General features: G+C 71.8%; 51 protein-coding genes and 1 pseudogene (2 of these 52 cut by a window edge). 29 read left to right on the top strand and 23 right to left on the bottom strand.

Going from position 1 to position 55675, the window contains the following annotated elements:
• Positions 1 to 357, bottom strand: partial view of a TetR/AcrR family transcriptional regulator gene (locus ACYSUO_RS06035; protein WP_461774946.1) — the 5' portion only. Its footprint begins 204 nt before the window's first position; only the first 357 of its 561 coding nucleotides appear in the window; its start codon is at positions 355 to 357; its stop codon lies off the left edge, out of view.
• A gap of 162 nt (positions 358 to 519) precedes the next feature.
• Here ACYSUO_RS06035 and ACYSUO_RS06030 point away from each other — a divergent pair, with 162 nt between their 5' ends.
• The 5 genes from ACYSUO_RS06030 to ACYSUO_RS06010 all read left to right on the top strand — a co-directional run bounded on the left by ACYSUO_RS06030 (position 520) and on the right by ACYSUO_RS06010 (position 4734).
• Positions 520 to 1212: an SDR family oxidoreductase gene (locus ACYSUO_RS06030; RefSeq protein ID WP_461774945.1), complete on the top strand. Its 693-nt coding sequence runs from the start codon at positions 520 to 522 to the stop codon at positions 1210 to 1212.
• 53 nt (positions 1213 to 1265) lie between these two features.
• Positions 1266 to 2321, top strand: coding sequence for an aldo/keto reductase (locus ACYSUO_RS06025; RefSeq protein WP_461774944.1), 1056 nt, complete (start codon positions 1266 to 1268; stop codon positions 2319 to 2321).
• A gap of 30 nt (positions 2322 to 2351) precedes the next feature.
• Positions 2352 to 3356 carry an NADP-dependent oxidoreductase gene (locus tag ACYSUO_RS06020; RefSeq protein WP_461774943.1) on the top strand — a complete coding sequence of 335 codons (1005 nt, stop codon included), beginning with the start codon at positions 2352 to 2354 and terminating at the stop codon, positions 3354 to 3356.
• Positions 3357 to 3450: 94 nt separating this feature from the next.
• A complete protein-coding gene (locus tag ACYSUO_RS06015) occupies positions 3451 to 4320 on the top strand; it encodes an alpha/beta fold hydrolase (protein ID WP_461774942.1) in 870 nt (289 codons plus the stop codon).
• 18 nt (positions 4321 to 4338) lie between these two features.
• Positions 4339 to 4734 carry a hypothetical protein gene (locus tag ACYSUO_RS06010; protein ID WP_461774941.1) on the top strand — a complete coding sequence of 132 codons (396 nt, stop codon included), beginning with the start codon at positions 4339 to 4341 and terminating at the stop codon, positions 4732 to 4734.
• A 50-nt stretch (positions 4735 to 4784) separates the two neighbouring features.
• On the opposite strand, the gene ACYSUO_RS06005 is transcribed toward ACYSUO_RS06010, so the two are convergent.
• Together ACYSUO_RS06005 and ACYSUO_RS06000 are read right to left on the bottom strand one after the other, a co-directional pair.
• Complete coding sequence (locus ACYSUO_RS06005) at positions 4785 to 5252, bottom strand: DUF2267 domain-containing protein (protein ID WP_461774940.1); 468 nt, start codon at positions 5250 to 5252, stop codon at positions 4785 to 4787.
• A gap of 134 nt (positions 5253 to 5386) precedes the next feature.
• Positions 5387 to 5821: an Hsp20/alpha crystallin family protein gene (locus ACYSUO_RS06000; RefSeq protein WP_426897335.1), complete on the bottom strand. Its 435-nt coding sequence runs from the start codon at positions 5819 to 5821 to the stop codon at positions 5387 to 5389.
• A 129-nt stretch (positions 5822 to 5950) separates the two neighbouring features.
• Here ACYSUO_RS06000 and ACYSUO_RS05995 point away from each other — a divergent pair, with 129 nt between their 5' ends.
• The gene (locus ACYSUO_RS05995) at positions 5951 to 6643 is read left to right on the top strand and encodes a type III effector protein (protein ID WP_461774939.1); all 693 of its coding nucleotides are present in this window, start codon (positions 5951 to 5953) and stop codon (positions 6641 to 6643) included.
• Between the two features lie 180 nt (positions 6644 to 6823).
• The gene (locus ACYSUO_RS05990; RefSeq protein WP_461774938.1) at positions 6824 to 7810 is read left to right on the top strand and encodes an aldo/keto reductase; all 987 of its coding nucleotides are present in this window, start codon (positions 6824 to 6826) and stop codon (positions 7808 to 7810) included.
• A gap of 40 nt (positions 7811 to 7850) precedes the next feature.
• Here ACYSUO_RS05990 and ACYSUO_RS05985 read toward each other — a convergent pair whose 3' ends face one another.
• Positions 7851 to 8429, bottom strand: a complete 579-nt coding sequence (locus tag ACYSUO_RS05985) for a VanZ family protein (RefSeq protein ID WP_461774937.1) — start codon at positions 8427 to 8429, stop codon at positions 7851 to 7853.
• A complete protein-coding gene (locus tag ACYSUO_RS05980) occupies positions 8426 to 9445 on the bottom strand; it encodes an Lrp/AsnC family transcriptional regulator (protein WP_461774936.1) in 1020 nt (339 codons plus the stop codon). The genes ACYSUO_RS05985 and ACYSUO_RS05980 overlap by 4 nt, the downstream gene beginning before the upstream one ends.
• A gap of 167 nt (positions 9446 to 9612) precedes the next feature.
• Here ACYSUO_RS05980 and ACYSUO_RS05975 point away from each other — a divergent pair, with 167 nt between their 5' ends.
• The gene (locus tag ACYSUO_RS05975; protein WP_461774935.1) at positions 9613 to 11187 is read left to right on the top strand and encodes an MFS transporter; all 1575 of its coding nucleotides are present in this window, start codon (positions 9613 to 9615) and stop codon (positions 11185 to 11187) included.
• Positions 11188 to 11213: 26 nt separating this feature from the next.
• Here ACYSUO_RS05975 and ACYSUO_RS05970 read toward each other — a convergent pair whose 3' ends face one another.
• From ACYSUO_RS05970 to ACYSUO_RS05950, 5 genes are all read right to left on the bottom strand, one after another.
• Complete coding sequence (locus ACYSUO_RS05970; protein WP_461774934.1) at positions 11214 to 11912, bottom strand: nitroreductase; 699 nt, start codon at positions 11910 to 11912, stop codon at positions 11214 to 11216.
• A gap of 34 nt (positions 11913 to 11946) precedes the next feature.
• Entirely contained in the window at positions 11947 to 12681 is a 735-nt protein-coding gene (locus ACYSUO_RS05965) for an NADPH-dependent F420 reductase (protein ID WP_461774933.1), read from the bottom strand.
• A gap of 213 nt (positions 12682 to 12894) precedes the next feature.
• Entirely contained in the window at positions 12895 to 13491 is a 597-nt protein-coding gene (locus ACYSUO_RS05960) for a TetR/AcrR family transcriptional regulator (RefSeq protein WP_461774932.1), read from the bottom strand.
• 217 nt (positions 13492 to 13708) lie between these two features.
• The gene (locus ACYSUO_RS05955; protein ID WP_461774931.1) at positions 13709 to 13987 is read right to left on the bottom strand and encodes a hypothetical protein; all 279 of its coding nucleotides are present in this window, start codon (positions 13985 to 13987) and stop codon (positions 13709 to 13711) included.
• 627 nt (positions 13988 to 14614) lie between these two features.
• Entirely contained in the window at positions 14615 to 15214 is a 600-nt protein-coding gene (locus ACYSUO_RS05950) for a CGNR zinc finger domain-containing protein (protein WP_461774930.1), read from the bottom strand.
• Between the two features lie 91 nt (positions 15215 to 15305).
• On the opposite strand from ACYSUO_RS05950, the gene ACYSUO_RS05945 reads away from it, so the two are divergent.
• From ACYSUO_RS05945 to ACYSUO_RS05930, 4 genes are all read left to right on the top strand, one after another.
• Positions 15306 to 16100, top strand: a complete 795-nt coding sequence (locus ACYSUO_RS05945) for an MBL fold metallo-hydrolase (protein WP_461774929.1) — start codon at positions 15306 to 15308, stop codon at positions 16098 to 16100.
• A gap of 113 nt (positions 16101 to 16213) precedes the next feature.
• The gene (locus tag ACYSUO_RS05940; RefSeq protein ID WP_461774928.1) at positions 16214 to 17299 is read left to right on the top strand and encodes an LLM class flavin-dependent oxidoreductase; all 1086 of its coding nucleotides are present in this window, start codon (positions 16214 to 16216) and stop codon (positions 17297 to 17299) included.
• A gap of 85 nt (positions 17300 to 17384) precedes the next feature.
• A complete protein-coding gene (locus tag ACYSUO_RS05935) occupies positions 17385 to 18653 on the top strand; it encodes an MFS transporter (RefSeq protein WP_461774927.1) in 1269 nt (422 codons plus the stop codon).
• Positions 18654 to 18797: 144 nt separating this feature from the next.
• Positions 18798 to 21440: a hypothetical protein gene (locus tag ACYSUO_RS05930; protein ID WP_461774926.1), complete on the top strand. Its 2643-nt coding sequence runs from the start codon at positions 18798 to 18800 to the stop codon at positions 21438 to 21440.
• A gap of 32 nt (positions 21441 to 21472) precedes the next feature.
• Here ACYSUO_RS05930 and ACYSUO_RS05925 read toward each other — a convergent pair whose 3' ends face one another.
• Entirely contained in the window at positions 21473 to 24304 is a 2832-nt protein-coding gene (locus ACYSUO_RS05925) for a helix-turn-helix transcriptional regulator (protein ID WP_461774925.1), read from the bottom strand.
• 182 nt (positions 24305 to 24486) lie between these two features.
• Between ACYSUO_RS05925 and ACYSUO_RS05920 the strand changes: the two genes are divergently transcribed.
• The 3 genes from ACYSUO_RS05920 to ACYSUO_RS05910 are packed head-to-tail and all read left to right on the top strand — an operon-like array spanning position 24487 to position 27716.
• Positions 24487 to 25401, top strand: a complete 915-nt coding sequence (locus ACYSUO_RS05920) for an MBL fold metallo-hydrolase (protein ID WP_461774924.1) — start codon at positions 24487 to 24489, stop codon at positions 25399 to 25401.
• 38 nt (positions 25402 to 25439) lie between these two features.
• Positions 25440 to 26936, top strand: a complete 1497-nt coding sequence (locus ACYSUO_RS05915; RefSeq protein WP_461774923.1) for a carboxylesterase/lipase family protein — start codon at positions 25440 to 25442, stop codon at positions 26934 to 26936.
• A 30-nt stretch (positions 26937 to 26966) separates the two neighbouring features.
• On the top strand, positions 26967 to 27716 hold the full coding sequence (locus ACYSUO_RS05910) for a hypothetical protein (RefSeq protein ID WP_461774922.1): 750 nt from the start codon (positions 26967 to 26969) through the stop codon (positions 27714 to 27716).
• 29 nt (positions 27717 to 27745) lie between these two features.
• On the opposite strand, the gene ACYSUO_RS05905 is transcribed toward ACYSUO_RS05910, so the two are convergent.
• Positions 27746 to 28774 carry a zinc-dependent alcohol dehydrogenase family protein gene (locus ACYSUO_RS05905; RefSeq protein WP_461774921.1) on the bottom strand — a complete coding sequence of 343 codons (1029 nt, stop codon included), beginning with the start codon at positions 28772 to 28774 and terminating at the stop codon, positions 27746 to 27748.
• A 297-nt stretch (positions 28775 to 29071) separates the two neighbouring features.
• Here ACYSUO_RS05905 and ACYSUO_RS05900 point away from each other — a divergent pair, with 297 nt between their 5' ends.
• The 3 genes from ACYSUO_RS05900 to ACYSUO_RS05890 all read left to right on the top strand — a co-directional run bounded on the left by ACYSUO_RS05900 (position 29072) and on the right by ACYSUO_RS05890 (position 32233).
• Positions 29072 to 30286, top strand: coding sequence for a cation:proton antiporter (locus ACYSUO_RS05900; RefSeq protein ID WP_461774920.1), 1215 nt, complete (start codon positions 29072 to 29074; stop codon positions 30284 to 30286).
• 97 nt (positions 30287 to 30383) lie between these two features.
• Positions 30384 to 31808 (top strand): threonine/serine exporter family protein, encoded by a 1425-nt coding sequence (locus tag ACYSUO_RS05895; protein WP_461774919.1) that lies wholly within the window; start codon positions 30384 to 30386, stop codon positions 31806 to 31808.
• 116 nt (positions 31809 to 31924) lie between these two features.
• Positions 31925 to 32233 carry a hypothetical protein gene (locus ACYSUO_RS05890; protein ID WP_461774918.1) on the top strand — a complete coding sequence of 103 codons (309 nt, stop codon included), beginning with the start codon at positions 31925 to 31927 and terminating at the stop codon, positions 32231 to 32233.
• Between the two features lie 144 nt (positions 32234 to 32377).
• On the opposite strand, the gene ACYSUO_RS05885 is transcribed toward ACYSUO_RS05890, so the two are convergent.
• Genes ACYSUO_RS05885 through ACYSUO_RS05875 form a run of 3 tightly spaced genes read right to left on the bottom strand, consistent with a single transcriptional unit; the run spans position 32378 to position 35356 of the window.
• Entirely contained in the window at positions 32378 to 32971 is a 594-nt protein-coding gene (locus tag ACYSUO_RS05885; RefSeq protein ID WP_461774917.1) for a class I SAM-dependent methyltransferase, read from the bottom strand.
• A 29-nt stretch (positions 32972 to 33000) separates the two neighbouring features.
• Positions 33001 to 33774, bottom strand: a complete 774-nt coding sequence (locus ACYSUO_RS05880; protein ID WP_461774916.1) for an SDR family NAD(P)-dependent oxidoreductase — start codon at positions 33772 to 33774, stop codon at positions 33001 to 33003.
• A 58-nt stretch (positions 33775 to 33832) separates the two neighbouring features.
• Entirely contained in the window at positions 33833 to 35356 is a 1524-nt protein-coding gene (locus ACYSUO_RS05875) for a PucR family transcriptional regulator (RefSeq protein WP_461774915.1), read from the bottom strand.
• 249 nt (positions 35357 to 35605) lie between these two features.
• Here ACYSUO_RS05875 and ACYSUO_RS05870 point away from each other — a divergent pair, with 249 nt between their 5' ends.
• The 3 genes from ACYSUO_RS05870 to ACYSUO_RS05860 are packed head-to-tail and all read left to right on the top strand — an operon-like array spanning position 35606 to position 38828.
• Positions 35606 to 36982, top strand: coding sequence for a purine-cytosine permease family protein (locus ACYSUO_RS05870; RefSeq protein WP_461774914.1), 1377 nt, complete (start codon positions 35606 to 35608; stop codon positions 36980 to 36982).
• Complete coding sequence (locus ACYSUO_RS05865) at positions 36979 to 37491, top strand: nucleoside deaminase (protein ID WP_461774913.1); 513 nt, start codon at positions 36979 to 36981, stop codon at positions 37489 to 37491. The genes ACYSUO_RS05870 and ACYSUO_RS05865 overlap by 4 nt, the downstream gene beginning before the upstream one ends.
• Positions 37488 to 38828, top strand: coding sequence for an amidohydrolase family protein (locus tag ACYSUO_RS05860; RefSeq protein WP_461774912.1), 1341 nt, complete (start codon positions 37488 to 37490; stop codon positions 38826 to 38828). The genes ACYSUO_RS05865 and ACYSUO_RS05860 overlap by 4 nt, the downstream gene beginning before the upstream one ends.
• Before the next feature lie 26 nt (positions 38829 to 38854).
• Here ACYSUO_RS05860 and ACYSUO_RS05855 read toward each other — a convergent pair whose 3' ends face one another.
• The gene (locus ACYSUO_RS05855; protein ID WP_461774911.1) at positions 38855 to 39826 is read right to left on the bottom strand and encodes a CocE/NonD family hydrolase; all 972 of its coding nucleotides are present in this window, start codon (positions 39824 to 39826) and stop codon (positions 38855 to 38857) included.
• An 81-nt stretch (positions 39827 to 39907) separates the two neighbouring features.
• Positions 39908 to 40555 carry a DUF3159 domain-containing protein gene (locus tag ACYSUO_RS05850; RefSeq protein WP_461774910.1) on the bottom strand — a complete coding sequence of 216 codons (648 nt, stop codon included), beginning with the start codon at positions 40553 to 40555 and terminating at the stop codon, positions 39908 to 39910.
• A gap of 209 nt (positions 40556 to 40764) precedes the next feature.
• Between ACYSUO_RS05850 and ACYSUO_RS05845 the strand changes: the two genes are divergently transcribed.
• Positions 40765 to 41547, top strand: coding sequence for a helix-turn-helix domain-containing protein (locus ACYSUO_RS05845; RefSeq protein WP_461774909.1), 783 nt, complete (start codon positions 40765 to 40767; stop codon positions 41545 to 41547).
• 30 nt (positions 41548 to 41577) lie between these two features.
• Here ACYSUO_RS05845 and ACYSUO_RS05840 read toward each other — a convergent pair whose 3' ends face one another.
• Both ACYSUO_RS05840 and ACYSUO_RS05835 read right to left on the bottom strand, forming a co-directional pair.
• The gene (locus tag ACYSUO_RS05840) at positions 41578 to 42450 is read right to left on the bottom strand and encodes a SigB/SigF/SigG family RNA polymerase sigma factor (RefSeq protein WP_461774908.1); all 873 of its coding nucleotides are present in this window, start codon (positions 42448 to 42450) and stop codon (positions 41578 to 41580) included.
• A gap of 76 nt (positions 42451 to 42526) precedes the next feature.
• Positions 42527 to 42865 (bottom strand): STAS domain-containing protein, encoded by a 339-nt coding sequence (locus tag ACYSUO_RS05835; RefSeq protein WP_461774907.1) that lies wholly within the window; start codon positions 42863 to 42865, stop codon positions 42527 to 42529.
• 533 nt (positions 42866 to 43398) lie between these two features.
• Here ACYSUO_RS05835 and pcaDC point away from each other — a divergent pair.
• The 3 genes from pcaDC (at position 43399) to ACYSUO_RS05820 (ending at position 47191) form a co-directional block, all read left to right on the top strand.
• Positions 43399 to 44520, top strand: coding sequence for a bifunctional 3-oxoadipate enol-lactonase/4-carboxymuconolactone decarboxylase PcaDC (gene pcaDC / locus ACYSUO_RS05830; protein ID WP_461774906.1), 1122 nt, complete (start codon positions 43399 to 43401; stop codon positions 44518 to 44520).
• A gap of 76 nt (positions 44521 to 44596) precedes the next feature.
• Positions 44597 to 45409 (top strand): SDR family NAD(P)-dependent oxidoreductase, encoded by an 813-nt coding sequence (locus ACYSUO_RS05825; protein WP_461774905.1) that lies wholly within the window; start codon positions 44597 to 44599, stop codon positions 45407 to 45409.
• A 291-nt stretch (positions 45410 to 45700) separates the two neighbouring features.
• Positions 45701 to 47191, top strand: coding sequence for a UDP-N-acetylmuramoyl-L-alanyl-D-glutamate--2,6-diaminopimelate ligase (locus tag ACYSUO_RS05820; protein WP_461774904.1), 1491 nt, complete (start codon positions 45701 to 45703; stop codon positions 47189 to 47191).
• A gap of 65 nt (positions 47192 to 47256) precedes the next feature.
• On the opposite strand, the gene ACYSUO_RS05815 is transcribed toward ACYSUO_RS05820, so the two are convergent.
• A complete protein-coding gene (locus tag ACYSUO_RS05815; protein ID WP_461774903.1) occupies positions 47257 to 48261 on the bottom strand; it encodes a helix-turn-helix transcriptional regulator in 1005 nt (334 codons plus the stop codon).
• A 111-nt stretch (positions 48262 to 48372) separates the two neighbouring features.
• Between ACYSUO_RS05815 and ACYSUO_RS05810 the strand changes: the two genes are divergently transcribed.
• A complete protein-coding gene (locus tag ACYSUO_RS05810) occupies positions 48373 to 48792 on the top strand; it encodes a VOC family protein (RefSeq protein ID WP_461775169.1) in 420 nt (139 codons plus the stop codon).
• On the opposite strand, the gene ACYSUO_RS05805 is transcribed toward ACYSUO_RS05810, so the two are convergent.
• Positions 48789 to 51497, bottom strand: coding sequence for an ATP-binding protein (locus ACYSUO_RS05805; RefSeq protein WP_461774902.1), 2709 nt, complete (start codon positions 51495 to 51497; stop codon positions 48789 to 48791). The two genes, ACYSUO_RS05810 and ACYSUO_RS05805, sit on opposite strands and share 4 nt — an antisense overlap.
• Positions 51498 to 51725: 228 nt before the next feature.
• Between ACYSUO_RS05805 and ACYSUO_RS05800 the strand changes: the two genes are divergently transcribed.
• Positions 51726 to 52763, top strand: coding sequence for a DUF2510 domain-containing protein (locus tag ACYSUO_RS05800; RefSeq protein WP_461774901.1), 1038 nt, complete (start codon positions 51726 to 51728; stop codon positions 52761 to 52763).
• A gap of 185 nt (positions 52764 to 52948) precedes the next feature.
• Here the strand turns inward: ACYSUO_RS05800 and ACYSUO_RS05795 are convergent, their stop codons facing one another.
• On the bottom strand, positions 52949 to 53602 hold the full coding sequence (locus tag ACYSUO_RS05795) for a TetR/AcrR family transcriptional regulator (RefSeq protein WP_461774900.1): 654 nt from the start codon (positions 53600 to 53602) through the stop codon (positions 52949 to 52951).
• A gap of 105 nt (positions 53603 to 53707) precedes the next feature.
• Here ACYSUO_RS05795 and ACYSUO_RS05790 point away from each other — a divergent pair.
• Positions 53708 to 54419, top strand: a pseudogene (locus ACYSUO_RS05790) (phosphatase PAP2 family protein); the annotation flags it as partial.
• A gap of 274 nt (positions 54420 to 54693) precedes the next feature.
• A complete protein-coding gene (locus tag ACYSUO_RS05785) occupies positions 54694 to 55575 on the top strand; it encodes a DMT family protein (RefSeq protein WP_461774899.1) in 882 nt (293 codons plus the stop codon).
• A gap of 81 nt (positions 55576 to 55656) precedes the next feature.
• Here ACYSUO_RS05785 and ACYSUO_RS05780 read toward each other — a convergent pair whose 3' ends face one another.
• Positions 55657 to 55675: the end of a phospholipid scramblase-related protein gene (locus ACYSUO_RS05780; RefSeq protein ID WP_461774898.1), read on the bottom strand. The gene runs 857 nt beyond the window's last position; only the last 19 of its 876 coding nucleotides appear in the window; its start codon lies off the right edge, out of view; its stop codon occupies positions 55657 to 55659.

Genomic DNA, 55675 nt, shown 5'->3' with positions numbered 1-55675 from the left:
GCGGGCGATGTCGGTCGCGAGCGCGGCGACCGGGCAGCCGTCCGCCATGTTGTCGCGGTGTTCGACGGAGAGGTAGGTGTCGATCAGCGTGCGCTGGGCGTCGTCGCGCCGACCGTCGCACTGCTCGAGCCCGGCGGCGTACCGCTGGGCGAGCTCGTCGATCGCGTGGGCGGTGGCCTCGTCGACGAGCGCTTCCTTGGAAGCGAACTGCTTGTAGAAGGCGCCGTGGGTCAGACCGGCCGCCTTCATCAGGTCGGCGACGCTGACCTGCGTGCCCTGCTCCCTGAACAGCCGCGATGCGGTGTCCACGACGCGCCTGCGGTTCTCCTCCGCCTGCGCCTGCGATACGCGGCCCATGGCAACCTCCTGCGTGCTCCTACGTGAACCCGGTGACGTGAACCAAGTTTGGATGTCGACTGGCATCTATCGTAGTCCAGTGTTTAGATTGTCATCGTAATCTATATTTGTTGGACGCGGGTGACCGGACGGCGCCCGCCCCTACCGGAAGCAGGATCAGACATGGAACTCAAGAACACCGTCGCGGTCGTCACCGGCGCCAACCGGGGTCTCGGCCGACACCTCGCCGCCCAGCTCGTGGAGCGCGGCGCGAAGGTCTACGCGGCGGCCCGCCGCCCCGAGACGGTCGACCTGCCGGGTGTCACCCCGCTGCGCCTGGACGTCACGGACGAGGAGTCGATCCGGGAGGCCGCCCGCACCGCCTCCGACGCGACGCTGCTGATCAACAACGCGGGCATCTCCACCGGCGCCACGCTGGTCGACGGCGACCTGGACAAGGTGCGCCAGGAGATGGACACCAACTTCTTCGGCCCGCTCGCCGCGACCCGCGCCTTCGCCCCCGTGATCGAGGGCAACGGCGGCGGCGCCGTGCTCAATGTCCTGTCCGTCCTGTCCTGGTACCACCCGGCGGGCCTCGGCTCCTACGCCGCGTCCAAGGCCGCCGCCTGGGCGCTGAGCGGCGCGAGCCGCGAGGAACTGGCGCCGCGCGGCATCACCGTCTCCGCGCTGCACGTCGGCTACATGGACACCGACATGGCCGCCGAGGTCCCCGCCGACCAGAAGGTCTCCGCCTCCGACGTCGCGACCCAGGCCCTGGACGGCATCGAGGCGGGCCTGCCCGAGATCGTCGCCGACGAGCTGACCCGGCAGGTCAAGCAGGCGCTGGCCGGCACGCCGCAGCCGAACGCCGCCTGAGCCCCGCGGCCGTACCCATCCCGTTCAGCGCCCCTCCCACGCAAGGACATCTCATGCGCTACACGACCTTCGGCCACCGGACCGGGCTGCGTGTGTCCGAGTACGCGCTCGGCACCGCGAACTTCGGCACCGGCTGGGGTGCCGGGGCCGAACCCGACGAGGCCCGCCGGATCTTCGACCGGTTCGCCGAGGCCGGCGGCACCTTCCTCGACAGCGCGGACGGCTACCAGTTCGGCGAGTCGGAGGAGCTGACCGGGAAGCTGATCTCGGCCGACCGCGATCACTTCGTCCTGGCCACCAAGTTCACCCTCGGCGCCGCCCCGCAGCCGGACATCTCCAAGACGGGAAACAGCCGCAAGAACATGGTCGCCTCGGTGGAGGCCAGCCTGAAGCGCCTGGGCACCGAGTACATCGACCTGCTGTGGGTGCACTTCCCCGACGAGCTCACGCCGATGGAAGAGCTCCTGCGTGGACTCGACGATCTGGTGCGCGCCGGCAAGATCCATCACGCCGCGCTGTCCAATTTCCCGGCCTGGCGCGTCTCGCGCGCGGTGACCCTCGCCGACCTCAGGAACCAGGCCCCGATCATCGGCATCCAGCACGAATACAGCCTCGTCGAGCGCACCGCCGACCGCGAGCTGCTGCCGATGGCCGAGAGCCTCGGGCTCGGCGCCGCCCTGTGGTCCCCGCTCGGCGGCGGACTGCTCACCGGCAAGTACCGGACCTCCGCCGACGGTCGTCTGAGCGACCTGGGCATGGTCATCCACACCGAGGACACCGGCCAGAAGACCGCCGTCGTCGACGCCGTCCTGGCCGTCGCCGAGGAGACCGGCGCGACACCCGCGCAGGTGGCGGTGGCCTGGGTGCGCGAGCGCGCCGCCCGCTCGGTGGCCACGCTCGTCCCGATCATCGGCCCGCGCAGCCTCGCTCAGCTCGACAGCTACCTCGGCGCCCTCGACGTCCGGCTGACCGACGAGCAGTACGCCCGGCTCACCGAGGTCAGCGCGGTGCCGCTCGGCGTGCCCCACGAGGGGATCGCCGGCTCGCTGGACCGCCTCCAGGGCGGCGCCGCCGACCACGTCATCCAGCCCGCCGCACCGGTGGCCTGAACCACCCGTATCCCCGAAACGGAGACGACGATGAAGGCCTTCAGGGTCGAGAAGTACGGCGACGCGGGCGGCATACGTGCCGCCGAGGTCCCCGACCCCGTCGTCGGCGCCGACGACGTCCTGGTCAAGATCCATGCGGCGGGCGTCAACCCGCTGGACACGAGGATCCGCAACGGCGACTTCAAGGCGTTCCTGCCCTACCGACTCCCCCTCGTCCTGGGCAATGACCTCGCCGGAACGGTCGTCCAAGTCGGCCCCGACGTAACGCAGTTCGCGGTCGGCGACGAGGTCTACGCCCGCCCCGACAAGGACCGCATCGGCACCTTCGCCGAGCTCATCGCGGTCCACCAGGACGACCTGGCACCCAAGCCCGCCACCCTCACCATGACCGAGGCCGCCTCGCTCCCCCTGGTCGCCCTCACCGCCTGGCAGGCGCTGGTCGAGCGGGCCCACGTACAGCCCGGCCAGAAGGTCCTCGTCCACGCGGGCGCCGGCGGCCTCGGCTCCATCGCCGTCCAGCTCGCGAAGGCACTCGGCGCACACGTCGCCACCACCGTGAGCACCGCCAAGGTCGACCTCGCCAAGGAACTCGGCGCCGACGAGGTCATCGACTACCGCACGCAGGACTTCGAGACCCTCCTCGACGGCTACGACGTCGTCCTGGACAGCCTCGGCGGCGACAACCTCGCCAAGTCCCTGCGCATCCTCAAGCCCGGCGGCACCGCCATCTCCGTCGCGGGCCCGCCGGATCCGTCCTTCGCCCGCGAACTCGGCGCGAATCCGGTCCTGCGCCTGGCCATGACCGCTCTCAGCTTCAAGACCCGCCGCCGGGCCAAGCGCCTCGGGGTGACGTACTCGTTCCTGTTCATGAGGGCCAGCGGCATCCAGCTCCGCGCCATCACTCCCCTCGTCGACGCGGGGAAGATCCACCCCGTCGTCGACCGCGTCTTCCCGTTCGACGAGACCCTCCAGGCCATGGAGTACGTCGAGAAGGGCCGCGCGAAGGCCGGCAAGGTCGTCGTCTCCATGACCTGAGACCACCGGAGCCACCCCCGCCGGGCGGCCGCAGAGCCACCCTCGCCACCGCCCACATCCACACACCACCCCCTCCCCCACCCAGGACTCCGCCATGAGCGCACCGTCCCCTTCCCCCACACCCTCCCCGTCATCGTCCAAGAACGCACCGACGCGCTTCGTGCCCGTAAGCGGCGTCAACTTCGCCTACCGGCAGCATGGTTCGGACGACGGCGTGCCGCTGATCCTCCTCAACCACCTGTCCGCCGTCCTGGACAACTGGGATCCCCGCGTCGTCGACGGACTCGCCGCCCGCCGCCGGGTCATCACCTACGACAACCGTGGCGTCGGTGCCTCCGGTGGCACCACGCCCGACACCATCGAGGCGATGGCCCGAGACACCATCCAGTTCATCAAGGCCCTCGGCCACGACCGCGTCGACCTGCTCGGCCTGTCGATGGGCGGCTTCGTCGCCCAGGTCATCGCGGCCCAGGAGCCGGACCTCGTACGCAAGTTGATCCTCGCGGGCACGGGCCCCGCCGGAGGCACGGGCATCGACAAGGTCACCGGTATCACCGTCAAGGACATGCTCAGGGGTGTCCTGACCTTCAAGGACCCCAAGCACTACCTCTTCTTCACCCGCACCACCGGTGGCCGACGGGCGGCCCACGCCTTCCTGAACCGCCTCAAGGAACGCACCGACGACCGCGACAAGGCCATCTCCCTGTCGTCGTTCCGTGCCCAGCTCAAGGCCATCCGCCGCTGGGGCACCCGGGCTCCCGCCGATCTGTCGCGCATCCACCAGCCGGCGCTGGTGGCCAACGGGGAGAGCGACCGGATGGTCCCGAGCGTCAACTCCCTTGATCTGGCGGCCCGTTTGCCCCAGGGCGAGCTCGTCCCCCTCTACCCCGACGCGGGACACGGCGGCATCTTCCAGTACCACGACGCCTTCGTCGCCCGGGCGCTGGAATTCCTCGAACCGTAGCCGGGCGGCGGAGGCACGGTGGGAGTCGACGTTCAGGCCACCGTCCGCCGCATCCACCGGCTCCTGGCCGACGCGCTCAGGCGCGAACCCCGCGTCCTGCCCGCCGTGTTCGCCCAGGTCCTGGCCCGCCCCGGCGACACCACCGTCCAGGCGATGTTCCAGCGCATCTACCCCCGATTGCTCAACGGCATCGGGCAGTGGCTCGCCGAGGAGATCGACGCCGGACGCGTCCGGGACCTCCCTCCCCTTCTGCTCATCCAGCAGATGGTCAGCCCGGTCGTCCTCCACTTCCTGCTGCGGCCCAGCATCGACCAGTTGGACGGGGTCGACCTGCCCGGAACCGACGACGCCCTCGAGGCCTTCACCCAGAACTTCCTCCGGGCCGTGGCTGCGCCCCGGCCGCCCGTCAACTGACGGGCTACCGGGGCGAGTTCAGCGAGTCCTCGGGCCGTTCGGTTGCGGTGTCACGCGCACAGTGGTTCACCGTTCCCCGCGCGGCGGGCCGTCTGGGTGAGCTCGGCGCGGCCGAACAGCAGGGCGTAGCCGGCGGGGAGTTGGGCGAGGACGCGGTCGAGGAGACCCTCGCCGGCGAGCCGGGCCACGATGCGCAGGACGGTACCGGCGTCCCAGCGGGTGGTGGCGGCGGTGCCGCCGGTGCGGGATGCCAGATCGTTGACGAAGCCCCAGCCGGTCAGCGGTTCGGCGGCGGGGATCTCGGATGTGAGGACGACGGCGGCCTCGTACGGCAGCCTGGCCGCGAGCTCCACGCGCTCATCACCCGTGACCTGGCGCCCGAGGGCGGCCAGCACGGCGCGCACGGCCTCCTCGGCCCGCGCGCGGGTGGGGTACGCACCCTCGTACCGCACCTTTTCCAGCATCTGCTCGAACGTCGTGCCCACGGCGTGCCGGCTCGGCTCTTGCAGGGAAAACATCGGTGGCGCGGATTCCTTCCTTGTCCAATTTTCTGTGGTCGCCGCGTTCCTCGACCTGACGCGGGAACGCGAGCGATGGACGGGGACGGCCGCGGAGGGCCGTCCCCGTGTCTCCGGCGCGGCCGGGAGGGGACTCAGCCGCTGATCTCCTTGTGCGCGGAGCCGCCGCCGATGGCGATCTTGCGGGGCTTGGCGCGCTCGGCGATCGGGATACGCAGGGTCAGCACACCCGCGTCGTAGTCCGCCTTGATGTGCTCGGTGTCAAGGGTGTCGGCCAGCACGACCTGGCGGGAGAAGACGCCCAGAGGGCGCTCGGAGAGCTCCATCTGCACGTCCTCCGCCTTGGCGACGGGCCGCCGCTCGGCCTTGACGGTCAGCATGTTCCGCTCGACGTCGATGTCGATCGCGTCCGTGGGGACGCCCGGCAGGTCGAGGGTGATCACGTACTCATCACCCTCGCGGTAGGCGTCCATCGGCATCACGGACGGCCGCGACCAGGTGCCGTTCGTGTCCAGGACCTGCCGGGTGAGTCGGTCGAGCTCACGGAAGGGGTCGGTGCGCATCAACATCGTGAAACACCTCCAGTGTTCGGGTCAGGCACGTTCCTGCCAATGCGGTTGACCTGACCACGTTGTAACATGTCATCGAAGTGATGACAAGCAGAACGTCATCGGGACGACGACAGCGTTGGAGGCTCCATGACCCATGACGATCAGCCCGCTTCCCGCCCCGGCGGTCTCACGCCCACGTCCTTCCTCGCCGGCTCGGCGCTGAACACGATCCACGAGGCCCTGCGCACCGCCCGGACCTCACGGGACGGGGAGCACCCCGAACCCGGACAGGGCGGCTCGGAGCAGGCACTCGCCGCGCTTCTGCTGCTGCGCGAGGTGCGCGATCAGCTCGCCGAGTGGGAACCGGGCCTGATCGAAGAGGCCCGGGACGCCGGCGCCAGCTGGGCCGACCTCGCCCACCCCCTCGGCGTCTCCAGCCGCCAGGCCGCCGAACGCCGCTACCTCCGCGTGCGCCCCGGAAACCCCGGCTCCACGGGTGAGCAGCGGGTACAGGCCACCCGCGACCGCCGCGCCGCCGACCGCACCGTCACCGCCTGGGCCCGCGCCAACGCCGGGGACCTGCGCCGACTCGCGGGCCAGATCACCGCGCTCGCCGACCTCTCCGCCGCCGCCCGCACTCCACTCGTCGAGCTCAACGCCGCCCTCGCCGACAACGACGCGGCCGCCCTGGTCGGCCCCCTGACGGACACGCACACGTATCTGACATCCGGCCACCCCGAACTCGCGGCCCGCGTGGACGACATCGCCCGCCACACCGACCATCTCCGCCGGCACAGCGGCGACCAGCGCCGAGGGCCCCGGAGGCCGCCGGAGCCCTGAGCGTGCCGACGTCGGCAGGACCGCCTCGAAACGCGCACCGTACTGCCGTTCCAGGTACCAACAGGGCCCCCCTCATCCCGGCGGGCCGATCTAGCCTGGAGTGCGTGAGTACAGCGAGCGACGTCCGGGGATTCCCGACGTCACCTCGCGCGCAACGTCGACCCCACAAGGAGCCCCACGATGCACACCCGCACACTCGGCCAGGGCCTCAAGGTCTCGGCGATCGGTCTGGGCTGCATGGGCATGTCCCAGAGCTACGGCCCCAACCCCGGCGACCGCGCGGACATGATCGGCGTGCTCCGCGGCGCCGTCGACCGGGGCATCACCTTCTTCGACACCGCCGAGGTCTACGGCCCCTACGTCAACGAGGAGTTGGTGGGCGAGGCCCTCGCCCCGGTGCGCGACCAGGTCGTCCTCGCCACCAAGTTCGGCTGGAACATCGACAACGGCACGATGAACGGGGTCAACAGCCGCCCCGAACAGATCAAGCGCGTCGCCGACGCCTCGCTGCGCCGCCTGCGCACCGACACCATCGACCTCTTCTACCAGCACCGCGTCGACCCCGACGTCCCGATCGAGGACGTCGCCGGCGCGGTCGCCGAACTCGTACAGGCGGGCAAGGTACGCCACTTCGGCCTCTCCGAGGCGGCGGCCGGCACGATCCGCAGGGCGCACGCCGTGCACCCCGTGACCGCCGTGCAGAGCGAATACTCACTGTGGACCCGCGACCCCGAACCCGAGGTCCTGCCCACCCTCGCCGAACTCGGCATCGGCTTCGTACCGTTCAGCCCGCTCGGCAAGGGCTTCCTCACCGGCACCGTCGACACCACGACCACGTTCACCGAAGGCGACATCCGCTCCAGGGTCCCGCGCTTCGACCAGGACAACCTCGCCGCCAACCAGGCCCTGATCGACCACATCGCCACCCTCGCCAAGACCAAGCACGCCTCCCCCGGCCAGATCGCACTGGCCTGGCTCCTGGTCAAGCAGCCCTGGATCGTCCCCATCCCCGGCACCCGCCGCATCACACGCCTCGAGGAGAACGCCGCCGCCACCCAAGTCCCGCTCTCCGCCGACGAGATCGCCGACCTCGACACCCTGGCGGACCGGGTGGGTGTGCACGGCGACCGCTACAACGCGACGCACATGGGCTTCGTCAACAAGTAGGAATCCATTCCGTTCATGCGAACAGGCCTCCTCTGTACGGTCATTGGGCGTGCCGCGGCTGCGACGCGGGCCTCAGTGTCCGGTGCGGCAGATAGGCGAGGAGGCCTCCTAGCCCGCCGCCGAGCGTGTTGAAGAGCACGTCGTCGATGTCGACGGTGCGGCCGGCGTTCATCGCGTACTGCGCCGCCTCGATGAGAAGGCTCAGGACCAGACAGGCCAAGGCCGCACGCCCCAGGCGCGGTTGACGGCTCGCGAGGACGAGGAGGAGGCCGAGCGGGACGAACATCAACGCGTTCGCCAACTGCAGCCGCAGGATCATCTCGCGTTCCATGTCGCCCATCCCGAGCGTGCCCATGCGGCCACCCCACAGCCCCTCACCCGGCAGCCAGGCGACGTAGCGCTGCCCGCCACTGCCCAGCGACTGGTCGGGGATCAGGGTCGCCGCCAGAACGGCCAGGAGGCAGAGCACCAACAGAGCGCGGGACAACACCGGGACGACCTCCCGGGCACGGGCCTGCAGCGCTGTCGCCGCCCAGGGCAGAGCGGCGCACAACAGCAGGAACCCCGCCACGGTCAGCGGGGTCAGGTGGAGGACGATCTCCCACACGGCGAAGCTCACCCCGCGGCCGGGAGGTAGGGGCCCGGGCCCTTGAAGGTGCGGTGGACGGGGGCCGTCGTTGTGTGGCGGAGGCCGGGCAAGGTGGCCACCGGGCCGGTCAGGTAGCGGTAGAAGTGTTGTGCGCTCGTGGCGTCCACGCTGGCGTACAGGTTGGCCGTCCCCGTCACCGCGGCGGCGAAGGGCACTTCGGGGTGGGTGGCCAGCGCCTCGCCTGCCTCGGCGAGGCGGGCCGGGTCGATCTCCAGCCACAGTGCCGCCCGGAAGTTCCGCTGGAGGACGTCCAGGCGGTACTCGACGTCGAAGTAGAGGACTCCGGCCGCCCTGAGCTCGGCGATCCGGCGGCGCACCGTCGACTGCGACAGGCCCGTCGCGGCGGCCAGCTCCCCCGGCGCCGCCCTGCCGTCCCGGGCCAGCAGGTCGAGCAGCTGGCGGTCGCCGTCGTCCAGCGTCACCGCGGGGGCCGCGTCCGTGGCGCGCTTCGGCACGGACGGCGGCGTGAGGGCCGCGACCTGCGCGGGTGTCAGTGGCCCGATCTTGTTGATCGAGCTGAGGTCCTTGCCGAAGAAGACGTGCAGCAGGCAGTGCGCCGATACGTCCATCACCTGCGGTGTGCGCGGCAGTTTCTGCAGAAGCAACGGCTCCCGAAGGCCCGGCCCCCGGGTCCGCACCGAGCAGACGAGTTCGGTGCCGCCGGAGCTGAGGCTGACCCACGTCGTGTCCGGGCGCCGCGCCAATGCCTCCCCGATGGAGGCGGCCGCGTCAGGTGTGCACCGGATGCGTACGACCCACGAGGAGTCGCCGAGTCGCATCGGATCGGTCAGGCCCAGGACCCTGAGCTTCCCGGCGGACCGCAGCCGGGACCAGCGGCGCGCCGCGGTCTGGTCGGACACCCCCAGGGCCTCGCCGATCTCCTTGAACGAGGCCCGTCCGTTGATCTGAAGGGCGTGCGCGAGCGCCATCTCCTCGACCGACAGTTCACGGTCGGCATCGCCGAAGGTGTCGAGATACGTCTTCATGGATTCCATTGTGTCGGATCCGAGCATCGTGGCGTCTTTGGCTCATTGAATTGACCGAAGGGGTTCCAGGATCGGCCGGAGGGAGGGAGGCAGCCGGGGACGTGCACGCGTTCACCGGCCGGCTCTCCCCCTCCGAAAGCAACGCACGATCCGAATGGAGAAACGACATGCGCAAGTGGTGGCCCTTGGTGGCCGTCTGCCTCGGCGCCTTCATCCTGCTGGTGGACGTGACCATCGTGAACGTCGCCCTGCCGAGCATGGCCGACGACCTCGACGCCTCCTTCACCTCATTGCAATGGGTGATCGACGGATACGCCCTGGCCCTCGCCGCCCTGCTCCTGGCATCCGGTTCCCTGGCGGACCGCTTCGGGCACCGGCGGTTCTACGTCTACGGCCTGGGGCTCTTCGGCCTGGCCTCGCTCGTGTGCGGACTCACTCCCGACGCCGGCGTATTGATCGCGGCCCGCGTGGTGCAGGGCGTCGGAGGCGCCGCCATGTTCGCGACGACCCCCGCCCTGCTGATCTCCTCATACCAGGGCAGGGACCGCGGCACGGCGTTCGGCATCTGGGGCGCCGCGAACGGCGCGGCCGCCGCCGCGGGGCCGCTTCTCGGCGGTCTGCTCACCGAGCAGTTCAGCTGGCAGGCGATCTTCTGGGTCAACCTGCCCATCGCGGCGGTCGCCATCGCCATGACGTTGCGGGTGGTCCGCGCCGACCAGCCGGGCAAGCCGTCCGGCACCGGCGCGCCGGTCCGCATCGACGTCCCCGGCGCAACGGCCTTCACCGTCGCCGCCACCACGCTCACGTACGGGCTCATCCGTGGTCCTGAGGCGGGCTGGGCCTCGGCCGAGATCCTGGCGACCTTCGCCGTCAGCGTCCTGGCCCTGGCCGCGTTCGTACTGATCGAGCACCGCACGGCACGGCGCGGCGGTGCCCCGATGCTCGACCTGGCCCTGCTGCGACGCCCGTCGTTCGCGGGCCTGATGAGTGGTGCGCTGCTGCTGCAGGGCGGCGCTTTCGGCTGCCTGGTGCTGCTCTCCGTATGGCTCCAGTCCGTGCTGGACCTGAGCCCGGTCGCGGCGGGCCTCGCCCTGACCCCGCTGGCCGGGGCGGCGTTCCTCGTCGCCGCCGGCGCAGGCCGCCACATCCAGCGGCTCGCCCCACGTCTGCCGATCGGCCTCGGGCTCCTGTCCATCGCCGCCGGCATGCTGCTGCTGCGCGCGGGGATGACGGCCGACGCGGAGGCCACCTCCCTCGTCTGGGGTCTCGTGGTCACCGGGATCGGCGTGGGTCTGGCCACCCCGGTGCTGGTCTCGGCCGCCACGTCCGCCGTGCCGCCGCGGCAGGCAGGCATGGCCGGAGGGGCCGTCAACACCTTCCGGCAATTGGGCATGACCCTGGCCATCGCCGTCCTCGGCGCGGTCTTCACCAGCCGTACGGCCGACGCACTCACCGCGTCCGGCGCCGTCCCCGACCCCGACCGGGCGGCCTCCGCCCTCGCCGCGGGACAGGCGCAGCATCTGGTGCGGGCCGTGCCCGCCGCCCACAGCGCGGAGGCACAGCACATGGTGCATCAGGCCTTCGCCACCGGCCTCGACACGGTCTTCCTGCTCGCCGCCTGCGCGGCAGCCCTCGGCGGACTGATCGTCCTGGCTCTCGTACGACCGCCGAAGCGGACGGCAGCACCGGCACCCCGGGACGACACCCCGGTCGCCGCCCCGGCCCCGGCCTCGTCCCGATGATCCTGATGACCTTGACGGGCGGTTGCCTACTGCCCGTCGAGGACGCCGGGGGTGTCGTGCACGGACACGCTCTGCTGCAGCGGGATGCGGCCCACATCGATGCCATGCATCGGTGAGGTCCGGTCGCCGATGCCGAAGGAGACGCCGAACAGCAGCTTGAGGTCCTCGGTGACACCAAGGGACTGGCGAACCGTGTCGGCGTAGACGCCGAGGACGGCCTGGGGGATGCCGTGGTAGCCCCGCGCTGTCAGCGAGAGCAGGAAGTTCTGCGCGTACATGCCCATGTCACCGGCGGTGCGCACACCGTCGCCGAGCTGCGGCATGAAGAGCAGGGCCACATGGGGTGCTCCGTAGAACCGCAGGTTCTCGCGGATGACCTCCTTCCGGCCTTCGAGGTCGGAGCGCGCCACGCCGCGGGCGCCGTAGACGGTGGCCGCGTGCTGGTGCGAGCGCTCCTGGTAGATGCCTTCGCCGTAGCCCGAGGTGAAGTCGAGGGAGGTCCGGTCCTCTTCGTACGCCGCGAGGAGTTCCTTGCTCAGGGCGTCGCGTGCCGCGCCGGAGACGATGTGGACGTGCCACGGCTGGGTGTTGCTGTTCGAGGGGGCCGACTGGGCGTCTTCCAGGACGGCACGGATGTCTTCGGCGGGCAGCGGGGTGGGCAGGAACTGCCGGGAGGAGTGCCTGGCGCGTATGAGGTCACTGAAGTACGGGGTGGCGGTGGTCAACGCGGTTCCCTTCAGGGGGAGTTGGGTTCGGGCGTCAGCGGTGGGCGGCGCGGTTCATCTCGACGACGTCGTCCACGGTGGGGTCGGCCGGCAGGGCGGCGAAGCGTTCCATCGCGCTGTCGCGCACCTGGGTGTCCTTGGCGCGGTCGGCCGCGGCCAGCGCCGCCGGCAGCTGATCGAGGGTCAACTCGGTGCAGTAGGCGGGGCCCATCGGCTGCTGGCGCCAGGAGTCGGCCAGCGGGCCCGCGTCGAAGGGGTCGAAGCCGGTGTCGTCCACGAGGCGCATGGCCACCCGCCGGTCCTCGTCGGAGTCCGCGGCGACCGGGAGGGCGATGCGGCCCGGGGTTCCGGCCGGGACGCCCTTGGTCCGCTGGGTCTCGGCGAGGGCGGCGTTCCATGCCTTGGCCACGGGCCGCCCCAGCTGCTTGGCGATCCACACGCTCTCGATCTCGCCGTTCTCCACCTCCTCGATCCGTCCGCTGAGGTGCGGGTAGTAGTTGGAGGCGTCGATGACCACCGTCTCGGCGGGCACGGTGGTGAACAGCTCGGCCAGTTCCGGGGCCTTGCCGAAGGGGATGGCCAGGATGATGGCGTCCCTGTCCTGGACGGCGCTGTCGAGCGCCACCGCGCGGGCCCCGGTCTCCAGCACGTGGCCGTCGACGGCTTCGGGGCCTCGGGCGACCGCGACCTGGACGTCATGGCCGGCCGTGCTGAGCTTGCGGGCGAGATTTCCGCCGATGGCACCGGCTCCGATAACAGTGATTTTCACGATTTGTCCTCTCGAAGATTCGACGGCCCGAAGGCTCGAAGTTGGGAAGGCTGGAAGGTTGGAAGGTGCGACGAAGCTTGGGGGCTTCTGGCCGGGGGCACGCCGAGATGACCGCAGGCCGTAGCCGTCGGTTGTCATGAAGGTGTCGTCGGGCGGCCCGGCAGAAGGAGGCCTGAAGGATTCCGGAAGGGTGTGTCGGAGGGTGTCGGGGGCTTACGCCTGGTCGTCCCGCTCGCGGTAGCCGCTGGCGATGAGCGCACGCAGCCGGTCCAGCGACGCTTCGTCGGTGGTGCCGGTGCCCTGGATCCAGGCGACCGAGACGGCCGCAAGGAACAGGTCGTATCCCTGCACCGACTCCCGTACCCGCCCGGCGAGTTGGGCGTTGCGCAGGTACTCGCCGGTGGCCGAGATGAGGGTGTCGCAGGGAAGCGTGAGCGGGTTGTCGGGCTCGTGCGCCCGGGCCGCGGCCATGAGCGGCTCCGGCAGCCCGCTGAAGGCACTGAAGTACTCCTCCAGAGCCCGCAGCCACTGCTCCAGCGCCTCGACCGGGTCACCGAGCTTCGCGATGTCCGCCTGGCGAGTCACCAGCTCTTCGGAGCGCGTCTGCAGCACGGCGGCCAGCAGCGCCTCCCGGGTGGGGAAGTGCCGGTACAAGGTGGCGGGCCCCACGCCCGCCTCCTTGGCCACGGCCTCCAGGGAGGTGCCGACGCCGTGCCGCAAGAAGTGTCGTTGCGCCGCTTCCAGGAGAGCAGCGCGATTGCGCTGGACATCGGCGCGGGGTTTGCGCGCCTGTTGTCCACTGGTGCTCATACGCTCTCCCGATCCCTGCCGACGGTTCCACTACGCCAAAAAACGGATACTGCCTCCGCTCTCATTCGAGAGTAAAACGGAGGCAGCATCCGGTCAAGCTGGCGCGAAGTTCCCGACGGGCTCAGGCCCGGGCGAGCACGGGGGCGGCGTCAGCCCCTGGCGTCCGTCCCGGCTGACGCTGACGTCATCAGGTGTGTCCCGGCAGACACCTCTCGGATCACCTGCGGCGTTCGTGCTCCCGTCGCTCCCGTCGCAGCGTGCGCCCTCGGCGCTGGCGCCGATATCGGCGCTCCCAGCGATCCTGACGGTCCCGGCGGTCCCGGTACTCGCCGTAGCCTTCGTACCGGGAATCCCCCCGACGCCCCCAACTCCCCTCACCAACAAGGCCGTAGTGGAAGAACGCGAAGATCAGTGCGGCCGCGGCCACCCACCACAGCGCGTTGAGGAAGCCGAGCCCGAACAGGACCGCGAGGAGGACGAGGAGCAGGATCAACACAGCGGGCCTCCCGGGAGTGGGATCGGGTCATCGCTGCCGGGGACCGGGGCCTCGCCCAACAGCCTAGCCCTGCCCGCGAGTTGCGGATACGGCCTGCCGCCACCGCGCATCCCTGCGGCGTAGATGGCCACTTGACACCTGGTCAGGGAATGTGGGGCGGGCTAGCGTACGCCGTGCCGCCCCGGCCCCCGGCAGCACCGAACAGCCCTCGCGCTCCCAACCCTGGGGACGCACCAAGCGCATCGCTGCCGGAACCCGCCGCGTCACGAGCGCGGCCACTCCGGCGCCCGCGCTCACCGGGTGATCCCGGCACGGCCTCGATGCGCTCCATGCGGGCACCGTTCCGCTGCCCGCCGCATCGCACGAATCCGACCAGGCGGTACTCATGTACACGCTGATCGTTCCAGCCGTGGCCCCCTTCGTCCTGCTCGCCACCGTCATGGGTCTGTCCTGGTGGGAGGACCGCCTCCTGCCACCGGCCGAACCTGCCGAACCTTCCGTCGGGACTCCGATCGCCCCTGCGGCCCCGGCTCCACTCCCTCAAGGCGAAGCCGCCGGCACCTGAGACACGCGAGCGCCGTCAGGCACAGTGGGCGGCCCTTCAGGAACAAGACGGTGCACCCGGGCCTACTCCGCCGGTGCGTGGCTGCGGCGCGCGTACGCACGGGCGGCGCGGGCACGGTCGCCGCAGCGGGTGGAGCACCACTGGCGGCGGCCGTGCTTGAGCACGAAGCGGTTGCAGGGCGGCGAGGCGCAGGCGGTCAGACGGTCCGCGTCGGGGGAAGTGAGCAGATCGGCGGCGTCCGCGGCGATGACCGCGAGGGCGTGCTCGACGATCGCGGTGGTGGGGTGGGGCGCGGCCCGGTGGGGCCCGGTCTTCTCGTCCCACACCAGCAGGGACGCGGTGGGGACGCGGGTCATCGCGTCGTTGATCGCCGCGACGGCCGCGGGCAGGGCGGGGTGCCCGGCGACGCGCGATGCCAGGAGAGACCTGATCTGTTCGCGCAGCGAGCGCAGCTGCGTCGCACATGTCTCGGCCATTCCGGTGTCGGCCGGGGCGAGGTCGCGCTGCATCAGCCACTGCTCGGCCCGCGCCGGGGTGCCCAGGAGATCGGCCGTGTGCCCGCCGGGCAGCGCGACGGCGCTGTTGGCCAGGGCAAGCGCGGCGTGCTCCGCCTCGCCCGGCGCCGGCGGCAGGGCGTCGTCTTCCATCACGAACTCTTCCATGCTCCTCATGGTACGGCTTGCTTTCATCCGTGAGACATACGTACAGTCTCATCACGGTTAACAGGCAATCTATCCGTGAGGAACTTTTTTCGTGTCTACCCCTGCCCAGCCGACCACGCCGTTCCCCGTCCGCGTCTTCGGCGGCCCGACCGCCCTCTTCGAGTACGGCGGCCTGCGCTTTCTGACCGACCCGACCTTCGACGGACCCGGCGACCAGCCGGCACCCGGCGCCGTACTGACCAAGACGGCACCGGCCAACGGCAGCCCGTCCGACCTCGGCCCCATCGACGTGGTCCTGCTCTCGCACGACGAGCACGCCGACAACCTCGACGTCTCCGGCCGCGCCCTGCTCGCCGACGTCCCGCTGACGCTCACCACCCCCGGCGGCGGGGAGCGTCTCGGGGAGGCGGCCACCGGTCTCGCCGACTGGCAGTCGGTCGAGCTCGAGCGCCGGGACGGCGGGCCCGGCACGGTCACCGTGACCGGCGTGCCCGCCATCCACGGCCCCGGCACGCGCGAAGAGGTCGAGCCGATCACCGGCGAGGTCGTCGGATTCGTCCTGACCGGCGAGGACCTGCCCACCATCTACGTCAGCGGCGACAACGCCTCCCTCGACGCAGTCAAGGAGATCGCCGCGCGCTTCGCCCCCGTCGACACGGCCCTCCTCTTCGCCGGAGCGCCCCGCTTCACCGAGGTCTTCGACGGCGCACTGATCGTCCTGGACAGCGCCCAGGCCGCGGAGGCCGCGCAGATCCTCGACGCCGGCCGCGTGGTCCCCGTGCACTACGACAGCTGGGCCCACTTCACCGAGGGCCGCGACCACCTCGCCGCCACCTTCGCCACCGCCGGCCTCGCCGACCGCGTCGACTTCGGCGTCCGCGGCTGACCCCACACACATAGGGCGCGCATGCCGGGCGCCGGCCGACAGAGACCTGCCGCGACTGTCGGCCCGCGCCCGGCGCCGCCCCGCACCCATCCACAACGAAGGACCGCACCACCATGACCGACCCGATCCGCGGCACCCGCCACGGCTCCGCCCCCGCCGCCCTGTCCGTACTGGACTCCGCCATGACCGGCACCGGCCAGAGCGCCGCTGAAGCACTGGCCGGCAGCATCGAACTCGCCCGGCTCGCCGACCGGCGCGGCTTCACCCGCTACTGGATGAACGAGCACCACGCCATGCCCGGTGTCTCCACCTCCAGCCCGCCCGTCCTGCTGGCCCGGCTCACCGCGGAGACCAGCAGGCTGCGGCTCGGCGCGGGCGGGATCATGCTGCCCAACCATCCGCCGCTGGTCGTCGCCGAACAGTTCGGCATGCTCGACGCCCTCGCCCCCGGCCGCATCGACCTGGGCCTGGGCCGCGCCCCCGGCACCGACCAGGCCACGGCCGCCGCCCTGCGGCGCGGCGCGAGCGGCGCCGATGACTTCCCCCAACAGGTCGCCGAACTCCTGCACTTCCTCGGTGACGACTTCCCCACCGAGCACCCCTACGCCGACCGCGTCTACGCCGTGCCCGGCCCCGCCCAGGACCGCCACAACGGCCTCACCCCGCCCACCGGCCGCCTGCCGGTGTGGCTGCTCGGCTCGTCCGGCTACTCGGCGCAGCTCGCCGCCCGGCTCGGCCTGCCGTTCGCCTTCGCCGCGCACTTCAACCCGCGCGACGTCGTGCCCGCCCTGCGCCTGTACCGCGAGCAGTTCACCCCGTCCAGGACACTGTCCGAGCCGTACGCGCTCGTCAGCTTCACGGTCGCCGCTTCCCACGACACACGGGACGCCCGCCGCCAGGCCGGCACCCTCGCGCACGCCATGCTCCGCATGTTCCAGCGCAAGTCGTACCTGCTGCCCTCCCCCGAGGAAGTCGACGCCTACACCTACGACGCCCAGGAACGCCAGGCCGTCGACAGCTGGCTGACCCACGTCCCGCACGGCACCCCCGACCAGGTCACCGCCCACCTCGACCAGGTCCAGCGGGACTCCGGCGCCGACGAACTCATGATCGGCAGCGTCGGCCACTCGGTCCAGGACCGGCTGCGTTCCACCGAACTTATCGCCGACGCCTACGACATGCCGGACAACCCGAGCTGACGCGGAACGGGCAGGCCTCAACCCTCCTCAACCCGCCTCGGCCCACCGACGTTCGCCACCCCGGCACACCGAAAGCACGGACCACATGACCCACCCGCACTCCACCCCCATCCGCACCCCGCCCACCGCCGCACCCGCCTCCTCCATAGCCGCGGTGCAAAAGCGCACCCTCACCGTGCTGCTCGTCTCCCAGATCCTCAGCGGTGCCGGCCTCGCCGCCGGCGTCACCGTGGCCGGACTGCTGGCCAAGGAGATGCTGCACAACACGTCACTGTCGGGCCTGCCCATCGCCCTGCTCACCGCCGGCTCCGCCGTCGCCGCCGTCGTCATCGGACGCGTCTCCCAGCGCCGGGGCCGCCGCCCCGGCCTTGCCGCCGGATATCTCACCGGCGCCCTCGGCGGAGCAGGAGTCGTCGTCGCGGCCACGCTCGGCAGCCCCGCGCTGCTGTTCGTCTCGCTGTTCCTGTACGGCGCCGGCACCACGTCCAACCTCCAGGCCCGGTACGCGGGAGCCGACCTCGCCGCGGCCCATCAGCGCGCCCGCGCCACTTCCACCGTCATCGTCGCCACCACCGTCGGCGGCATCGCGGGGCCCCTGCTCGCCACCCCCACCGGGCACCTCGCGACCGCCCTCCACCTGCCCGAGCTGACCGGCCTGTTCCTGCTCTCCACGGTCGCGTTCACACTGGCCGCCCTCACCCTCCTGATCTGGCTGCGACCGGACCCGCTCACGCTCGCCCGTATCCTGCCCGCAGACTCCGACGAGGGCGCCCCCGCGGGCTCCCCCTCCCGGTCCGGCCCCGGCCTGCCGGTCGGCGTCGTGGTCCTCGTCCTCAGCCAGCTCGTCATGGTCGCCGTGATGACCATGACGCCCATCCACATGCACGCCCACGGCTTCGGCACCGCCGCGTCCGGCCTGGTCATCGCCCTGCACACCGGGTCCATGTACTTGCCGTCGCCGCTGACCGGCCGCCTCGTCGACCGCTTCGGCACCACCGCGATGAGCGTCGTGACGGCCGGCACCCTACTCGCCGCGGGAGTGGTCGCCGGTCTCGCGCCCGGCCACTCCTTCCCTCTGATCACCCTCGCTCTCGTCCTGCTCGGCGTCGGCTGGAACTTCGGCCTGGTCACCGGCACCGCCATCGTCACCGACAACACACACCTGGCCACCCGCGCCAAGGTCCAGGGACTGGTCGACGTGGCCATCGCCGTCGCGGGCGCTGCCGCCGGCCTGACCTCCGGCATCGTCGTAGCCGTCACCAGCTATCCGATCCTCGCGGCCCTGTGCGGCGCCCTCGCCTTCGTAGCCGCGCCCACGGTCGTCGTCGCGGCCCGGCACAAGGCCAGGCCATAGGGCGAACCCCAACTAGGTTTCCCAGACACCCTGTTGTACGGAACACTCTCCGGGGTGGATGAGCTCAGGAGTGCAGAGGCCGAGGCGGAGCACCCTGTCCTGGGGAGCCATCGCCGCACCTACCAGCCGCCGCACCGAGGGCCCTTGACGCATCTGTTCCTCCTGCTGCGGCTCATCCCGTTCGCTGCCCTGACCTTCCTCCTGACGATTCTCGTCGGCGCGATCCTCAGCTGGGACGATGCCACGGTGGCCCAAGTCCTGGGCGTTCTGGCCCTGTTGGTGCCGGCTGCCGTCAGGGGGCTGTGGCACTGGCGGCACGCGCGCGCGGAGCTGCGTCTGTACGAGCGCGGGGTGATGGCCGTCGCCTCCAACGGCCGGGATGCCGTCTACCCCTGGTCGTCGACGATGCTCTTCACGGACGGCAGGGGACGCTACAAGCTCGCCAACCCTGAGGGGACGGTCATCACCTTCGGGCCGGCCGGACGCGGCCCCCTCCTCAACGCGACCCGTATCCGCGGCCTGCGCACCCGCACGTTCATCAAGGGCCTCCAGCTCCCGGACGAGGACGAGTGGGGCCCTGCGATCCAGCAGGCCGTCGGGAACGCGGTCCTGGCGCCGACCACCGCGGCGGTCCTGGACGGCGCCGAAGTCCCCTTCGGAGTGCTCGTCGTGAGCCGGGACGGGCTGACCGTGCGGCGCAGGCGCGGGCGGGACGACTTCACGACCTGGCAGGACGTCGTGTCGATCACCGCCACGGACGAGGGTGTGCTGGCGGTGTCCTCGCGCGGCCCCGACTTCCCGACCCACTACGTGATTCCGCAGTACCGGGTCCCCCACCTCGAGGTCCTCCTCGCCATCGCCCACCGTCAACGCACCGCCCGGCCAACGGCGCCCGCACCCGCACCCGCACCCGCTCCGACCGGTGACACCGAGGAACCCAGTGACGTAGCGGATCAGTTGAGCTGGTACGTCACCATCGGCGTGGGCGCCTGGGCCGCCTGGCGGCTCGGCTCCCGGCAGGGGGTGGACGGGGTCGGCCCTGTCCTGCTGACCGTCCTCGCGGCGGTCTTCGGCGGGTTCTTCGGGGCCGTCTTCGGGCTGGGGCTCGCGGCGTTCGTCTCGATCCTGCCGCGAACCGTGGGCGAGTTCGTCGTCGAACCGCTGATCCGTTGGTTCCGGCACCGCCGGTACGTCGCCGCCCTCGTCCTCGCCCTGGTCGCCCTCGGCGCGCCGGTCGCGCTGCTGGCCACCCTGTTCTGGTCGTTCCCGTCCCGGCTTGTCCCGCTGCTCGTGCTGGTCTTCTTCGGCGCCTGGGCGCTGGTGCTCGCCATCAAGCGGTGCGGCCGGTCCGAACGCGCCGTCGTGAGGCATCTCCCGCATCTTCCCGGTGTGGCGCTGGTGTTCCTGGCCGTCGAGCAGCTGGTCGACGGCGACATACTGACCGTGCTGCCGGCCGCCGGGCTGTTCTTCCCGATCGCGATCTGGCTCTGCCGACGCGGCTGGCGCCGGTTGAAGGACTCGCCACGGCCGACGGTGCAGGCGGCGGCCGACGTCGTGGTGTCACTGCAACTGGGCCTGGTCCTCGCCGTGTTCGTGGTGTGGCTGGGCAATGTGTTGGCGTTCAGCCCGAAGCAAGTTGCCGCTGTACGGGGCGTGTTGGGATCGCTGCAAGGGCTGACCGAGGTGCCCTGGCAGTACTGGCTCGTGGCGTACACCGTGCTGGCCTGCGGCACTTACGCGGTGTTGCGGTGGCCGGAGCGCGTCGCGCGCTTGCAGGAGCGGTTGCGCCCGGCCCGCTTCCGCGAGTCACGGCTGCCGTTGGGCGCCGCGGTCAACTTCGGGCGGCGTGCCCTCAGCGGGCTCAGTCTCGGCCTCATGGTCGTGCTGCTGTTCGCCGTCGTGCTGGCCCCGGTCTCCGAGGGGACGTGGAAGCGGCCGGTGGCCAAGAGGTACGCGCTGGAGACTCAGCGCCGCCAGGACGCGGCGGGCGCCGAGGCCGCGTACCGCGAGATCCATCGGCAGGTGACGGTGCATCCACGCTCGGCGGCGCGCCTGCGCTCCGTGGTGCTGGCCGTGTACCGGGCGGCGCCCTCGCCGCCCGGGGAGCCCGTGAGCCCGGAGGCCCGGCAGCTCGCGCGTCAGGTCGGCCGCTACCAGGCCGCCTCCCTCGACGTCGACGATCCGGCCGCACCGCAACCTGCCGTGCCGCCGGAGACCGACGGCCTCGACGAAGAGCTCGCCCAGCTCGACGAGGGCCAACAGCGCGCCGCGGAGCGCGAACAGCGGACCGACCGTTTCGCCGAACTCACCTCCCTGGCCCTCACCCGCACCTTCGACATCCCCGACCTCGGCGACAACGGGGTCGTGCAGATCCTCAAGGAGTACCTCGGCGGGCTGGTGGAGGACGGCCCGGTGAAGCGGATCTTCTACCGGTGGGGCGAGCGGATCGACAGGCCCGCGCCACCGCCTCCGCCCGACGGCGAGAGTCCCGCGCCTCCCCCTCCGCCCGACGGCGAGCGGCTGGTGCGCATCGACCTCCGCCGGCTGACCTCTGCGGCGTACGACGGGGCCCGTGCCGCGGTGGAGCGCGTCGACGGCAGTCTGCTCGTCTTCTACCAGCGGTTCGGCGTGGGTTTTCCCACCGAGGAACCCACCATGACCAGGGTGGTCGACCTGGCGAACCAGCATCGCTACCTGCGACACACGACCGGGGACTGCTCCGGGTGCGTGCGCCCCGGGGGCCAGGGCGGCGACGGCGGCACCAGCGGTGGCGGCGGGCGCCGCTGAGCCGCGGGCGAGGTGCGTAAGGAGTCGCCCGGTCAGTCCCGCTTGCCCACGGCCGACACGAGCTGCGCGCCCTCGAAGAGGTCGCGCAGCTGCGAGCGGGCGGTGATGCCCAGTTTGGGGAAGCTGCGGTAGAGATGCGAGCCGACCGTGCGCGGCGAGAGGAAGAGCCTCTCGCCGATCTCCCTGTTGGTCAGGCCGCGGGCGGCGAGCCCGATGATCTGCCGCTGCTGGGGGGAGAGTTCGGCCAGTGCGTCGGGGGTGGTGGAGGCGGCGACGTCGAGGCCCGCGGCGCGCGATTCCGCCCGGGCGCGCTCCACCCACGGGCGGGCTCCGAGGCGCTGGAAGGTCTCGAGGGCCGTGGTGAGCAGCGGTCGCGCCTCAGTGATGCGTCGGCGGCGACGCAGCCATTCGGCGTGGTCGAGGAGGGTCTGGGCGTGTTCGAAGGGCCGGCGTTCGAGCGCCGGGTCGGCGAGCGCCGCCCGGAAGTGCGGTTCGGCGTCCTCCGGGTCCGCGAGCAGCGCGCGGGCCCGGCTGAACAACGCCCTCCGCCGGGGTGACGCGCCGTCACCGAGCCGGCGTGCGGCGCACTCCACGATCTCGGACGCCTCGTCGCGGCGCCCGGAGCGGACCGCGGCGGCGGCCAGCTCCGCGAGAGCCGGCCAGGACGCGTGGTAGTGCACGGGATCCCCCTCCGCCGTGAAGGCCAGGCGGAGTTGGTCGTACGCGGTCTCGTACGCGCCTTCCGCTCCGGCAGCGGCACCGAGGGCGCGGCGGACGTACACGGCGACCGAGCGGCTCTCCAGTGGATCGATCAGGGCGAGCGCCTCCGCGGCCCGGGAGCGGGCTCGGGCCGCTTCGCCCTGGAACGCCAGGACGCAGGCGTCCACCGCCGTCGCGCACGCCACGGCGTGGTCGAGGCCGAGCGCCGAGGCACTCGCGGTGATCTGCGCGCAGGCCTCGCGCGCCTGTTCCCACCGCCCGTACTCCACATACGCCCACGCGGCGGCGCCGCCGAGACCGTGCGGCAGCGGGCCGTGGGCCTGCCACCCGTCGAAGGCCGTGTCGAAGGCGCTGATGGCGAGCGGGGTCTCGTCCAGGAGCCAGGCCATGATCGCGAGGGTGGTGAGCCGCTCGGGTGTGCGTGTGCGCTCCGCGTCGGAGAGCAACTGCGGGAGCAGAGCGACGAGTTCGGCCCGGTCCTCGGCCGGGCCCTCTGCGGGATCCGACACCGTCCGTACCCAGGCGCGCAGCCATGCGCTCGGCTCGTCCTGCGGAAGTTGCGCCAATACGCGCCCGATCGCCTGCTGTTGGGTGTCCTCGCCGGAGTAGAAGCGGACCACCGCCGCGCCGGCGAGCAGGTCGAGGGCCGCGTCGGGGTCCGTGGCCGTCCACTGCCGCGCGGCGTGCGTCAGGCGGGAGAAGACCACGGTGTGGGCGGTGGTCAGTGCCGCGAGGCGGCCGGAGTGCACGGCTGCGGTGGCCAACAGGCTTGCGTCGTCGGTGCGTTCACGCGCCGCGGTGGCCAGCTCGTCGACCCACGTGATGTCGCCGGTGAACACGGCCGCGGCGGCGGCCTCGACGAGCAGTCGGGCGCTTTCGGCGCGGTCCGGTGCGAGGTCGGCGGCCCGCTGAAGTGCCTGCGCCGCCGCCGCGTGGCCGCCGCGTCGGCGGGCCCGGTCCGCGGTCTGCTCCAGTGCCTTCGCGGCGCCCGCGTCCGGGCCGGGAGCCGCGGCGGCGCGGTGCCAGGCGCGGCGGTCCGGTGCGTCGTCGCCGAGCACGTCGGCCAGTGCGTGGTGGGCGGCGCGCCGGGCGTCGCGGGAAGCGGAGTGGTAGACGGCGGACCGCATGAGGGGGTGGGAGAAGTGGACAGTCCGGCCGGTGCGGCGGACCAGTCCGGCCTCCTCCGCGGGCCGCCACGTGGTGTCTTCGGCGCCGGGCAGCCCGGCCGTCGCGAGGACCGCCGCGTCGGCCGTGTCCATGGCCGCCAGGAGTAGCAGCAACTGTGCGGTGGGGGCGGGGAGTTCGGCGAGGCGGGCGGCGAAGATCCGCTCCAGTTCGCCGGTGAGGGGTAGCGGTCCGGTAGGGGTGCTGCCGGGTGAAGTGGCAGCGGCCCGGGCCAGTTCGACGAGGGCCAGGGGGTTGCCGGCCGCCTGCTCGATCACCTGGTCACGGACGCGTCCGGTGGGGCTCTGCGGCTGCTGGTCGAGGAGCCGTCCCGCGGCGCCGGCGTCGAGCGGGGCGAGCGTGAAGGTCGGCCAGTGCCGGTCGAGCGCGGGCAGCGGGTCGCCGGTGCGTACCCCGATGAGCAGGGTGACCGGCTCGGCGTCCAGGCGCTTGACGGCGAAGGCCAGGGCGTCCAGGGAGGCCCGGTCGAGCCACTGGGCGTCGTCGATGACCAGCATCAGCGGCTGCGGGTCGGCCGACTCCGACAGGAGGCCCAGCAGGGCGACGCCGATGAGCATGAGGTCCGGCGCACCCTCGACAGCGGGGCCCGTGCCGAGCGCGCCGGCCAGTGCCGTGCGCTGCCGCTCGGGCAGCAGGCCCACGGCTGCCGTGATCGGCCGCAGCAGTTGATGCAGACCGGAGTACGCGAGGTTCGCCTCCGACTCGCTGCCCTCGGCACGCAGCACGCGGACTCCGCTCACCCGGGCCCATCGCATCGCGGAATCGAGGAGCGCGCTCTTTCCCATGCCCGCGTCACCGCGGAGCACCAGGACCCGCTCGGTCGCCGGCGCGCCATTCACCATGCGAAAGAGCCGCTCGAGCTCTGCTTTGCGGCCGACGATCGTCTCCTTCTCCCGCGTCGCAGGTCCGTCGGCCGGGCCGGCTCCCCTTGTGCGATCTCCCCTTGCGCGATCGTCCACGGAGCCTCCAGGAATTTCGGGGTTGCCGCGCCCAGATTACAAGCGCCGAAGTGGGCCCGAAATCGGCCCCCGGCCCGCCCGCCTGCGCCCAACTGCAGTCACTTGACGGATACCGCCGGTCCGGCAGCCCTTCGTACGGTTCCGTCAAGTCCCTCAGGCCACCGATGAACCCAGGAATTCTCATGGACCAGATCAAGCTCGGCGACGTCACGGTCACCCGCGTACGGGAATATTACGGCTCCGTCGAAATGACCCCTGAAACCTTCTTCCCGGAAAGCCCCGAGCACGCCTGGAAGAATGGCCCGGATTGGCTCACGCCGCATTTCCTGGACGCCGGAACCAATCTCGTGAACTCCGCGATCCAGACCTGGCTGCTGCGCAGTGAGGGAAAGACGATCCTCGTCGACACCGGCGTCGGCAACCACAAGGAACGCCCCTACTCGCCGGTCTGGAGCCACCTCGGGACCGACTTCCTGGCCAATCTCTCCCGCGCCGGTGTCGAACCCGAGGACGTCGACATCGTGATCAACACGCATCTGCATGTCGATCACGTCGGCTGGAACACCTACCTGGACGACCGGACTTGGGTGCCCACGTTCCCCAACGCCACGTACCTGATGCCGAAGGACGACTTCGATTACTGGAACCCCGAGAACGGACACGAGCCGCTGCTCGGCCGCGGCAATCAGAACGTGTTCGAGGACAGCGTCGCCCCGGTGCACGCCGCCGGCCGGACGCTCCTGTGGGAGAACAGCCACCGGATCGACGCCAACCTGCGCCTGGACCTCGCCCCCGGGCACACCCCCGGCTCCTCAGTGCTGACGCTCGGATCCGGCTCGGACCGCGCCGTCTTCGTCGGCGACATGCTCCACAACCCCGTTCAGATCCTCCACCCGGACACCAACAGCTGTTTCTGCGAGGACCCGGCCGGGGCCGTCGCCACCCGCCGCAGGGTCCTGGGCTGGGCAGCCGACAACAACGCCCTGGTGATCCCCGCCCACTTGGGCGGCCATGGCGCGGCCGAGGTGACACGCCACGGAAACACCTTCGACATCAAGGGCTGGGCCCCGTTCACCCCGTACTCCGAACAGCGCTGACACCGACCGGGGACGACCCCCGTAGAAAGGCCACTCCTGTGAACCACCGCCCCGACCCCGCCGTCGTCACCACCGCCCAGGGCGCGGTGCGTGGCCTGCGCCAGCACGGCAGTACCGCGTTCCTGAACATCCCCTACGCCGCCGCGCCCACCGGCGCCGACCGGTTCCGGCCGCCGCGTCCGCACGCGGCCTGGCAGGGTGTGCGCGACGCGACCGCGCCCGGGCCGAACGCGCCACAGTCCGAGCGCAGGCTCGGCAGCATCGACATGACCCCCTACTTCGGCACCGGCTGGAGCCGCGGCGAGGACTACCTCACCGTGAACGTGTGGGCGCCCGAGACCCCGGGCGGCGACGACCTGCCCGTGATGGTGTTCGTGCACGGCGGCGGATTCGTCGCCGGGTCGACGCGGTCGCCGCTGTACGACGGCAGCGCCTTCGCCCGCGACGGTGTGGTGCTCGTGACCCTCAACTACCGCCTGGGCATTGCCGGTTTCCTCGACATCCCGGGCGCGCCCGCCAACCGCGGTCTGCTCGACGTCGTCGCCGCGCTGCGCTGGGTGCGCGAGAACATCGCCGCGTTCGGCGGCGACGCGGACAACGTGACACTCTTCGGCCAGTCGGCCGGCGCCACGATCGTCGGCGGCATCCTCGCCACTCCCGACGCATCGGGCCTGTTCCGCCGGGCGATCGTCCAGAGCGGCAGCGGCCTGGGCGCCTTCACGACCGAGCAGGCCGCACGCGTCACCCGGGCCGCCGCCGACGCGCTCGGCATCGGGCCCCGCCCAGACGCCTTCGCGGAGATCCCCGACGAGCGCCTCGTCGACGCCGCCTCCGCACTCGCGGGCCTCGACCTCAGGACCGGGACACACCGCGACCCGCTGATCGGACTCAGCCCCTTCAGCCTGGTCCTGGACACCCAGCCCGCCGACGCCGTCGCCGCCGGAATGGGCACGGACGTCGACCTGCTCATCGGCACCAACTCCGAAGAGGGCAACCTTTATCTGGCCCCCGTGGGCAGGTACGCCACCTCCACCGACGCCGACGTCGACGCGGCCGCGAGCTCCTCCCACCCCCGCCCGGCCGAGCTCGTCGAGGCGTACCGGGCGGCACTCCCCCAGGCATCCCCCGGCGCGCTGCGTTCCGCCATCATGGGCGACGCCCTGTTCGGCGCGGGCAGTTGGGCCCTGACCTCAGCGCACGCGGCGCACCCCGCAGCGGCGACGTACGCCTACGAGTTCGCGTGGCGTTCCGAGGCACTGGACGGACAGCTGGGCGCCACCCATACGATGGAGCTACCCTTCGTCTTCGACCTCGCCGGGCTCCCCCAACTGCACGGCCCCGAGGCGCTGTTCGGCCCCGCGAAGCCGCCGGCGGACCTCGCCGACCGGGTCCACGGGGCCTGGATCCGCTTCGCCAGGACGGGCAACCCGGGCTGGGCGCCGTACGACAACGAGCGCAGGACGACGATGCGGATCGACGACGAGTGGGCCGAGACCGACGACCCGCACAGCCGGGAACGTCGGGCCTGGAGCTGACTGTCAGTGGCGCATGGCACCGTAGCGCCCATGGAATCGACCGCGCACAAGGCAGTCCTCGACGCAGGCTGGGCCCTCGGTGTACCCGAGCCGGTGACCTGGGCGTTCATCCGACTCCTGCGCCCCTGCGTCCACCTCTGCTCCTACGACATGCTGCCGGAGGAGCGGAAGCAGGGCGCCCGGGCGGTCGGGCAAGCCGCGGGGCCCGCCCGTCTGCCCCAGGGCATGGAAGCTCCGGAGAGTCTGCCGCACGTGCTGACCCTCGACTGCGCGGCGATACCCACCGGCGTGCTCGACATCGAATTCCCCGCCGACGGACGCCTGTTGGTCTTCGGCGAAATCAGCGACTACCCGGGGGAGGGCACCATCCTCCATCTGCCGCCAGAAGCCGAGGTCGAGGAGACGGAGCACTCGGGAATCCAGGAGCCGTTCCCGCTCTACGCGGTACCGGGCACCACCGCGCCCGACCTCTCCGACTGGTCCCACGTCGCGGAAGCGGTGGACTACGCCGCCGGGGACGCCGAGCGGACGCGTCTCGTGAAGCGGCTCATCGAGGAGATCGACAGGATTCTCGACGCCCGGTGGACACAGGACATCCAGCTCGGCGGCCACTCCCGCGCCTGGCAGAACCCGGTGGAGGACCGCGGGGACGTGCTGTTCCTCCGCATCCCGGAGAGCGCGGTCTCCGACGGGGACAGCTACCTCACCCTCATCGCAGGACGCCGGGAGCAGATCGCGGAGCGCCGTTACGACGAGCTCGAGTTCGAGGTCGAGCTCTGACCCGGCGTCAGGGCGTCGGGCGCCAGGCGTCAGGGCGCGATCATCGTGACCCCTCGGCCCGGCGCCGAGCCCATCGCGTTGAGCGCGGACGGGGTCTCGTCCAGAGAGATCGTGGCGGTGATGAGGCGGTCGGGGCGCAGGGTTCCGGCGGTGACCAGCTCCAGCATGCGGGGGTAGGCGTGCGCCGCCATGCCGTGGCTGCCGAGGAGTTCGAGTTCGAGGGCGACGACCCGGTCCATCGGGAGGTGGGCGCCGCCCGGCAGGAGGCCGACCTGGACGTGACGTCCGCGGCGGCGCAGGCTCGCGACGGACGCGGCGCTGGTGGTGGGGGAACCGAGCGCGTCGAGGGAGAGGTGGGCTCCGCCGTGCGTGGCGTCGCGGACCGCCGCGGCGGTGTCCGGGACCTCTGCCGCGTTGACGCAGACGGTGGCGCCGAAGGCGGAGGCCATGGCGAGGGCCTCGGGAGAGACGTCCACCGCCACCACCCGGGCCCCGGCCGCCGCCGCGATCATGATGGCGGACAGTCCCACCCCTCCGCAGCCGTGCACCGCCACCCACTCCCCCGCGGCCGCGCGCCCCTGGTCGGCCACGGCACGGAAGGCGGTGGCGAAGCGGCAGCCCAGGCTCGCGGCGGTGGCGTCGGTCATGCCCTCGGGGACGGCGACGAGGTTCACGTCGGCGTGGTGCAGCGCGACGTACTCGGCGAACGATCCGGCGTGGGTGAAGCCGGGCTGCTCCTGGCGCTCGCACACCTGGTGGTCGCCGCGGACACAGGAGGCGCAGCGCCCGCAGGCGCAGATGAACGGGACGGTGACGCGGTCGCCGGTCCGCCACTCGGTGACGTCGGCGCCGACCGCCTCGACGGTGCCGGCCAGTTCGTGGCCGGGGATGTGCGGGAGGCGGACGTCCGGGTCGTGGCCCTGCCAGGCGTGCCAGTCGCTGCGGCAGAGCCCCGTCGCCCCGACCCGCACCACGACTCCGTCCCGGGGCGGCGCGGGGTCGGCGACCTGCCGTACCGCCGCGTCCTTGCCGAACTCCTCGAACACCACTGCACGCATCCCGCGCACTCCCTTCTCCCGGCAGCCGGTGCCGCCCGTCCGACCCGTTGATGCCGACCTGACTTCGTCGGCCGGCGCCTCGAACCCGGGTCCGGTGTGCCGACCGCACCGACCGTACGTGACCGGAACGGGCATCGCGTCGGCGGGTGTTTCCCGCTCCCCCGCACCCGAGGCATCAACTCATCGGGGGCCGTGGTGTGTTCACCCGCATGGCCCGCCCATGGGTGCCGTACCGGCCCGCTCCCGCGATCCTCGGAACCAGCAGGTAGCGGCGGCCGCACACCAGGGGACATCGTCATGGAGCATCCGGGAACGCTGATCCTCATCATGGCGGCGGCGGTGCTGGCCCCCTTGCTGGCACACGGTCTCGGCCGCTGGGTCCGGGTTCCTGTGGTCATCTTCGAGATCGTGCTCGGCATTCTCGTGGGCCCCGACGTTCTGGGGTGGGCCCGCTCCGGGGAGATCACCGACATCCTCGCGAACCTCGGCCTGTCCCTGCTGATCTTTCTCGCGGGGTACGAGATCCAGTTCGACGCCATCCGCGGGGACACGCTGCGCCGGTCCGTGTGGGCCTGGGTGATCTCGCTGGCGGCGGGGCTCGCGGTGGCGCTGACCCTGACCGGCCTCGACTTCCCCAAGAGCGTGATCATCGGGACGGCCCTCACGAGCACGGCGCTGGGCACGGTGGTGCCCATCCTGCGCGACAGCGGCGATCTGCAGGGCCGGTTCGGCACCGTCACGACGGCGTTCGGCGCGGTCGGCGAGTTCGGGCCCATCATCGCCATGTCCGTCCTGCTCAGCGGCCGTGACCCCGGCCTGTCGACGGTCATCCTCGCCGTGTTCGCCGCCATCACCGCGGGGGCCGTGTTCTGGGCGCTCCGCCCGCGCCCGCCCTGGTTCACCCGGGTCATCCAGACGACGCTGCACACGAGCGGCCAGTTCGCGGTCCGCTTCGTCATGCTGCTGCTCGTCTCGATGCTCGCCCTGTCGCAGGCCTTCGGCCTCGACGTGCTGCTCGGCGCCTTCGCCGCCGGGCTGCTGACCCGGCTGGTTCTCCAGGGCACGGCGCCGGAGGTCGGCAAGGACGTTCTGAGCAAGATCGAGGGCCTGGGCTTCGGCTTTCTGGTGCCGCTGTTCTTCATCGTGACCGGGATCGAGTTCGACCTGTCGTCGCTCCTGTCCGGCGGACGCCCCCTCGTGCTGCTGCCCGTGTTCCTGGTCCTGTTCCTGGTCGTCCGCGGACTTCCGGCGTACGCGCTCGCCCCACGCGACCTCTCTCCGCTCAGCCGCCGGGCGCTGACGCTCCACTCGGCCACCTGCCTGCCGCTGGTCGTCGCCATCACGACGATCGGTCTCGCGGAGGACCTTCTCGGCAGGGGCGAGGCCGCCGCGATGGTCGGCGCCGCCATGGTGTCGGTCCTGGTCTTCCCGCTGCTCGGCCTCCGGATGCGGGGCAAGGAACGTGAGGTGGTGGCCACACGGACGAATGTCCCCGGGACGGAGGTGTGGTGATCGCTCCTACCGCCGGTCCCGGCGGCGGTGACGGCCGCGCCGGGAGAGGGTGGAGCGCGGAGCGGTGTTTCGATCGATTCGAGCGAGCGGAGAGCCGATGCGGCGGGCCCTGTCCCGAGTCCGGTCCCGGGCGCATGCCCGGCAGGCGCGGTTGGACCGGCTGCGGCAGAACGAGGGGACGCTGCTGGACCGGCTGTACGGGACCGCGTACGAGAGCGTCTCCTTCCCGCCGCCGCGCGACTTCGAGGACGGGCAGGCGGCCGAGATGCTGCGGTTCGTCCTGCACCTGGGCCGGGAGCTGTTCCTGGCCGGGTCGTCGACGCGTGACATCCAGACGGCGGTCGTGGCCGTGACGGCCACGTGGGGCATGCAGAACCTGGAGGTCGACATCTCCGGGCGTTCGTTGCAGGTGCAGTACGCGCCGCCCCGACGCGCGCCGGTCGTCATGCTGATCGTCCTGGGGTCGGAGGACACGCGTGATCTCAGTCGGCTGACCGCGCTGGAGCGGCTGACCGTGCGGATCGTGGCCACCCGGCTCGCACCGGCGGACGCGCGGGCGGCCCTCGACCGGTTGGTGGCGGCGCCGACGCGGTGGCCCTGGTGGTTCACCCTGGGCGGTGGCGCGGTGCTGGCGGCCATGCTGTGCGTGCTCGCGTCCGGTACGGCGCGCGCGGCGCTGCTGTCACCCCTGCTGTTCCTGGTCACCAACCGGGCCGCGTGGGCGCTGAGCCGCACGGGGCTGCCGTCCTTCTACGTCACGGCCGTGCAGACGTCCCTCCTCATGGCGGGTGCCATGGCGCTGATCGACTTCGGGGTGCTCAGTGGGCGTGAAGGGGCGAGCCTCGTCGCCGCCAACGTCATCCTGATCCTGCCGATCCTGACCGTCGTCTCGCTCACCGAGGACGCGATCGACGGCTTCCGGTCGATGGCGGCGGCCCGTTCGGTGAGCCTTCTCCTGTTCTTCGCCGCGCTGGCGGGAGGCATCCTCACCATCGCGTTCCTGCTGCGCGGCCTCGACAGCGACGCCCGCAACACGACGCTCGCCGCGCTGCCCGTCTGGCTCACCCTGGTCACCAGCGGCATCGGCGCCCTGGGCAACGCCGTGTTCATGGGCGGCGGCCCGCGCCTGGTGCCGTGGGCCATCGCCGCGGCGCTGGTCGGCGCGGGCGTGAAGATGTTCGGCATGGCCCAGCTGGACTGGTCCGCCCCGCTGGCGACGGGTCTTGCCACCACCGTCATGGGCGCAGTGTCCGCCGCGATCGGCCCACCCGCGGGCGTGCCCGCGAGGGCGGTACTGATCCCCGGCATCGCCGGCAGCGTGCTGCCCGGCCCGGACCTGTACCGCAGCATGCTCCAACTCGTCCTCGGCGTCCCCGGGGCCCACCAGTACGTGGTGACGACCCTGGCGTCCGTCGCCGCGATCGGCGTCGGCGCGGTGCTGGGTTCGCTCCTCGGGGCGGGCAGCGAACGCATGCGGGGCAGGAGCCCGCAGGCTCGTACGTCCGGGGCAGCCGTCGGCTGAGCCGGCAGGCCCGCGACTGATACCAGGAGAAGTCGATCTCTTCATATACAGTGACCGACTGCTATCAGCCACCCCCCAACAGGTCTGTACGACCTGTCACTTGGAGAGGAACGACTTTGCTTCGACGTTTCACCACACTCGCCGTGTCCGCCGCCATCGCGGGCGGCGTCCTGTTCTCGGCCGTCCCGGCACAGGCCGCCCCCGTTGCCGAGCAGGGCAGCGTGTCGGCCCGTGGCCCGATCACCTGCAACATCCCGAAGATGCGCCAGCAGGTCGCCAACCACAAGTCCAAGGCGGCCAAGCTGGACAACCTCGGCTACCACAGGTCGGCCGCGAAGGAGCGCGCCAAGGCGCGGGCGATCCAGGCGCGGATCCAGCAGTGCCAGGACGCCGACGACAACGCCCCCGGCCCGATCGGCGGCTGACGCCGGGCCCCTTCGGGGGCGGCCCCGAAGGCGACCAAGCCCCCACCCGGCAGCACCCTCGCCGGGCGGGGGCTTTCCCCCCAGCCCTCCCGCCAACGGCACACGCCAGAAGGGGATTTGGTCGCAGGCTCAGAACCTGAACCGTCACCGGCGAAGCACGATGCACCGCAGCCCACCCGGCTCCAAGTCCACCCACGCACCGCTGCCCCACCACGACATCAGCTCCCCCACCTCGCCCGCGGACAGCGCGATGTGCCGGCGCGCGGACAGCCGCTCCGCCAGAGGCGTTGTCACGGCCCACGCGCCGCCCGGTCGCAGCAGCCGTCGGACCCGCTCGGCCACCTGCCGCTTGTCCGTGAAGAACGGGTAGACGAGCCGCATCGTCACCACGTCGAAGGTGCCGGCCCCGAGCGTGTCCACGGCCTGCTCGTCGATGAAGTCCAGGCGCCGGGCCACCAGGTTGGGCACGAGATCCTGATAGCGGTCACGGACGGCGGCCACCGCGGAGGACGCCCAGTCCACCGCGAGCACGTCATATCCCCACCGGGCCAGGCCGGCGGCGTAACTTCCCAGCCCGCACCCCACGTCCAGGAGACGGGCCCCGGCAGCCGACGGCAGCTGCTGGGTCAGGAGCCGCAACTCGCGGTCATCGGACGCACGAAAGCCCTCGCCACCGGCGAAGTGGCTTTCCCACCGAGCCAGCGGGACGGTCGTTGCCTCCGACGCGTCGGTCGTCACCACCGCGGGGCTCCTTCGACCAGTAACCGTCAGCCGGCCGTCCACCCGCCGTCCACGGCCAGTCCCGAGCCCGTGGCGAACGAAGCGCGGTCGCTGCAGAGCCACAGGGCTGCCTGGGCGATCTCGGTGGGGTCCGCCATGCGTTTCTGCATCTGGCGGGCTACGAAGGCCGGGCCCAACTCCGGGTAGGCCTGCACCGCTTGCTCGATCATTTCCGTGCGGGTGGTGCCGACGACGAGCGAGTTGATGCGGATGCCGTGTTCCGCGTACTCGGCCGCCGCGGCCCTGGTCATGCCGAGCACCGCGTGCTTCGCGGCGACGTAGGGCACGGGAGCCCCGGTGGCCCCCATGGCCGCGGTGCTGGACGTGTTGACGATCGCGCCCTTGCCCGCGGCGAGCATCACCGGGATCTGGGAGCGCAGACAGTTCCAGGTGCCGCTGACGTTGACGGCCATCGTACGGTCGAAGACGGCCTGGTCGAGCTCGTGCAGCGGTGTCAGGTCATCGCCGGCGAAGCCCGCGTTGTTGAAGGCCGCGTCCAGGGTGCCGAAGTGTTCGCAGGCCGCGTCCACGGCGCGCTGCGTGTCCTCGGGGACCGAGACGTCGCCCGGGCTGATCGCCGCCCGGCCTCCCAAGTCGACTATTTCCTGGGCCAGATGCTTCAGTACGTCCGCGCGGCGGGCCATCAGGAGTACCGCCGCCCCCTCGGCGGCGAACAGGCGGGCGGCCGCTTCTCCGATACCGCTCGAAGCGCCCGTGATCATGACGGTCTTGCCGGCCAGCATTCCAGTCGTGTCACTCATTGGGCGAGTAAACCCTCTGGGGCGACTGGCGTACACCTCCGCGCACGGCGGTCCGTCCTCAGCCGATACTCAGCGCCAGGCAGAAGTCGACGCGGTCGCGCAGCGTGGCGAGGCTGTGGCCCGTCAGTTGCTCCACCCGCTGCAGCCGGTAGCGCAACGTGTTGACGTGGATGTGGAGTTGCTCCGCGCAGCGCTGCCAGGAGCCGGAGGCGTCGAGGAAGGCGCTGAGGGTGGCCACGAGGTCGCTTCCGTGTGCGGCGTCGTAGCGCTCGACGACCCCGATCAGGCGCTCGCGGTAGAAGCGGCGCACGTCGTCGGGGACGGCGGCCAGGAGGAGTTGGTAGGAAGAGAGGGAGCCGGTGTCGGCGGTGCGTACGGTGCCGGTTGCGAGGGCGGCGACCCGGAGTGCGTTGCGGGCCTCGTCCAGGGAGCGGCGCAGGCCGGTCGGGCCCGTGGCGGGCTCACCCGTACCGATGGCGGCATGGCCGTCCGCGAGGAGCGGCGCGAGACGTTCGGCGGTACCGGACGTGTCGTGGTCGCCTTCGGGTACGAGCATGAGGTACGCGCCGTCCTCGGCGGGGATCGGCACCGAGCAGCCGGGCAGCCGTTCGGCGACGTCCTCCAGGACGGTGGCGGCGAGTTCGGCCCCGTACGGACTGCCGGTGGTGCGCACGTACACGGCGCTGAGTGGTGTGTCGAGGTCGAGTCCGAGGCTGGTGAGCCGGGCCGCGGCCGCCTCCTCCCTGCCGTCGGTGAGCAAGTCGACCGCCTCGCGCAGGAAGCGTGCCTCGATGCGGCGCCGTTCCTGTATCGCGGCGCCGTCGAGCGCGAGCAGCGCGCACACCTCCCACGCGGCGTCGGCCACGCCCGGCGCCCAGTCGCGGTAGTCGCCCGAGGCGGCGAGGTACCCGGCAGGCGGTCGGCGCGCGGCGGGCGACTGGACGGGGAACAGGGTGAGTTCACCGCAGCCGGGGACAGACCGTACGGCGGGGAAGCCGCCCGCGCCGAGCGCGTCGTGGTGGGCGCGGGCGAGTTGCCGCTCGCTCACCAGGGGAACGCCGCCCGCGCGCGGCGCACCGGTCGCGGAGAGCACCGCGCACCACACGCCCGTGGCCCGCGCGAACACGTCGATGAGTCCTTCGGCCCCCTCCCCCGCGGCCATGCTGGCGACCAGGCCGCGGTGCAGATTCACGGACGGCGCGCGCCGATGGCCGCCCCCGAGCGCGGCGAGCACGGTCTCGGTGAGCGCGGCGAACGAGACCTCGTCGTCGACGGTGAGCAGCGTCAGGCCGTGCCGGGTGCAGGCGTCGGCGAGCGGCGCGGGCACCGCGCCGACGTCCGCGGTCCCGGCGACGAGCGCGGCGACGCCCGCCCCCGACAGTGCGGCGACGAACACATCGGCGTCGCGCGGCTCGTGGTACCAGGTGGTGCTGGTCAGGACGAGTTCCCCGCCGTCGAGGTAGCGCCCGGGGTCGGGCAGGTCGGTGGTGTAGACGCCCCGGATGCGCGGGCTCTCGACGGGGGCGGCCACGACGGACCGCAGCCCGAGTCGTGGCATCGCGAGCAGTTCGGCTAGCTCCACCGGTCGGCCTCCTCGGCACCGCCCAAGGGGAGGGCGGGCGACTCGTGTTACAGGCATGCACACCGGCGTGCAAGGGGTTTGGAGCATAGTACGGGCCCGCCGCGCGAAAAGGGCCGCTCGTCTGGAGAGATCTGCAATCCCGCAGGAGCCGCGGCGCCGGTTCACTGAGTCACGCAACGAGCCGCATGACCCCGCACCGCACCACCATCCCGCTCCGTACTCCCGTCCTGTCCTGGTGAGGAGCCCACCATGCGCGCCGCCCCCGAACGTCCCTCGACCATCGAACGTCTGGGAGCCGAACCCGTACCGCTCACGCGGCGGCACGGCCGCCCCTGGTCGCTTTTTACGCTGTGGTTCGGCGCGAACGTGCAGTTCGCGACGCTCAGCGTGGGCGCCCTGTCGACGTCGGTGTTCGGCCTCGACCTGCTGCCCGCCGTCCTCGCGATCGTCACGGGCACACTGCTCAGCTCGGCGCTCGTCGGCCTGTTCTCGACGCGCGGGCCACTGACCGGTGTGCTTCAACTCGTCCAGTCCCGGGGCCCGTTCGGCCGACTCGGGAATCTGCCGTCCGCGGCGTTCACCGTGGTCAACGGCGTCGGTTGGTGTGTGGTCGACTCGTTGCTCGGTGTCTTCATCCTGCGCGATCTGACCGGCATGGGCTTCGCGCCCGCGCTCGTCCTGATGGCGGTGGCCCAGCTCGGCATCGCGGTCGTGGGATACCGGTTGATCCACACCGTGGAACGGGTCCTGGCCGTGGTGTTGGTGGTGGTGTTCGCGGTGATGTCGGTGTACGGGTTCGGCGCGGCGCACGCGGCCGCTCCCGTTGCCCCGGCGGACGGCTCGACCTCCGCGTTCCTGCTGGTCGTCGCCGTCACCTCGGCCCGCGTGCTCGGCTGGTCCGCGTACGCCTCCGACTACAGCCGCTATCTGCCGGCGCAGCGTTCGCCGCGTCGGGTGTTCCTCGCGGCGGGCGGCGGCGGTGCGCTCGCCGGAGTATGGATCGGCTCGCTCGGCGCGGCGCTGGGCACGGTGGGCGCGCTCGACGACCCGAGCGCCATGGTCAGCGGCCTGCTGCCGGGCGCCCTCGGCACCGTCGTGCTGCTGTGCCTGCTGCTCTCCACGCTCGCCTCCACGGTCATCGACCTGTACTCCGGTGCGATGGCGGCGCTCGTCGCCGGGTTCAGCATTCCGCGCTGGGTGTCGGTCCTCGTCGTCGGCGGCCTCGGCACGGCGCTCGCCTGGTATGCGGGGCACGGTGACTTCGCGACGCAGCTCAACGACCTTCTCCTGATGACGGGTTACTGGCTGGCGCCGTGGGGCGCGGTGATGATCGTCGCGTACTGGGGCCGTGGGCGGCGCGCGCTGGCGGATCCGTACGACCCGGGACACCGCTTCGGCCGGGGCCTGCCGTGCGTGCTGCTGGCCATCGCGGCCGAGCTGCCGTTCATGAACCAGTCCCTCTACACGGGGCCGCTCGCTGAGGCACACCCGGTGCTCGGCTCGTTCGGCCTGTTCGTCGGGTTCGCGGTGGCGGGGGCCGCGTACACCGTGGTGTGTCCACGCCCCCGTACTTCCGACCGACCCCAACCGTCCGTACCCTACGAGAAGTTGAGGAGCGAAGCATGACGCCCACGAGCACCACCACGACTGTAACCACCACTGCGCCCAGCGCACAGGACGAGGTGTTCCTGCGGGCCGCCATCGTCACGGCGGCGCAGTCCCGCGCCGCCGGCAACCACCCCTTCGGCGCGCTGCTCGTCCTCGACGGCGAGCAGGTCCTGGAGGCCGGCAACACCGTCGTCTCGGAGCGGGACGCCACCGGCCACGCCGAGACCAACCTGGTGCGCCTGGCGACACGTACCTACGACCGCGGCACACTGGCCCGCGCCACCCTCTACACGTCCACCGAGCCGTGCGCGATGTGCGCCGGCGCCGTCTACTGGAGCGGCATCGGCCGGGTCGCCTACGCCCTCGGCGAGGACGAACTTCTCGCCCTGACCGGCGCGAACCCCGAGAACCCGACGATGGCACTGCCGTGCCGGGAGGTGCTGGCGGCCGGGCAGCGTCCGGTGGATGTCGTCGGGCCGTGCCTGCACGAAGAGGCGGCTGCGGTGCACGCGGGGTTCTGGGCATGACGCACACACGCCGCACGCTCATCCACAACGGCATCGTCATCCCCTGCGACGGCACGAAGACGGTCCTGGACCCCGGGTCCGTCCTCCTGGAGGGCGACCGCATCGTCGCCGTCGACCGCCCGGAGACCTTCGCCGGCACCGACGCGCAGGTCATCGACGCCACCGGCCACGCCGTCATCCCCGGCCTGCACAACACCCACCTGCACTCGGGCCTGTTGCGCGGCACCGCCGAGTCCAAGTCCCTGTGGGACTGGCTGCGCGACTACGTGGACCCGGCCCACAAGGCCCTCACCCCCGACATCGCCGAGGCCGCGTCGCTGCTCTGCTACACGGAGTCGCTGCGCGCGGGCACCACGTCCGTGATGGACATGTGGCGCCACATGGAGGGCTCGGCGCACGCCGCCGAACAGGTCGGCATCCGCGCCACGCTCGTCCCCTACGTCGCCGACCTCCCCGGCTACGACTACTTCGAGACGCTGGAGACCAACCGCCGCCTCCTGAAGGAGTACCGCACGTACGCGGGCGGCCGGGTGCGCTCGTGGGTGGGACTTGAGCACCTCTTCTACTGCAGCGAGGAGGCCTTCCGCGCGGCCGCCGCGCTGGCGGACGAGTTCGACACCGGGCTGCACACCCACTCCTCCGAGACGACGTGGGAAGTCGAGGAATCCCTGCGGCAGTTCGGGCGCCGTCCCGTCGAGGAGTTCCACCATCGCGGCATCCTCGGACCGCGCACCGTCATCGCCCACTGTGTCTGGCTCGACGACCGCGAGCTCGACCTGCTCGCCGAGACCGGCACGAGCGTCGCCCACTGCCCCTGCTCCAACATGAAGCTGTCGTCGGGTCCCGCCCGGGTCGCCGACATGCGCCGGCGCGGCATCGCCGTGGGCATCGGCAGCGACGGCGAGAAGGAGAACAACAACCTCGACCTGCTGGAGGAGATGAAGTTCGCCTCGCTGCTGCAGAAGGTGACCTCGCTCGACCCGACGACCGGCGACCCGTGGGACATCCTCGACATGGCCACCCGCGACGGCGCCCGCGCACTCGGCCTCGACGACATCACGGGTTCGCTGGTGGCGGGCAAGCGCGCCGACGTCGTCACCGTCGACCTGCGGGCGCTGCACACCACTCCCCTCCTCCACGGGGACGACTTCAACGCCGTCCCCCACCTGGTGTTCTCCGCGTCGGCCGCCGACGTCGACCATGTGTGGGTCGACGGCGAACTACGTGTGTCCGGCGGGAAGGTACTGAGCGTGGACACGGAACAGGTACGGCTGCGCGCGCAGGAGGCGGCGGAGGAACTGTTCCGGCGGCGGGCGGCGCTTCCGGTGGACGGGTAGACGGCTGCGGCAGGGGCCGAGCGGCGTCAGTCGCGCGCCGCGGGGACCGTGAACGACGGTGCCTGCGTGGGCAGTTCCTTCGTCGTGAACATCTTCAGGTACGTGTCGAGGTACGGCGAGCGCTCGCCTTCGGTGGCCTTGTCATCGGCAGGGTCGTCGACGGAGAGGTTGAGGTGTGCGTCGCTCACCTTGATGCGGTCGCCGGTCGGGGTGTCGATCCACGCACCGTCCTGGACGGTGCCGATCTCGATGGCCAGGGAGTGCCCGGCCTTGAGCCGCCAGTCAGTCGACTTGAGGTCCACGGCCACACGGCCGGAGGCGTCGACCATGGCGACCTGCTGGTCGAACATGACGGCGGAGCCGTCCGGTGCGGCGTCGTACAACTTGACCATGACGTTGCCGCTGCCCTCGGTGTCCATCCGGACCCCGGGGGTTCCGGTGACGCGGACGTCGCGCTCGACGGGTTGGACCTTGCCGGTGGACCACGGCTGTTTCGCCGCCCAGTCGATCGCCGCCTTGACGTCGGCCTGTTCGCCCTTGCCCATGTAGTCGAGGCAGCCGCTGGACCCTCCGAAGCCGCGCAGGTCGACCTGCACCAGGGCGTAGTCCCGCTCGAACAGGTCGCCTCCCTCGACGAGGTCCTTGAAGCGCCCGGACGGACCTGTCTTCTTCCACTTCTCGTCCGTGAGCTCTCCGGAGTGACCGAAGTAGGAGCCGACGGAGAGGATGACCGGCACCTTCTTGCTCGGGGGCAGGTCTTCCGGCAGCAGGACATCGGCGTGCAGGTCGGTGCCGGAGCCGTCCGAGGACGGGAAGTAGTGCTGGGTCCAGGCGGCGCCCTTGGGGACACGCTCGTTGTCTTGGTGTGTCACCGCGTCGCCGGCGGCGGGGGCAGTGGACTGTGCCGCGCCGGCGGGAGCGATGCGGGTGCCGGCCAGCGCCAGGACGGTGACGGCGGCTGTGGTGGTGGCCGCGACGGGCAGGGGGATCTTCTTCATGGTCTCCTCCGGAAGGTCAGCGGTAGAGGTGGGCGGTGAGAGTTGGGCGGTGAGAAGCGACACCGTGCCGTCGCGGCGCGGTCAAGGCCGCTCAACGAGCCGCTTGGTCGACCGGCGGAACGCCCAGAACACGACCAGCAGGGCCAACGCGAGCAGCGGTACGCCCATACCGACCTTGGCGAGGGCGAGCCAGGCCATGGAGTCGTTCTCGTAGAGCCACAGCTGCACGCCGAACCGGGTCCCGAACAGGACGGTCAGGGTGGCGGTGGCGACATCGTGCGCCAGCACGCTGGGACGGTCGTCCCGCCACGGGTGCCGGTTGCCGTGCAGCGCGTTCCACAACAGGCCGGTCAACGGCCTGCGGGCCAGCAGCGAGACGGCGAAGAGCACCGCGCCCGCGCAGCTCGCCCAGATCCCGATCAGGAAGAACCCGCCCGCCGATCCGACCCACGCCGCGACACCGCCCGCGGCCGCGACACCGAAGAGTCCGCCCGCCGCCGCGGTGAACGGCTCCCCCTGCGCCATCCGCCACACGGTGACGATCAGGGCCACGGCGAGCGCGATGCCGATCGCGAGCGGCAGCCGGCCGAGCGCGGCGTTCGCGGCGACGAAGGCGGCGACCGGGATCGCCGAGTACACCATCCCCTTCGTACCGCCGAGTTGGTCGAGCAGCTTCTGCTGCGCCGCCTGGCCCTGTGCGGCCGTAACGGTGCGTGTCTGGTCCGTCATGGCGTACTCCTCGGTCGTCGCGAATCCGTGCCGTCGGTGCGCTGAGACCCAGGAGAAACCGTGCCGTCACGGCACAGTCAAGCCCGATCGGGAGGGGCGGTGTGGCGCTTGACCATGCCGCGACGGCATGGTTTCGAATGGGGTGAGCAAAGGCCGCGCACCCAACCGCGAGAAGCCGAACCGCCAGAAGCCGAACGGAGTGCGAAGCAATGGCATGGAGCACGCGTGAGATCGCCGAGCTCGCGGGCACCAGCCTGCGGGCCGTACGCCACTACCACGAGGTCGGCCTGCTCGATGAGCCGGAACGCCGGGCCAACGGCTACAAGCAGTACGGCGTGGCCCATCTCGTCCGGCTGCTGCGCATCAAACGCCTCGTCGACCTGGGCTTCCCCCTGTCCCAGATCGCGGAGATGGGCACGGCCGACGATCACCCGGAGGAAGCATTGCGCGCGCTCGACGCCGAACTGGCCGCCACCATCGAACGGTTGCAACGCGCCAGGATGGAACTCGGATTCATCCTGCGCAAGGAGGTCGCGACCGATCTGCCCCTGGAGTTCGCCACGGCGGCCGCGACCGGCAACACCCCGTTGTCCGAGGCGGACCATTCGTTCGTCACCGTGCTGAGCACGGTGCTCGGCCCGAAGGGTACGGCGGCCTATGCCGACCTGATGAAGAACCCCGTCGTCGATCCCGCCGGCGCGGCGTTCGAACACCTGCCGGCCGACGCCGACGAACAGACCCGGGCCGACGTCGCCGAACGCATGGTCCCCTACGTGCAGTCGCTGCAACGGCAGAACCCCGCGTTGAAGACCCTGTCCGCCGACGCCCCGCGCGGCGAGGAGTTCGCCAAGACGACCGTCGGCAAGGCCGTCCAGGACATCTACAACGAGGCCCAGGTGGACGTCCTGCGCCGACTGGGCATCCTGCTCGCCGAGGCAGAGCGGAACATGGAACGGCCGGACGGCACGGAACCTCCCGCCGACACCCCGTAGCCGCACGGTGGGACGCGTGCGGCGCGGCTCCTACTCGGTGGCCATCAGGCCGGTACGGAGCTTGGCCAGGATGCGGGCGAGGAGGCGGGAGACGTGCATCTGGGACATGCCGAGGACGTCGGCGATCTCCTGCTGGGTGCGTTCCTCGACGAAGCGGAGGTGAATGATCCTGCGGTCGCGTGCGTCGAGCCGGGTCATGAGCGGCGCCAGGGAGCGGTAGTTCTCGATCAGTTCGTACGTGTCCTCCTCGACGCCGATCACGTCGGCGAGCGGGGCGGAGTCCCCATCGGTGTCCTGGCCGGTGAAAGTGGCGTCGAGGGACGTGGCGTTGTAGCCGTTGGCGGCCTGCTGCACTTCGGCGATCTCGGCCGGCTCCAACTGCATGAGCTCCGCGAGTTCGGCGGTGGTGGGCTGCCGCCCCAGGCGGGTCTGCAACTCGTCGGTGGCCTTGGCCAGTTCGACGCGGGCCTCCTGCAGGCGCCGCGGGACATGCACCGCCCAGGTGGTGTCACGGAAGAACCGCTTGATCTCACCGGTGATGTAGGGCAGCGCGAAGGAGGTGAACTCGACCTCGCGAGAGAGCTCGAAGCGGTCGATCGCCTTGATCAGGCCGATGGTTCCGACCTGAATGATGTCCTCCATCTCCTCCTGGCCGCGATGCTTGAAGCGGGAGGCGGCGTACTTGACGAAGGAGAGGTTCATCTCGATCAGCGCGTTGCGCACGTACTGATGTTCGCGGGTGCCTTCTTCGAGGCCGGCGAGTTGCTCGAAGAAGCACTTGCCCACCTCACGCGCATCGCGGGGAGCGATCGAGGCCGGGTCCTCACAGGCACGCTCGATCAGTCCGCGCCGAGTCCCTGAGGCCGAGCGGTGCACGAGTTCGACTGCCGTCCCAGTGTTCATGAGGATGCCCCTTTGTAGCTTCTGTCTGTAGCGGTATCGGAGAATGCGGGTCCCACCTGCGCTTGTCGCGCCTCGGTCACGCCTCCCTCGTCCCGCTCGGCCGGCCGGGCGCCGACTCGAGGCCGATGTCACCGGCGAACAGGCCATGGGTGCGGGTGATGCGCAGCAGCCGCTCGACAGGCGGACTGGCGGAGCAGAGCCTCACGGTCTTCTCCGCCTCCAGGGCCGCCCGCCGCGCCCTCAACAGCACTCTCAGGCCGGCGCCGTCGCAGAACGTCATGGCCCCGAGCTCCAGATCCAGCCCCGAGATCGACCGCGCCACAGCCGTGCGTAACGCGTCGTCGAAGCCGGGCGCGACGTCGAAGTCGATTTCGCCGTAAACCGCCACGGCGGTGCGGTCACCGCGCTCGAACATCTCGACGACGGGGGTCGTGTAGGGAAAGAGTGTTGCATGTCGTGTTGTTGTCGGGGGGGGGGGGGGGGTTTAAAAGGGGGGGGGGGGGGGGGGGGGGGGGGGGGGGGGGGGGGGGGGGGGGGGGGGGGGGGGGGGGGGGGGGGGCGCGCGGGTCAGTGGCCCCCCCCCCCCCCCCGCCCCCCCCCCCGGGGGGGGGGGTCCCGGGGGGGGGCCCGCCCCCCCCGGGCGCGGGCCGGCGCGGGTGCCGGGTGCACGGGGGGGGGGGGGGCCTGGCCCCCGCGCCCCTTTTAAGGGGCGCGGGGAACTGCACAGCCCAGCCACGCACGACCGCTACCCGACGACGACGGGACCCCGTCCCACCCAGGGGCGCGGGGAACTGCGCGCCCAGCCACGGCTGACCCGTAGCCGACTGCGGCTGAACCCCCGCCTCCCTAGGGGCGCGGGGAACTGCGCAGCCCAGCCACGTACGACCCGACGCCGACGATGACCGAAACCCGTCAGCCCAAGTCCCCACGACGACCGGGAGCCCACCCATGACCGCACCCCGCCTCCACCACCACACCGAGGGCTCGCCCACCGCTCCGCCGCTGGTCCTCGGCCCCTCCCTCGGGACGAGCCTCGCCCTGTGGGACGGGGTCGCCCCCGAACTGTCCAGCGCCCACCGCGTCGTACGGTGGGACCTCCCCGGCCACGGCGGCTCGGACGCCGGTCTGATCAACCCCGGCGCCACCGTCGGAGACCTCGCCGAGCTCGTCCTCGCCCTCGCCGACGACCTCGGCATCGACCGCTTCGCCTACGCCGGCGTCTCCCTCGGCGGCGCCGTCGGCCTGCACCTAGCCGTGCACCACCCGGAACGCCTCACCAGCCTCACCGTCATCTGCTCCTCCTCCCACTTCGGCGGCGCCAAGAACTGGGAGGAGCGGGCCGCCCTCGTCCGCAAGGAGGGCACGGGAGGCGTCGCCGAGACCGCGCCCTCCCGCTGGTTCACCCCCGGCTTCCGCGTGGAACGCCTCGTGCAGGACAACCGCGACGCCGACCCCGCCGCGTACGCCGCCTGCTGCGACGCCCTCGCCGCGTTCGACCTGCGGGACCGGCTCCCCGACATCACCGTGCCCACCCTCCTCGTCGCCGGCCGCGAGGACCCCGCCACCCCGCCCGCGCACCTGCGCGAGATCGCCGACGCCGTACCGGACAGCGAACTCGTCGAGCTGTCCGGCGCATCGCACCTCGCCCCCGCCGAACGGCCGGAGGCGGTCGTCGGGCTGCTGCGCACCCACCTCGGGCAGGCCGCGAAGCGCGGCATGGAGGTGCGCCGCGAGGTTCTCGGGGACGCGCACGTCGACCGGGCGCAGGCGCGGCAGACTCCGTTCACGGCCCGGTTCCAGGACTTCATCTCGCGCTACGCGTGGGGCGAGATCTGGACCGACCCGACGCTCGGCCGCCGCGAGCGCAGCATGATCACGATGACCGCGCTCGTCGCCCACGGCCACCTCGACGAGTTCGGCATGCACGTCCGCGCCGCCCTGCGCAACGGCCTCACCCCGGACGAGATCGGCGCCGTGGTGCAGCAGTGCGCCGTGTACGTGGGCGTGCCCGCCGCCAACTCCGCGTTCGGCGTGGCCCAGCGGGTGCTCGCCGAGGAGGGACTGGCGTAACGCGTGGCGTAACCCCGACAGGCGTACGTCCAGGGGGGTCACGTCCGGACCACCGCGTGGCCCCTAGCCTGGATGTATGGCCACACTCCTGATCACCGGTGCCACCTCCGGCCTCGGCCGGTACCTCGCCTTCGAGCTCGTGCGCGGCGGGCATGTCGTGCTCGCCCACGGCCGGGACGAGAAACGTACGGACGCGCTCGTCGAGGAACTGCGGGCCACCGGCGGACGCGCCGAGGGCTTCGTCGCGGACCTCGCCTCCCTGGAGCAGGTCCGCGACCTCGGCGCCCGCGTCGCCGCCGCCCACCCGGAGCTCGACGTCCTCGTCAACAACGCCGGCGTCGGCACCGGGGCCCCCGGCTCGGGCCGTGAGCTGAGCGCCGACGGGCACGAGCTACGGTTCGCCGTCAACGTGCTCGCCCCGGTCGCCCTCACCCGCACCCTACTCCCCACGCTTCAGGCCAACTCGCCCTCACGCGTGGTGAATTGCGGCTCGCTCGGCCAGTCCCCGCTCGACTTCGACGACCTGGAATTCGGCAACGGCTACAACGGCACCGAGGCGTACTGCCGCTCCAAGTTCGCCCTCGCCGCACACACCTTCTCCCTCGCCCGCGAACTGTCCGGAACCGCCATCCACGTCAACGTCATCCACCCGGCGACGTACATGGACACGGCGATGGTCCGCGAGGCCGGGGTGGGTCCGCTGAACACCGTCGAGGACGGCGCGGCCGGCGTACTGGCGCTGGCCGTCGGCGAGTTGGGCGGCGAGGCGACGGCCGGGTTCTTCGACGGCGAGCAGCCGACGCTGGCGCACGCGGAGACGTACGACCGCGAGGTCCAGGGCCGCCTCGACACCGAACTCGACCGGATCCTGGGGCCGTTCGGACTGTAGGGACCTGGGGGGGACAGGTGGGGCGTACACTCGCATCATGGGTTGCACATATGCGGTGAGGGAGTGCCTTCGACCGGCACCTCGCGCGCTGTGCGCCGCCGGTGCCGGAGTTCGCTGCCGTGCCCTGCACGGCCACGGCTGACCTGCGCGACGAGGCCCGCTCCTCACCCACCCTCTTTCCCCCTTCCTGCGTTCCCGCGTTCCCGTCCTCGGGGCCGCGTCGCTGTCTGCTCAACACCACCCCCGCGACCCCTCGGCGTGCCGTCGGTGCCGCACTCCGAGAGGATCCCTGTGAAGTTGAGCGAGTTGCTGGCCGGGCACGACCATGAGGTTCTCCTCGGCGACCCGGAGACGCGGATCACCGCGGGCACGTGCTTCGACGCCCACCGCGTATCGCCCGGCTCCCTGTTCATCGCGGTCCCGGACCACGTCGAGGGCGGTCCCGAACTCCTCGGCCCCGCCCTGGCGCGCGGCGCGGTCGCGGTGCTCGTCGACGGGGCGGCGCCCGAACTCCCGGCGGGCGTGCGGGCGTCGGCCGCCGGAGTGTGTGTGGTGCGGGTCCCCGACACCCGTAAGGCGGCCGCGGTGGTCACCTCGCGCTACTACGGCGAACCCGGCCGGGACATGGACATGGTGGCCGTCACCGGCACCAACGGGAAGACCTCGGTGTCGTACATGGTCGAGTCCGTGCTCCGGCTCGCCGAGGGCGCACGGGTGGGGGTCATCGGGACGGCCGGCAGCCGGATCGGCGACGAACTGATCCCGATGCCGAGGTCGGTGCTGAGCACCCCGGAGTCACCGGACTTCCAGTACCTGCTCGCCTGCATGCGCGACCGCGAGGTCTCCACCGTGGTCCTGGAGGCCACGTCCATGGGCCTGTTGAACCACCGGGTGGACCGCGCGTTCCTCGACGTCGGCATCTTCACCAACCTCACGCAGGACCACCTGGACGACCACGGCACCATGGTGAACTACCGGGACGCCAAGCTGCGCCTGTTCCAGGGGCTGTGCCGGCGCGCGGTGGTCAACGTGGACGACCCGGTGGGAGCCCGGATCCCGGCGATGATGCCCGGCGCCGTCACGACGTACGCGCTCGACACAGAGGCGGACTTCCGGGCCACCGACCTCAGCATGGACGCGCTCGGCACGCGCTTCACCCTCCACCACGCCGGACGCAAGTACCCCGCGGCGATCCCCGTCCCCGGACGCTTCTCGGTGTCCAACGCGCTGGCCGCGGTGGCCGCCTGCCACCTGCTGGGCCACGATCTGAACGGGCTGGCCGCCGCGCTCGACGGGATGCCACCGGTACCGGGGCGCTTCGAACGCTTCGAGACGCCCCGCGGCACCTCCGTGATCGTGGACTACGCACACTCCCCCGATTCCCTGGAGAAGGTACTCACCGCCATCCGCGACTTCGCCACCGGCCGGGTCATCACCGTCTTCGGCTGCGGCGGAGACCGGGACGTCACCAAGCGCGCGCGGATGGGGGAGATAGCCGGAACCCACTCCGACCTGTGCGTCCTCACCTCCGACAATCCGCGCACCGAGGACCCCGAGCGGATCCTGGACCAGATCGCACCCGGACTCAGGGCAACCGGGACCCGGTTCGAGCGGGTCGCCGACCGCCGCCGGGCCATCGACTTCGCACTGTCCGCCGCGGAAAAGGGAGACATCGTCCTGGTCGCAGGCAAGGGCAGCGAGCCATACCAGACCGTCGGCGAACGGCTGCTGCCCTTCAGCGACATGGCGACGGTGCGGGAACTCGCCGCGATGCAGAACTAGGGCTCTCCTGTCGTGGGCCCTTGGCACGCACCCCGCCAGAAGTGCCCCAAGTCCCCCGGCCCGACTCAGACTTCGCGGGCGTGGGACGCCAGGCGGTCGGCGAGTGCGGTGACGAGGTCGCGCAGTTCGTCGGGGCGCTCGATGACGAACGGCCGGTCGAGTGCGGCGAGCAGCGGCGGCAGCCAGTCGAGTCGCTCCGCCCGCAGCTCGACGCGCCACCAGCGCTCGGCCGCCCGGTCCTGACCTGCCCGGTCCCGGCCCACCGCGGGCTCGTGCTCCTCCAGGCTCGCGACGGTGGCGGGAAGGCGGGCGCGGATCTGCTCGACCGTCCCGTGGATCCGCAGGGTCACCTCGTGCCGGTACTCGGCCGTGGCGAACGCCGACACCACGCGCTGTGCCGGACCGGGGCCCTCGGGCACCTCGAAAGAGCCGGGCAGGGCCCGCGCGTCCGCGATGCGGTCAAGCCGGAGGGTCCGGTCCTCGCCGATCCGGGCGTCCTGGCCCGTGACGTACCACCGGCCCGAGTGGGCGACGATCCCGTACGCGTGCAGTGTGCGTTCGCTGCGCCGTCCGTCGCGGTCGGTGTAGCGGATCGAGACCGGCCGGCGGTGGCGCACCGCGTCGGCGATGGTGAGCAGGACCCCGGCGTCCGGGGTGTCGGACTCTCCGGGCCGGTCCGTGAAGGCGAGGGATTCCAGGAGGGTGTCGAGCCGGCGGGCGATGTGCTTGGGCAGCACCCTCCGGATCTTCGCCGAAGCCGTCTCGCTCGCCGTGTGCTCCGTCGTCGTCAGCCCTGCTCTGCGGCCGGCGACCAGGCCGAGCAGTACGGCCAGCGCCTCGTCGTCGCTGAGCATGAGCGGCGGCAGGCGGTACCCGGGAGCGAGCCGGTACCCGCCGTAGCGGCCGCGCACCGATTCCACGGGCACGTCCAGGTCGATCAGCTGGTCCACGTACCGCCGCACGGTGCGCCCTTCGACGCCGAGCCGTTCGGCCAGTTCGGCCACCGTCCGGGTGCCGCCCGACTGCAGCAGCTCCAGGAGCGTCAGTACGCGGGCAGTGGGTCGGGACATGTGCACAACCTAGCGCGAATACAGGACCGATTCTGTCCTCTATTTCTCCTAGCCTGCGACGTGCACGCCCACAGCGACGTGCACGCCCACAGCACAGCCAAGGAGATCCCCATGGAGTTCGTCTCGATCCGCATCATCACCGGCGACGTGGCCCGCCTCGTCGAGTTCTACGAGCGAGCCACAGGGGCGCGGGCGACGTGGGCCACCGAGGACTTCGCCGAACTCGACACCGCGGGCGCCACCCTCGCCATCGCCGGCACCCGCACCGTCCCGCTGTTCGCCCCGGGCTCCGCCCGCCCGGCGGACAACCACAGCGTGATCACCGAGTTCCTCGTCGACGACGTGGACCGCGTCCACCAGAACCTGACCGGCTTCGTCGACGACTTCGTGGCCGGGCCCACCACGATGCCCTGGGGCAACCGCTCGCTGCTGTTCCGCGACCCCGACGGCAACCTCGTCAACTTCTTCACCCCGGTCACGCCGGCGGCCATCGAAAAGTTCGCCGACCGAAGCCACGCACAAGCGGACTAGCGCAGCCCCCGGCCCGTCTCCAGCACCTCCCGCGCCCGCGCCGTCAACGCGTCCGCCCCGCACGCACGGGCCAGCTGCAGACCGCGGTTGAGCTCGGACAGCGAGCGCGCGGCGATCCCGTACTCGACCCGCGCCCGAGCGTGTTCGTACGCGCAGGGGGACGCTTCCAGGTACGTGACCGCCTTGGCGTACAGGGTGAGCTGTTCCCGCCCCGTGGCCAGCGCGGCGGCGACCCGCAAGGCCTCGCCGATCGCGGTGTCCGTGCCGAACCGCTCGGCCTGGACGCGGGACTGGGCGGCGAGTTCGGCGGCGCGCCGCGGGTCCGTGTCGGCGAGGGCGAGGGCCAGGTCGCCGGCCCACGACGCGACGACGGTGTTGTGGCCGCCGCGGGCCAGCGCGACCTTGCCGCCGGTCTCCAGTTCGTTGATGCCCTCTTCGGTGCGGCCGACGGCGAGCAGCAGCCGGCCGCGCACCGAGTGGGCGTCGGGCAGCAGGATCATCGACGGGTAGGGCGCGGCGAATCCGTAGCGGTCGGCGATCCGGAGCGCCTCGTCGGGCTTGCCGCGGGCGAGCAGTGTGTCGATGAGCATGGCCGCCGCGTCCCAGTGCATGGGCAGTCCGTGGCCCACCCGGTCGGCCAGGCGCAGCGCCTCGCGCAGGAACGCTTCCGCGTCGTTGAGCCGGCCGCGCCTGCGGTGGACGTAGCCGACGAAGGCGTGCGCGAGGGAGAGGTGGCCGCCGCTCCAGCCCGCGGTCTCGTAGGCGCGCATGCTCTCCGTGAACAGGCTCTCGGCGCGGTCGAGCCGGTCGGAGAAGAGGTAGGAGAGGCCGAGCGCGATCAGGATCTCGAAGCCCCACTCGGGGTCGGTCCAGCCGAGGCCGGGGGCAAGGCGTCCGTTGACCAGGGAGCGGTCGCAGTACTCCGCGACCTCCTCGGCGTTCTCCCCGCGGTTCATCATGTCGAAGGCGCGCAGGATCAGCAGGACGCGCTCGGGGTTGTCGCGTCCGGTGACGCGCCCGGCGAGTTCGGCAAGGCTGCGCGAGCGGTCCTGCGGGTCGTGCTCGCCGGCGTAGATGCACTCCCAGAAGAGGCGGGTGGCCCGCAGGCGCAGCCGCTGGTGCCCCTCCTCCTGCTGGGCGGTCTCGGCGTCGAGGGCGCTGAGCGCGTCGTCCAACTGGTTGGTGTGGACGAGGGCCTGGGCGAGCCGGCACACCGCGTCGACGCGGTCCTCGCCGAAGAGCCCGGGGGCGGAGTCGAGGGCGGAGCGCAGGTGCGCGACGGTGGTGGACGGTGAGGTGAGCAGCGTGGCGCAGCCCAACTCGTACAGCACGTGCGGTCGGAGCTCGGGCAGCGGCGGTTCCTGGAGGGCGCGCTCCAGGCAGCGCCGAGCCGCAGTGGGCGCACCGACGGCGAGGTGCTCGCGGGAGGCAGCACGTAGCTGCTCGACGAGCTCGGGGTCGTCGTCCGGGTGCACCTCGAGGAGGTGCCGGGAGGCCGCGGCGGGGCCGTGCCCGGAGGCGGTGACCGCCCATGCGGCCTGCCCGTGCATGGCGGTGCGGGTGGCCGACGGGATCGCGTCGTACACGGCGGACGCGATCAGCGGGTGGACGAACTCCAGGGTGTCGGTGGCGCCGTACCCCGACCCCGGGGACACGGTGTCGGTCAGGATGCGGGCGGTGCGCAGCTGCTCGGCGCAGCGCCCGGCCTGCTCGGGGTTCATGCCGGCGAGCAGCGCGGCGAGGCCCGGCTCGATGCGGGTGCCGAGGATCGCGGCGGCCCAGGCGAACCGGGTCGCGTCGGTGCCGAGCCCTTCGAGGCGGGTGACCAGGCCGCGGCCGCGCGCGGACCGGTTGAGCGCCCGCAGTTCGACGGCGGCCCGCTCGTCGGGCTGCAGCTCGCTGTCCTGGACCTTGGCGAGCAACTCGACGGTCTCGTACGGGTTTCCGCCCGTGACGGCCCACACCTCGCGGCAGAACGGGTCGTCGGCGTGGGCGCCGAGCGTGGCGCGGGTCAGGCCCGCGGTGGCGTCCGGTGTGAGGGCGCTCAGCTGGGAGACGCCGGGTCGGGCGGCGGCGGCCACGGCGTCCAGGCACGCGGCGGCGCGCCCGTCCGCGGCCTCGCGCTGCGCCACGACGACGAACACCGGCAGGTCGTCGAGGCGCTCGGCGAACGCGGCGAGCCACTCCAGGGTCTCCACGTCGGCCCAGTGCGCGTCGTCGATGAGCAGCACCAACGGCCAGTGCAGGCGGGCCAGTCGGGACGCGGCGGCGACGAGTCCGTCGCGCACACCCTGCGGGTCGGCCTGCCGGCCGGTGGGCTCCGCGATACCGAGGGCGGGGCCCGCGATGTCGTACCAGTCACCGAAGTATTCGCGGGCCTCTTCCTCGGAGAGCGCCACGAGGGCGGGCTGCAGGAGTTGGCGTACGACGTTGAAGGGGACGGAAGTCACCGTCTCGCCGCCCCGCGCCGACCACACGGTGGCCCGGCCCGCCGCCATCTCGCGCACGCCGGAGAGCAGGGCGGTCTTGCCGATGCCCGCCTCTCCCTTGTAGACGACGAGGCTGCCCGAGGCCGCGGAGTCGCCGTACAGGTCGTCGAGGGCGCGTGCCGCGACGTCGAGTTCGGACTCCCGCTCCCACAGGCGCGCGCTCTCCCGCGAAGGAGAGCCGGAGGGCGCGGCGTCGGCGTGCCGTCCCTGGGTCATCCCGCAGCCTCCCGTTGTCGTTCCCGGTGTCGTCCCGGTGTCCGGTCGCAGCCGATCACATGGGGCGATCGACGTACTGGTCACGAGACTAGTCCGCGAGGCCCTGACTTCGTGGGGCGTCTCGGGAGCCGGTGCCATTTGGCCCGAGATGGGACCCCGGTAACGATCCCGACCGCATTGACGGCCCCTCTCATCCCCTTTTCAGGCGGGCCTCATACTGTTCCGTCCATGACGTCGCAGACTCCCGCAGGCTGGTACCCCGATCCGGGGCAGGTTCCCAATGGCCCGCGCACCGAACGCTGGTGGGACGGCGCCCGCTGGACCGACCAGACCCGGCCCGCCACCACCCCGCCGCCGCAGCAGGCCCCGGCGCCGTTCGCGCAGCAGCCGGCCACGCCCGGAGCGAATCCGGCATACCCCAACTACCCGGCCTATCCGGGCCAGTTGCCGCCGACGTCGCGCGGCAAGGGGCGAATAGCCATCGCCGCGGGCATCGCGGTCGTGGTGCTCGCGGGGATCGGCACCGGCGTCTACGCGCTCACGTCGGGCGGCGACGGCGACAACAAGAGCGCCAAGGCGGGTCCCCGTTCGCAGAGCCCGAAGGAGGCGGATCCCGAGGGGCCCGGCGCCCCCGGGGACAGCGGTGGCGGAGGCGGCGAGAGCCCGGCGCCCGACGCCCCGGGCGCCTCGCCGCGGGCGCCGCTCGACAAGGGCTTCGCCACCGACGTCAGCAACGGGGTCGCGATCCCGGTCATCAAGAACTGGACCGGCACCGACGGCGCGGGCGTCGCCGGCATCACGGTCGGCCCGTACCCCTGCCCCAACTCGAAGGACGACATCTGCGTGAAGGGCGGCGCGTCCACCTCGTCGGCGAAGCGCCTCAAGCTCGACGCGAAGTCGGCGAAGGCGGCCGCGAAGGAGGACATCGCCAAGAACGCGAAGTCGTCCTACGGCGGCAAGACCTACCAGGGGATCACGGGTCACAAGCAGCTGTTCGCGAAGGAGGTCACGGTCGCCGGGCAGAAGGGCTACCGGGTCCGCTGGAGCGTCGAGACGAAGTCGGGCGTCGACGCGTGGGTCGAGTCGGCCGCCTTCCCCTCGCCCGCCAACCCCGACAAGCTCGTCGTGCTGCGCGCCGGCGTCGACATGCCGCGCACCGCGGCCGACAAGTCGACAGGGCCGAAGGCCGAGTCGATCGACAAGATCCTCAAGGGCATCAAGAAGGCCACGGTCACGGGCGACGGCGACGCCGGCGAAAACGTCTGAGCACCACGGCGAAAACGGCGTAAGCACCGCCGGCACCGCCCCGACCCCCGTACACATGCGGCCGGGCGGGTCCCCCTCCGCTCAAGGAGGAACCCGCCCGGCCGGGGGTGCGCGCCGCCCCCGTCCCCACGGTGCGGCGCGGGCAGACCACCGGTCGGTCATCCCTGCGACCGGCGGCCTCCCGTTCAGGTGGTCCGACCCTCCAGGGTCGGACCCGAGGGCTTGCTCGCAAGCCCCAGCCCCGGAATCAGGGCGCTCTCGACGAAGCGGACCAGATAGTCCCCGTCGGCGTCGCGCCCTTCCAGGATCGGTCGGCTGCGCATGACTCCGAAGAGCTGCGCGGCCACGTAAGGCAGCGCGGGATGGTCCGCGGCGATCTCGCCGCGCGCCACCGCCCGCTTCACCATCGCGTCGATCGACGCGAGTTCCGGCTCGATCAGCGCCTCGCGCAGGGCGCCCTTCAGCTCGTCGTCCTGGAGAGCGGCGTGCCCGAGGGCCTGCAAGAGTACGGTGTCCGGCTTGGCCTGCGACGCCGCGTTGCGCGCGGCCGCGCACAGGTCCCCCGCGAGCGTACCCGTGTCGGCCGTGAAGAACTTGGCGCAGCGTCCGGCCCGCAGCGCGGCGGCCACGAGCTGCGGCTTCGTCTTCCACTGCCGGTACAGCGTGGACTTGCTGCAACAGGCCTGCGCGGCGACGCCCTCCATGGTGAGCGCCCCGTACCCGGACTCCCGCAGCTGATCGAGGACCACGTCGTAGAACTCCTGCGCGCGCTCAGGGGTGATCTTGGAGCGGCGCGAGGCGGCGGGCGTGGCTTCGGTGGCCTGGTCTCGCGTCGTCATGGCCCTCACTCACTCCTCGGTCGGCGGCAGTGTCGATGAGATCACACCGGCCTATCGATACGCCAGTGTACCGGTACGCCACCGTATCGGTACACTGGCGTATCGATGAACGGGAACATGAGGGAACCGGAGCAGCACGCGGTCCGGCCACCCCTGATACGTGAGCTCTTGCTGGTCGTGGGACTTTTCCTCGTCTACAAGCTCGGGCGGCAGCTGGCCAACGGCCACACCGCCGAGGCGTTCCACAACGCCGACCACGTGTGGAGCTTCGAGCGTGCCGTGCACCTGCCCGGCGAGGGCGCGGTGCAGGACGCGCTGCTGAGCAGCGACACCCTCGTGCACGCCGCGAACATCTATTACGCGTCCGTGCACTTCCCGGCCACGATCGCGCTGCTCGTCTTCCTCTATCTGCGCCGCCCGCGCCATTACCTGTGGACGCGGCGCGTGCTCGCGGTGCTCACCGCGGCGGCGCTCGTGCTGCACCTCACGTTCCCGCTGGCCCCTCCGCGGATGCTGGGCGCCGCGCACCTCGTCGACACGGCGCAGGTCTACGGCCCCTCGGTGTACGCCGCGAAGCCCGCCACGGACACGATGGCCAACCAGTTCGCCGCGATGCCCTCGCTGCACTTCGGCTGGGCCCTGATGGTCGCGATCGGCCTGGTCGCCGCGACCCGCTCGCGGTGGCGCTGGCTGTGGCTGCTGCACCCGCTGTTCACGCTGGCCGTGATCGTGGGCACCGCCAACCACTACTGGCTCGACACGATCGTGGCGACACTGCTGCTCGGCGCCGCGCTCGCCGTGATCCGGCTGCCGCGCGCGATCGACGCGACCGGCTTCTGGCGCCACCTGTTCCCGGTGCCGGCCCCCACGACCGCGGCCGCGCCGCACCTCGTGGAGACCCTTCGCACACCGACGCCGTGGACGCCGGCTCCGGCCGCGTTCCGTACGCCGCCCGACGCGCTCACGGCCGCCGATGTGCTCGCCGCGGCCACCCCGACACACATACCGGCCCAGGTGATCACCGCGCCGGGCTCCACCTCCGCCGCGACCGCGCCCCAGCCGACCGCGACCCTCGCGACCGGAGCGGCACGATGACCGCCACACTCCTCGCCGTCGCCCTCTCCCTCGTCTCGGCCGTCGCCTACGCCGCCGCGGCCGTGGCCCAGGAACGCCTCGCCGCCAAGTCCGGGGCGGGTGTGCTGCGGCTGCTCGGGACGGGTGCCTGGTGGTGGTCGGTCGGGCTCAACGCCTCGGCCGCGCTGCTGCACGTCGCCGCGCTCAAGTACGGTCCGCTCACCCTCGTCCAGCCGCTCGGCGCGCTCACCCTCGTCGCGGCGGTGCCGCTGGGGGCGCGGGTCGCGGGGCGGCACGTCACGCCCGGCGAGTGGCGGGGCACGGCGCTCACGCTCGTGGGCCTCGGCGCACTGCTCGTGACGGCGTCAGGACCCGCCCCCGACGACACGCTCTCGCTGCCCGAGGCGCTCGGCGTGGCCGCGGTGACGGCGGCGCTCATCGGCGCGCTCTCCCGCCGCGGCGCGAAGCCGGGCCTGCGCCACGCCACCGCGTCCGGCGTCGCGTCCGGCGTGGCATCCGCCCTCACGCAGACCGTGACGGTGGCGGTCACCGACCGGTCGGGCCCGCTGCTCGACGTACGGGTGATCGCGGTGGCGCTCCTCGTAGCCGCCTTCGCGGCGGGCGGCCTCCTGCTCTCCCAGACGGCCTACCGCGGCGGCCTCGGCGCCCCGCTCGCCATGGTGACCCTCGCCAACCCGCTGGCCGCCTCGATCATCGGCCTGGCCCTCCTGGGCGAACACCTCCAGGGCGGAGCTGGGGGCCTGGCCCTCGCAGCGACGGGAGCGGTCCTCGCAACGGGCGGCGTGGTGCTCCTGACACATACGCATCACGCCCAGACCGACCAAGCCACGCTGCCCGAGCAAGCGACCTTGGCCGATCAAGCGGCTCTGGCAAATTAAGCCCCGCTCTTCGACGAGAGCCAGCGGGATCCGGGGCAGAGCCCCGTGGCCGCAACCCCGTAGAGCCGCAACATGCCAAGGTCACCCGAACCCACGGGAA

The organism is Streptomyces sp. UC4497, assembly GCF_054871485.1.
This window is presented reverse-complemented; position numbering and strand designations above follow the sequence as displayed.

Excerpts from the sequence above, each read along its gene's own strand:
- ACYSUO_RS06030 (WP_461774945.1), top strand. The coding sequence starts at position 520 with ATGGAACTCAAGAACACCGTCGCGGTCGTCACCGGCGCCAACCGGGGT.
- ACYSUO_RS06025 (WP_461774944.1), top strand. The coding sequence starts at position 1,266 with ATGCGCTACACGACCTTCGGCCACCGGACCGGGCTGCGTGTGTCCGAG.
- ACYSUO_RS06020 (WP_461774943.1), top strand. The coding sequence starts at position 2,352 with ATGAAGGCCTTCAGGGTCGAGAAGTACGGCGACGCGGGCGGCATACGT.
- ACYSUO_RS06015 (WP_461774942.1), top strand. The coding sequence starts at position 3,451 with ATGAGCGCACCGTCCCCTTCCCCCACACCCTCCCCGTCATCGTCCAAG.
- ACYSUO_RS06005 (WP_461774940.1), bottom strand. The coding sequence starts at position 5,252 with ATGTTTTCCCTGCAAGAGCCGAGCCGGCACGCCGTGGGCACGACGTTC.
- ACYSUO_RS06000 (WP_426897335.1), bottom strand. The coding sequence starts at position 5,821 with ATGTTGATGCGCACCGACCCCTTCCGTGAGCTCGACCGACTCACCCGG.
- ACYSUO_RS05995 (WP_461774939.1), top strand. The coding sequence starts at position 5,951 with ATGACCCATGACGATCAGCCCGCTTCCCGCCCCGGCGGTCTCACGCCC.
- ACYSUO_RS05990 (WP_461774938.1), top strand. The coding sequence starts at position 6,824 with ATGCACACCCGCACACTCGGCCAGGGCCTCAAGGTCTCGGCGATCGGT.
- ACYSUO_RS05980 (WP_461774936.1), bottom strand. The coding sequence starts at position 9,445 with ATGAAGACGTATCTCGACACCTTCGGCGATGCCGACCGTGAACTGTCG.
- ACYSUO_RS05975 (WP_461774935.1), top strand. The coding sequence starts at position 9,613 with ATGCGCAAGTGGTGGCCCTTGGTGGCCGTCTGCCTCGGCGCCTTCATC.
- ACYSUO_RS05960 (WP_461774932.1), bottom strand. The coding sequence starts at position 13,491 with ATGAGCACCAGTGGACAACAGGCGCGCAAACCCCGCGCCGATGTCCAG.
- ACYSUO_RS05950 (WP_461774930.1), bottom strand. The coding sequence starts at position 15,214 with ATGGAAGAGTTCGTGATGGAAGACGACGCCCTGCCGCCGGCGCCGGGC.
- ACYSUO_RS05940 (WP_461774928.1), top strand. The coding sequence starts at position 16,214 with ATGACCGACCCGATCCGCGGCACCCGCCACGGCTCCGCCCCCGCCGCC.
- ACYSUO_RS05935 (WP_461774927.1), top strand. The coding sequence starts at position 17,385 with ATGACCCACCCGCACTCCACCCCCATCCGCACCCCGCCCACCGCCGCA.
- ACYSUO_RS05920 (WP_461774924.1), top strand. The coding sequence starts at position 24,487 with ATGGACCAGATCAAGCTCGGCGACGTCACGGTCACCCGCGTACGGGAA.
- ACYSUO_RS05910 (WP_461774922.1), top strand. The coding sequence starts at position 26,967 with ATGGAATCGACCGCGCACAAGGCAGTCCTCGACGCAGGCTGGGCCCTC.
- ACYSUO_RS05905 (WP_461774921.1), bottom strand. The coding sequence starts at position 28,774 with ATGCGTGCAGTGGTGTTCGAGGAGTTCGGCAAGGACGCGGCGGTACGG.
- ACYSUO_RS05900 (WP_461774920.1), top strand. The coding sequence starts at position 29,072 with ATGGAGCATCCGGGAACGCTGATCCTCATCATGGCGGCGGCGGTGCTG.
- ACYSUO_RS05895 (WP_461774919.1), top strand. The coding sequence starts at position 30,384 with ATGCGGCGGGCCCTGTCCCGAGTCCGGTCCCGGGCGCATGCCCGGCAG.
- ACYSUO_RS05880 (WP_461774916.1), bottom strand. The coding sequence starts at position 33,774 with ATGAGTGACACGACTGGAATGCTGGCCGGCAAGACCGTCATGATCACG.
- ACYSUO_RS05870 (WP_461774914.1), top strand. The coding sequence starts at position 35,606 with ATGCGCGCCGCCCCCGAACGTCCCTCGACCATCGAACGTCTGGGAGCC.
- ACYSUO_RS05865 (WP_461774913.1), top strand. The coding sequence starts at position 36,979 with ATGACGCCCACGAGCACCACCACGACTGTAACCACCACTGCGCCCAGC.
- ACYSUO_RS05860 (WP_461774912.1), top strand. The coding sequence starts at position 37,488 with ATGACGCACACACGCCGCACGCTCATCCACAACGGCATCGTCATCCCC.
- ACYSUO_RS05855 (WP_461774911.1), bottom strand. The coding sequence starts at position 39,826 with ATGAAGAAGATCCCCCTGCCCGTCGCGGCCACCACCACAGCCGCCGTC.
- ACYSUO_RS05850 (WP_461774910.1), bottom strand. The coding sequence starts at position 40,555 with ATGACGGACCAGACACGCACCGTTACGGCCGCACAGGGCCAGGCGGCG.
- ACYSUO_RS05845 (WP_461774909.1), top strand. The coding sequence starts at position 40,765 with ATGGCATGGAGCACGCGTGAGATCGCCGAGCTCGCGGGCACCAGCCTG.
- ACYSUO_RS05840 (WP_461774908.1), bottom strand. The coding sequence starts at position 42,450 with ATGAACACTGGGACGGCAGTCGAACTCGTGCACCGCTCGGCCTCAGGG.
- ACYSUO_RS05835 (WP_461774907.1), bottom strand. The coding sequence starts at position 42,865 with ATGTTCGAGCGCGGTGACCGCACCGCCGTGGCGGTTTACGGCGAAATC.
- pcaDC (WP_461774906.1), top strand. The coding sequence starts at position 43,399 with ATGACCGCACCCCGCCTCCACCACCACACCGAGGGCTCGCCCACCGCT.
- ACYSUO_RS05825 (WP_461774905.1), top strand. The coding sequence starts at position 44,597 with ATGGCCACACTCCTGATCACCGGTGCCACCTCCGGCCTCGGCCGGTAC.
- ACYSUO_RS05815 (WP_461774903.1), bottom strand. The coding sequence starts at position 48,261 with ATGTCCCGACCCACTGCCCGCGTACTGACGCTCCTGGAGCTGCTGCAG.
- ACYSUO_RS05810 (WP_461775169.1), top strand. The coding sequence starts at position 48,373 with ATGGAGTTCGTCTCGATCCGCATCATCACCGGCGACGTGGCCCGCCTC.
- ACYSUO_RS05805 (WP_461774902.1), bottom strand. The coding sequence starts at position 51,497 with ATGACCCAGGGACGGCACGCCGACGCCGCGCCCTCCGGCTCTCCTTCG.
- ACYSUO_RS05800 (WP_461774901.1), top strand. The coding sequence starts at position 51,726 with ATGACGTCGCAGACTCCCGCAGGCTGGTACCCCGATCCGGGGCAGGTT.
- ACYSUO_RS05795 (WP_461774900.1), bottom strand. The coding sequence starts at position 53,602 with ATGACGACGCGAGACCAGGCCACCGAAGCCACGCCCGCCGCCTCGCGC.
- ACYSUO_RS05785 (WP_461774899.1), top strand. The coding sequence starts at position 54,694 with ATGACCGCCACACTCCTCGCCGTCGCCCTCTCCCTCGTCTCGGCCGTC.